Annotated in this window: 40 protein-coding genes and 1 pseudogene (1 of these 41 running past the window's edge); 31 read left to right on the top strand and 10 right to left on the bottom strand. The window is 74.2% G+C overall.

Features of this window, described 5'->3' with window-relative positions:
- From ACFQ8C_RS05650 to ACFQ8C_RS05630, 5 genes are all read left to right on the top strand, one after another.
- Window positions 1-1,700, top strand: partial view of a type I polyketide synthase gene (locus ACFQ8C_RS05650; protein ID WP_383452572.1) — the 3' portion only. It extends 1,540 nt beyond the left edge of the window; 1,700 of the gene's 3,240 nt are visible here — the last part of the coding sequence; the start codon falls outside the window, past its left edge; the stop codon is at window positions 1,698-1,700.
- A 10-nt stretch (window positions 1,701-1,710) separates the two neighbouring features.
- On the top strand, window positions 1,711-9,822 hold the full coding sequence (locus ACFQ8C_RS05645) for an amino acid adenylation domain-containing protein (protein WP_383452570.1): 8,112 nt from the start codon (window positions 1,711-1,713) through the stop codon (window positions 9,820-9,822).
- A 50-nt stretch (window positions 9,823-9,872) separates the two neighbouring features.
- The gene (locus ACFQ8C_RS05640) at window positions 9,873-11,000 is read left to right on the top strand and encodes an LLM class flavin-dependent oxidoreductase (RefSeq protein ID WP_383452568.1); all 1,128 of its coding nucleotides are present in this window, start codon (window positions 9,873-9,875) and stop codon (window positions 10,998-11,000) included.
- A 183-nt stretch (window positions 11,001-11,183) separates the two neighbouring features.
- Window positions 11,184-13,757 carry a methyltransferase domain-containing protein gene (locus tag ACFQ8C_RS05635; protein WP_383452566.1) on the top strand — a complete coding sequence of 858 codons (2,574 nt, stop codon included), beginning with the start codon at window positions 11,184-11,186 and terminating at the stop codon, window positions 13,755-13,757.
- A 71-nt stretch (window positions 13,758-13,828) separates the two neighbouring features.
- A complete protein-coding gene (locus ACFQ8C_RS05630; protein WP_383452565.1) occupies window positions 13,829-19,522 on the top strand; it encodes a carboxyl transferase domain-containing protein in 5,694 nt (1,897 codons plus the stop codon).
- A gap of 85 nt (window positions 19,523-19,607) precedes the next feature.
- Here the strand turns inward: ACFQ8C_RS05630 and ACFQ8C_RS05625 are convergent, their stop codons facing one another.
- A complete protein-coding gene (locus ACFQ8C_RS05625) occupies window positions 19,608-20,030 on the bottom strand; it encodes a MarR family winged helix-turn-helix transcriptional regulator (RefSeq protein ID WP_383452564.1) in 423 nt (140 codons plus the stop codon).
- Window positions 20,031-20,154: 124 nt separating this feature from the next.
- Between ACFQ8C_RS05625 and ACFQ8C_RS05620 the strand changes: the two genes are divergently transcribed.
- From ACFQ8C_RS05620 to ACFQ8C_RS05585, 8 genes are all read left to right on the top strand, one after another.
- The gene (locus ACFQ8C_RS05620; RefSeq protein ID WP_383452562.1) at window positions 20,155-20,529 is read left to right on the top strand and encodes a cupin domain-containing protein; all 375 of its coding nucleotides are present in this window, start codon (window positions 20,155-20,157) and stop codon (window positions 20,527-20,529) included.
- A gap of 150 nt (window positions 20,530-20,679) precedes the next feature.
- Window positions 20,680-22,113, top strand: coding sequence for an MFS transporter (locus ACFQ8C_RS05615; RefSeq protein WP_383452627.1), 1,434 nt, complete (start codon window positions 20,680-20,682; stop codon window positions 22,111-22,113).
- Window positions 22,114-22,384: 271 nt separating this feature from the next.
- Window positions 22,385-22,930, top strand: coding sequence for a flavin reductase family protein (locus ACFQ8C_RS05610; RefSeq protein WP_383452561.1), 546 nt, complete (start codon window positions 22,385-22,387; stop codon window positions 22,928-22,930).
- A gap of 174 nt (window positions 22,931-23,104) precedes the next feature.
- A complete protein-coding gene (argC, locus tag ACFQ8C_RS05605; RefSeq protein WP_383452560.1) occupies window positions 23,105-24,133 on the top strand; it encodes an N-acetyl-gamma-glutamyl-phosphate reductase in 1,029 nt (342 codons plus the stop codon).
- Entirely contained in the window at window positions 24,130-25,296 is a 1,167-nt protein-coding gene (gene argJ, locus ACFQ8C_RS05600) for a bifunctional glutamate N-acetyltransferase/amino-acid acetyltransferase ArgJ (protein ID WP_383452558.1), read from the top strand. Before argC ends, argJ begins: the two co-directional genes overlap by 4 nt.
- Window positions 25,293-26,198 (top strand): acetylglutamate kinase, encoded by a 906-nt coding sequence (gene argB, locus ACFQ8C_RS05595; protein ID WP_383452556.1) that lies wholly within the window; start codon window positions 25,293-25,295, stop codon window positions 26,196-26,198. Before argJ ends, argB begins: the two co-directional genes overlap by 4 nt.
- Window positions 26,195-27,400 (top strand): acetylornithine transaminase, encoded by a 1,206-nt coding sequence (locus ACFQ8C_RS05590; RefSeq protein WP_383452554.1) that lies wholly within the window; start codon window positions 26,195-26,197, stop codon window positions 27,398-27,400. Before argB ends, ACFQ8C_RS05590 begins: the two co-directional genes overlap by 4 nt.
- A 7-nt stretch (window positions 27,401-27,407) precedes the next feature.
- A complete protein-coding gene (locus ACFQ8C_RS05585) occupies window positions 27,408-27,944 on the top strand; it encodes an arginine repressor (RefSeq protein WP_351101052.1) in 537 nt (178 codons plus the stop codon).
- Between the two features lie 34 nt (window positions 27,945-27,978).
- On the opposite strand, the gene ACFQ8C_RS05580 is transcribed toward ACFQ8C_RS05585, so the two are convergent.
- The 4 genes from ACFQ8C_RS05580 to ACFQ8C_RS05565 form a co-directional block, all read right to left on the bottom strand.
- Window positions 27,979-28,683, bottom strand: coding sequence for a L,D-transpeptidase (locus ACFQ8C_RS05580; protein WP_383452550.1), 705 nt, complete (start codon window positions 28,681-28,683; stop codon window positions 27,979-27,981).
- Window positions 28,684-28,721: 38 nt separating this feature from the next.
- Complete coding sequence (locus tag ACFQ8C_RS05575; protein WP_383452548.1) at window positions 28,722-29,327, bottom strand: pyridoxamine 5'-phosphate oxidase family protein; 606 nt, start codon at window positions 29,325-29,327, stop codon at window positions 28,722-28,724.
- 51 nt (window positions 29,328-29,378) lie between these two features.
- Window positions 29,379-30,527, bottom strand: a complete 1,149-nt coding sequence (locus tag ACFQ8C_RS05570) for a hypothetical protein (protein WP_383452546.1) — start codon at window positions 30,525-30,527, stop codon at window positions 29,379-29,381.
- A gap of 61 nt (window positions 30,528-30,588) precedes the next feature.
- Entirely contained in the window at window positions 30,589-32,580 is a 1,992-nt protein-coding gene (locus ACFQ8C_RS05565; RefSeq protein WP_383452544.1) for a hypothetical protein, read from the bottom strand.
- Between the two features lie 138 nt (window positions 32,581-32,718).
- Here ACFQ8C_RS05565 and argH point away from each other — a divergent pair, with 138 nt between their 5' ends.
- Window positions 32,719-34,149 (top strand): argininosuccinate lyase, encoded by a 1,431-nt coding sequence (argH, locus tag ACFQ8C_RS05560; RefSeq protein WP_383452542.1) that lies wholly within the window; start codon window positions 32,719-32,721, stop codon window positions 34,147-34,149.
- A gap of 32 nt (window positions 34,150-34,181) precedes the next feature.
- Here the strand turns inward: argH and ACFQ8C_RS05555 are convergent, their stop codons facing one another.
- Entirely contained in the window at window positions 34,182-34,691 is a 510-nt protein-coding gene (locus tag ACFQ8C_RS05555) for an HAD domain-containing protein (protein WP_383452540.1), read from the bottom strand.
- 85 nt (window positions 34,692-34,776) lie between these two features.
- Between ACFQ8C_RS05555 and ACFQ8C_RS05550 the strand changes: the two genes are divergently transcribed.
- Together ACFQ8C_RS05550 and ACFQ8C_RS05545 are read left to right on the top strand one after the other, a co-directional pair.
- Window positions 34,777-35,328, top strand: coding sequence for a TetR/AcrR family transcriptional regulator (locus ACFQ8C_RS05550; protein WP_030756176.1), 552 nt, complete (start codon window positions 34,777-34,779; stop codon window positions 35,326-35,328).
- The gene (locus tag ACFQ8C_RS05545) at window positions 35,328-36,869 is read left to right on the top strand and encodes an MFS transporter (RefSeq protein WP_383452625.1); all 1,542 of its coding nucleotides are present in this window, start codon (window positions 35,328-35,330) and stop codon (window positions 36,867-36,869) included. Before ACFQ8C_RS05550 ends, ACFQ8C_RS05545 begins: the two co-directional genes overlap by 1 nt.
- A gap of 66 nt (window positions 36,870-36,935) precedes the next feature.
- Here ACFQ8C_RS05545 and ACFQ8C_RS05540 read toward each other — a convergent pair whose 3' ends face one another.
- Window positions 36,936-37,559, bottom strand: coding sequence for a lysophospholipid acyltransferase family protein (locus ACFQ8C_RS05540; protein WP_383452623.1), 624 nt, complete (start codon window positions 37,557-37,559; stop codon window positions 36,936-36,938).
- 274 nt (window positions 37,560-37,833) lie between these two features.
- Between ACFQ8C_RS05540 and ACFQ8C_RS05535 the strand changes: the two genes are divergently transcribed.
- The 3 genes from ACFQ8C_RS05535 to ACFQ8C_RS05525 all read left to right on the top strand — a co-directional run bounded on the left by ACFQ8C_RS05535 (window position 37,834) and on the right by ACFQ8C_RS05525 (window position 40,150).
- On the top strand, window positions 37,834-39,009 hold the full coding sequence (locus tag ACFQ8C_RS05535; protein ID WP_383452538.1) for a glycerophosphodiester phosphodiesterase: 1,176 nt from the start codon (window positions 37,834-37,836) through the stop codon (window positions 39,007-39,009).
- A gap of 93 nt (window positions 39,010-39,102) precedes the next feature.
- Window positions 39,103-39,645, top strand: coding sequence for an RNA polymerase sigma factor (locus tag ACFQ8C_RS05530; RefSeq protein ID WP_383452536.1), 543 nt, complete (start codon window positions 39,103-39,105; stop codon window positions 39,643-39,645).
- Between the two features lie 25 nt (window positions 39,646-39,670).
- Window positions 39,671-40,150 carry a GNAT family N-acetyltransferase gene (locus ACFQ8C_RS05525; protein WP_383452535.1) on the top strand — a complete coding sequence of 160 codons (480 nt, stop codon included), beginning with the start codon at window positions 39,671-39,673 and terminating at the stop codon, window positions 40,148-40,150.
- A gap of 13 nt (window positions 40,151-40,163) precedes the next feature.
- Here ACFQ8C_RS05525 and ACFQ8C_RS05520 read toward each other — a convergent pair whose 3' ends face one another.
- Both ACFQ8C_RS05520 and ACFQ8C_RS05515 read right to left on the bottom strand, forming a co-directional pair.
- Entirely contained in the window at window positions 40,164-40,595 is a 432-nt protein-coding gene (locus ACFQ8C_RS05520) for a hypothetical protein (protein ID WP_383452534.1), read from the bottom strand.
- A 2-nt stretch (window positions 40,596-40,597) separates the two neighbouring features.
- Window positions 40,598-40,960 carry a hypothetical protein gene (locus tag ACFQ8C_RS05515; protein WP_383452531.1) on the bottom strand — a complete coding sequence of 121 codons (363 nt, stop codon included), beginning with the start codon at window positions 40,958-40,960 and terminating at the stop codon, window positions 40,598-40,600.
- 533 nt (window positions 40,961-41,493) lie between these two features.
- Here ACFQ8C_RS05515 and ACFQ8C_RS05510 point away from each other — a divergent pair.
- The 9 genes and pseudogenes from ACFQ8C_RS05510 to ACFQ8C_RS05470 form a co-directional block, all read left to right on the top strand.
- Window positions 41,494-42,543, top strand: a pseudogene (locus tag ACFQ8C_RS05510) (methionine ABC transporter ATP-binding protein); the annotation flags it as partial.
- Window positions 42,544-42,582: 39 nt separating this feature from the next.
- The gene (locus ACFQ8C_RS05505) at window positions 42,583-43,236 is read left to right on the top strand and encodes a methionine ABC transporter permease (RefSeq protein WP_383452621.1); all 654 of its coding nucleotides are present in this window, start codon (window positions 42,583-42,585) and stop codon (window positions 43,234-43,236) included.
- A 78-nt stretch (window positions 43,237-43,314) separates the two neighbouring features.
- The gene (locus ACFQ8C_RS05500; RefSeq protein WP_383452529.1) at window positions 43,315-44,169 is read left to right on the top strand and encodes a MetQ/NlpA family ABC transporter substrate-binding protein; all 855 of its coding nucleotides are present in this window, start codon (window positions 43,315-43,317) and stop codon (window positions 44,167-44,169) included.
- Window positions 44,170-44,295: 126 nt separating this feature from the next.
- Window positions 44,296-44,943, top strand: coding sequence for a GNAT family N-acetyltransferase (locus ACFQ8C_RS05495; protein WP_383452527.1), 648 nt, complete (start codon window positions 44,296-44,298; stop codon window positions 44,941-44,943).
- Between the two features lie 73 nt (window positions 44,944-45,016).
- Window positions 45,017-46,240, top strand: a complete 1,224-nt coding sequence (gene cbiE / locus ACFQ8C_RS05490) for a precorrin-6y C5,15-methyltransferase (decarboxylating) subunit CbiE (protein ID WP_383452525.1) — start codon at window positions 45,017-45,019, stop codon at window positions 46,238-46,240.
- Window positions 46,241-46,553: 313 nt separating this feature from the next.
- Entirely contained in the window at window positions 46,554-50,123 is a 3,570-nt protein-coding gene (gene cobT / locus ACFQ8C_RS05485; protein WP_383452523.1) for a nicotinate-nucleotide--dimethylbenzimidazole phosphoribosyltransferase, read from the top strand.
- 219 nt (window positions 50,124-50,342) lie between these two features.
- A complete protein-coding gene (gene cobA, locus ACFQ8C_RS05480; RefSeq protein WP_383452521.1) occupies window positions 50,343-51,584 on the top strand; it encodes a uroporphyrinogen-III C-methyltransferase in 1,242 nt (413 codons plus the stop codon).
- 89 nt (window positions 51,585-51,673) lie between these two features.
- A complete protein-coding gene (locus ACFQ8C_RS05475) occupies window positions 51,674-52,492 on the top strand; it encodes a TrmH family RNA methyltransferase (protein WP_383452519.1) in 819 nt (272 codons plus the stop codon).
- Window positions 52,493-52,577: 85 nt separating this feature from the next.
- Window positions 52,578-54,188 carry a serine/threonine-protein kinase gene (locus ACFQ8C_RS05470; RefSeq protein WP_383452517.1) on the top strand — a complete coding sequence of 537 codons (1,611 nt, stop codon included), beginning with the start codon at window positions 52,578-52,580 and terminating at the stop codon, window positions 54,186-54,188.
- 26 nt (window positions 54,189-54,214) lie between these two features.
- On the opposite strand, the gene ACFQ8C_RS05465 is transcribed toward ACFQ8C_RS05470, so the two are convergent.
- Window positions 54,215-55,384, bottom strand: coding sequence for a serine/threonine-protein kinase (locus ACFQ8C_RS05465; protein WP_383452515.1), 1,170 nt, complete (start codon window positions 55,382-55,384; stop codon window positions 54,215-54,217).
- Between the two features lie 505 nt (window positions 55,385-55,889).
- Between ACFQ8C_RS05465 and ACFQ8C_RS05460 the strand changes: the two genes are divergently transcribed.
- The 3 genes from ACFQ8C_RS05460 to ACFQ8C_RS05450 all read left to right on the top strand — a co-directional run bounded on the left by ACFQ8C_RS05460 (window position 55,890) and on the right by ACFQ8C_RS05450 (window position 57,564).
- A complete protein-coding gene (locus ACFQ8C_RS05460) occupies window positions 55,890-56,057 on the top strand; it encodes a hypothetical protein (protein WP_043228024.1) in 168 nt (55 codons plus the stop codon).
- 212 nt (window positions 56,058-56,269) lie between these two features.
- Window positions 56,270-57,232: a phosphotransferase family protein gene (locus tag ACFQ8C_RS05455; RefSeq protein WP_383452512.1), complete on the top strand. Its 963-nt coding sequence runs from the start codon at window positions 56,270-56,272 to the stop codon at window positions 57,230-57,232.
- Between the two features lie 47 nt (window positions 57,233-57,279).
- Window positions 57,280-57,564, top strand: coding sequence for a zf-TFIIB domain-containing protein (locus tag ACFQ8C_RS05450; protein WP_079022306.1), 285 nt, complete (start codon window positions 57,280-57,282; stop codon window positions 57,562-57,564).
- The last annotated feature ends 107 nt before the right edge of the window (window positions 57,565-57,671 follow it).

Genomic DNA, 57,671 nt, shown 5'->3' with positions numbered 1-57,671 from the left:
ACACGGCGACCGTCCGGCGCACCCACCAGGAGCACCGCCTCGCCGTGGTGGCCCGCACCGCGCGGGAGGCGGCCGAACGGCTCGGGGACTGGGCGGAGTCCGGTTTCGCCCCCGGGGTGACCGGCGGGCGGGCCGCCGACGCGCCGAACGGCGCGGTGTTCGCCTTCTCGGCGCACGCGCAGGGCGGCTGGGAGCAGACCGCGCGACTGCTGTCGCAGGAGAGCGCCGCCTTCCGCGAGACGCTCGACGACTGCGACGACGCCCTGCGCCCGTGGCTCGGCCGGAGCGTCCACGACCTGATCGAGGGCATCGACGACGAGCGGCGGATCGACCTCGTACAGCCGGTGCGGTACGCGATCACCCTCGGCCTCGCCGCCTGGTGGACGGAGCTGGGGCTGCGCCCGCAGGCCGTCGTCGGGCACGGCTTCGGCGAGGTGGCCGCGGCCCGGTTCGCCGGGGTGCTCGACCGCGTCGACGGCGCCCGGGTGATCTGCGCGCAGAGCGCCGCGGTCGAGGCCCGCAGGGGCCACGGCGGGATGCTCGCGGTCGCCGCGTCGGCCGAGCGGCTCGCCGATCTGGTGCGGCGGTACGACGGGCTCGTGGTGGCCTCGTCCGAGGGACCGCTGTCCGCCGCGCTCGCCGGCCCGCAGGACGCCCTGGAGAAGGCGGCGGCCGAGCTGAAGGCGGAGAACGTCCCGTCACGGCTGGTCAGCCAGGCGGTCGCGACCCACAGCTCGGCCATGGACGCGATGCGCGAGGGACTCCTCGACGCGCTGTCCGGGCTGACCCCGCGGCCGGCCGGCACGCGGATCATCTCGACGGTGACCGGGCAGCTCCGCGAAGGCGCCGACTTCGGGCCCGAGCACTGGTTCGAGAACATGCGGCGCACGGTCCGCTTCTGGGACGCGGCGCAGTCCGCGCTCGGTCTCGGCGCGAACCTCTTCGTCGACCTGAGCCCGGGCCAGCCGCTCGCCAGCAGCCTCCAACGGGCCCTGGGCGACGCCGGGGTCGAGGGGCTGGCCGTGCCCGCGCCCAACTCGGGACCCGCGGCCGGGGAACCCCTGCTGCTGGGCGCCGCGGCGCTGCACTGCGCGGGTCTGCCGATACGTTTCGACACGCTGCTCGGTCCGGTCGCGCGGGCGGTGCCGCCGGTGCCCCAGCAGTGGCAGCACGAGCGGCTCTGGTACCGCGAGCGCGACACCCAGGCCGTGGCGCCGGCGCCGAAGCCGGCCGTGCCGACGCAGCGCCGCCGCGCCGCCGCCGACGCCGAGCTCGGCGGGCGACTGCGTACGCTGCCGCCGGCCGAACGGGTCCCCGCCGCAGCCGAGTTCGTCCTCGGCCTGGTGGCCACGGCGCTGGAGTTCGACCCCGGGGAGCTCGACCCGGACGCGGGCTTCTTCCAGCTCGGCATGGACTCGCTCATGGCGACGAACGTGCACAAGCGGATCGTCGCCGCCCTCGGCATCCCGATCCCGGCCACCGTCATGTTCGAGCACGGGTCCGTCAACGCGCTCGCCCGGCACCTGGCCGAGGTGGCCGCCCCCGAGGCCGACGCCGAGCCCGAGCCCGCGGCCGCCGCGGCGCCCGCCCCCGAGCGCGCGCCCCGGGACGTGGAACCGCTGGATCTCGCCGAGGCCGAAGGCCTGTCGGAAGAAGAACTCATCTCTCTGCTCAACGCGGAAATCGACAGTGAGGGTTAGGCGAAGGGCTATGACCATCGACACCGATCAGTCCAGCCAGGCCCGCGAGGTGCTGGCCCGGAGCCTGGTACAGATACGCAAGCTGCGGGAACGCCTCGACGAGGCGGAGCAGGCGAAGACCGAGCCCATCGCGGTGATCGGCATGGGCTGCCGGCTGCCCGGCGGCGTACGGAGCCCGGAGCAGTACTGGGACTTCCTGCTCCGCGGCGAGAGCGGCACCGGACCGGTCCCCTCGGACCGCTGGGACCCGCAGCGGTGGGGCGGCGTGAAGGGCGGCGGCTTCCTCGACGAGGTCGACCGCTTCGACGCCGGGTTCTTCGGGATCTCCCCGCGCGAGGCCGCCGCGCTCGACCCGCAGCAGCGGATGTTCCTCGAAGTGGCCTGGGAGGCCCTGGAGCACGCGGGCCAGGCACCCGACCGCCTGGCCGGCAGCCCCACCGGCGTCTACCTGGGCGTCACCACGTACGACTACACCCAGAACCAGATGCAGCACGTCGTCCCGGACGAGCTGGAGATGTACTGCACCACCAGCAACGCCTCCACGTTCGCGGCCGGCCGGCTCTCCTACTGGCTCGGCCTCAGCGGCCCGAGCCTCTCCGTGGACACCGCCTGCTCCTCCGCGCTGGTCTCGGTGCACCTGGCCTGCCAGAGCCTGCGCTCCGGCGAGACCTCGCTGGCCCTGGCCGGCGGCGTCAACGTCCTGCTGAGCCCCGAGTGGTTCCTGCTGATGACCCAGGCGGGCATGCTCGCCGAGGACGGCCGCTGCAAGACCTTCGACGCCTCCGCCGACGGCTACGCCCGCGGCGAGGGCTGCGGCGTGGTCGTGCTCAAGCGGCTCTCCGACGCGCTCGCCGCGGGCGACCGCATCGAGGGCCTGATCCTCGGCTCCGCGGTCAACCAGGACGGCCGCAGCAGCGGCATCACCGTGCCCAACCCGGCGGCCCAGACCGACGTGGTGCGCGCCGCCCTGCGCGCGGCCCGCGTCGACGGCAGCCGCGTCGGCTACATCGAGGCCCACGGCACGGGCACCCCGCTCGGCGACCCGATCGAGCTCCGGGCGCTGCGCGCCGCGCTCGGCACGCCGGCCGGGGCCGAGCCGCCGCTGGTCGGCTCGGCCAAGACCAACTTCGGCCACCTGGAGGCGGCGGCCGGCGTCGTGGGCCTGATCAAGGCCCTGATGACCGTGAAGCACGGCACCGTACCGCCGCACCTGAACCTCGACTCCGTCAACCCGGCGATCGACCTGGACCAGCTGCACCTGCGCATCCCGGTCGAGCCGACCCCCTTCCCCGCCGGGACCGGGACCCGCGTCGCCGGCGTCAGCGCCTTCGGCGTCAGCGGCACCAACGCGCACGTGGTGGTCGGCGAGCCGCCGGCGCCCGCGGCGGCCGAGGAGCTGCCCGAGCCGCGCAAGGACCACGTCCTGACCCTCTCCGCGAAGAGCCCCGCCGCCCTGGGCGAGCTGGCGCGCGCCTACCAGGACCGGCTGGCGTCCGCGGACGAGGGCGAGCTGCCCGACCTGTGCCACACCTCGACCGTGGGCCGCGCCGTGCTGCCCCACCGCGCCGCCGTGGTCGGCTCCTCCGCCGAGGTGCTGAGCGAGCGCCTCGCCGAGGTGATCGAGCCGGACGAGGACCCCTCGCCGTACGTCCACACGGGCCGGGTGAGCGCCTCGGGACGGCCCCGCGTCGCCTTCCTCTTCACCGGCCAGGGCTCGCAGTACGCGTCGATGGCCGCCACGCTCTACCGCACCGAGCCCCTGGTGCGCGAGCTGTTCGACCAGGCCGACGAGCTCCTGGAGCCCGTCCTCGGCCGCCGGCTGCTGCCGCTGATGCTCGATGGCTCGCTCGACGAGGGGCTCATCGACGAGACCCGCTACACCCAGCCGGCCCTGTTCGTCCTCGAGTACGCCGTCGCCCAGCTGTGGCGCTCCTGGGGCGTCGAGCCGGCCGCCATGCTCGGCCACAGCATCGGCGAGCTCGCCGCGGCCTGTGTGGCCGGCTCGATGGAGTGGACCGAGGGCGCGCTGCTCGCCGCCCACCGCGGCCGGCTCATGCAGGAGCTCACCCCCGCCGGCGCGATGCTCAACGTCTTCGCCGACGCCCAGCGGGTGCGCGAACTGCTGGAGGAGTCCGGGCCCGGGCTCTCGCTCAGCGCCGTCAACGGCCCGCAGAGCATCGTGGTGGCCGGCGCGCCGGAGGCCATGGAGAGCTTCCTGCCCGTCCTCACCGAGGCGGGCATCAGCTCGCGGCCGATCAACACCGCCAAGGCCTTCCACTCGCCGCTCATGGAGCCGATGCTCGACGCCTTCGAGGCCGAGGCCGAGAAGATCGTGTACCGGGCTCCGCAGATCCCGCTGTTCTCGAACGTCACCGGCAACTCCCTCAACGGCGACGGCTGTATCGGCGCCGGGTACTGGCGCCGCCACGCGCTGGCCCCGGTGGACTTCCTCCGCGGCATGCAGGCCGTCTTCGACTCCGGCTGCACCGTCTTCATCGAGGTCGGGCCGAGCCCCGTGCTCTGCGGCATGGCGTCCCGGTTCGCCCCCCGGTCCGACTCCGGCCCCGAGCCCCTCTTCCTGCCCTCGCTGCGCCAGCGGCAGGACGACAACCGGGTGATGCTCAACAGCGCGGCCGCGCTGCACACCCGCGGCGTGCCCGTGGACTGGGAGAAGGTCGACGCGGGACGCGGCCGGCAGAAGGTCGCCCTCCCGACGTACCCCTTCCGGACCGACCGCCACTGGTACACCCCGAGCACCCGCACCGAGACCGCGGCGGCACCGGCCGCCCCGGCCCCCGCGGCCGTCCCCACGGGCGGCGTGGGAGGCCCGCTGCTCGGCGCGTCCATCCCGTGCGCCCTGGACAGCCGTCTCTACGACGCGCGGATCGACCCCGCCTCGCACGCGGTCCTGCGCGACTGCGTCATGGAGGGGATGCCGGTGGTCAACGCCGGTGTCTACCTCGACATGGCCATGTCGGCCGCGCGCCGCGAAGGCGTCACCGGACCGATCGCCATCGAGGACTACTCGGTTCCCCAGAGCCTCATCGCGAGCGAGGTGTGCGCCGGACAGCTCGCGCTCGAACCGCTCGACGAGACGCGCCACTCCTACCGCTTCTTCGCCCGCCCGGAGAGCGCCGGCGACGCCGCCCCCTGGGTGCTGCACGCCCAGGGACGCTTCGGTCCCGGCGCGCCCGGCACCGTCGGCGAGGCCGTCGACGAGGCCCGGCTGGCCGCCGAGTTCGACGGCCAGACCACCGGCGAGGAGCACTACACCCAGCTCTGGCGCCGCCAGATCTACCTCGGTGGCGCGGCCCGCTGGATCGACCACCTCTGGCACCGGCCCGGCGAGGCCGTGGCCCGGCTCCGGCCGGCCGCCGAGGGCGAGGCGGACCCGTACCTGCTGCACCCGGGCGTCACCGACTCGCTGCTCCAGATGCTGATCAGCTGCATGCCCGAGGGCGGCGCGCCGGACGAGGCGTACATGCTGCTCGGCATCGACCGCCTCACCTTCCACGGCCACGACGGCGGCACGATCTACTGCCGCGCCACCGTGACCCGGTCCGGCTACGCGGGCGACGTCCTCACCGCCACGCTCGACGTGCGGGACGCCGAGGGCAACCCGGTGGTGTCCGCCGAGGGCGTGTACATGAAGCGCGCCGACAAGGACGCGGTCACGCGCCAGCAGACCGGCGCGAACGCGACCGCGGCGCGCCCCGGCGCGGCGCGGCCCGCCAAGCCGACCGGAGCGAGCGGCGCGGGACGCGACCGCATCCTCGCCCTGCCCGCGAACCAGCGCGCGTCCGCCACCCTGAAGCTGGTCAGGGGCACCATCGCGGGCGTCCGCGGCGCCGACGCCGAGGACCTCGAACTCGACGAGCCGCTGCCGGCCCTGGGCCTCGACTCGCTGATGGCGCTCCAGGCCAACGACCAGCTGACCCGCCAGCTGTCCGTCTCGCTGCCGCTGGTCGCCTTCATCGAGGGCTGCGACATCCACGGCCTGACCGAGCTGGTCCTCGACGCGCTCGGCGAGCCGACCGGCGGGGACGCCGTGCGGGACGCCGTGGCGGACGCCGCTCCGGACGAGGAGACGAGCTTCGAACCGGTCGCGGACGAGCCGCCGCGGATCGTGCCCGACCCGGCCTCGCGGTTCGAGCCGTTCCCGCTGACCGACCTCCAGCAGGCCTACATGATGGGCCGCACGGACGCCTTCGAGCTCGGCAACGTCTCGACCTACTTCTTCACCGAGGTCGACCTCGAAGGCGCCGACCTCGCCCTCCTGGGCGACAAGCTCAACGAGCTGATCGACCGTCACGACATGCTCAGGGCGGTGATGAACGGCGACAGCACCCAGCAGGTGCTGCCCGAGGTGCCGCGGTACGAGATCCGTACCTACGACGTGTCGGAGCTCGACGCCGAGGCGCGCGAGCGGGAACTGACCGCCGTCCACGACGAGATGCGCGACCAGGTCTTCGACCCGGCCGAATGGCCGCTGTTCGACGTCCGCGCCACCGTCCTCGGCGAGGGCCGCGTCCGGCTGCACGTCGCGCATGAGGCGCTGATCAGCGACGCCTGGGGCGCGTCGACGGTCTTCCGCGAGTGGGCGGAGTCCGTCAACGGCGAGGACCTGGGCGAGCCCGCGGAGATCACCTTCCGCGACTACGTCACCGCGATGAAGGAACTGGAGCGGAGCCCCGAGTACGAGGCCTCCCTCGAGTACTGGCGCGGCCGGGTCGCCCACATGCCGCCGGCGCCCGAACTGCCTCTGGCCCGCGACCCCGCCACCGTGCGTCGGCCGCACTTCGTGCACCGCTCGCACCGGCTCGACCGCGAGGCCTGGACGGCGTTCCGGGACCACGCCAAGGCGGCCGGGGTCACCGCCTCCGCGGCCATCTGCGCCGCGTACACCGAGGTGATCGCGCAGTGGAGCACCAACCCCGACTTCACCCTGAACGTGCTCTTCTTCAACCGGATGCCGCTCCACCCGCAGGTGGACTCGATCGTGGGCAACTTCAGCTCGACGATCCTGCTGGAGGTGCACGCGGGCGGCGGCACGCCGTTCGCCGACCGCGCCGGCAAGGTGCAGCAGCAGCTGTGGGAGGACCTCGGGCACAGCCGCGTCAGCGGTGTCCGGGTGCTGCGGGAGATGAACCAGCAGCGCGGCGAGTCGGTGCGCGCGTCCGTGCCGGTCGTCTTCGCCAGCACGGTGAACTTCGCCGCCCGTGACACCCGCGCCGCGGGGACCGGCCTGGTCCAGCACCTGCTCTCCCTCGGCGAGAGCGGCCACGAGGTCTCCAGCGCCATCCGCACCCCGCAGGTGTGGCTCGACCACCAGGTGATCGAGGACGACGGCGAGCTGATCGTCAACTGGGACGTGGTGGAGGAGCTCTTCCCCGACGGCCTGATCGACGCGATGCACGCCGCCTACGTCAGCCTCCTCAACGAGCTGGCCGCCTCGCCCGCCGCCTGGCACGGCCCCATCGCCCCGCTCCTGGGACAGCGCGACCTCGCCGTGCGCCAGCGCGTCAACGCCACCACCGGCCACCGGCCCGAGGAGCTGCTGCACGCCGGGTTCCTGGCCAACGCGGCCGAACGGCCCGAGCGGGTCGCCGTGATCACGTCCGACCGGGCGCTCACCTACGGCGAGCTCGACACCCTGTCGAACCGGATCGGCACCTGGCTGCTCGACCGCGGCGCCACCCCCGAGCAGCTGGTCGGCGTGGTGATGCACAAGGGCTGGGAGCAGGTCGCCGGAGCGCTCGGCATCCTCAAGGCGGGCGCCGCCTACGTGCCGATCGACGCCTCGGTCCCGGCCGAACGGCTCCGCACGCTCTGCGAGACCTCCGGCATCACCCTGGCGCTCACCCAGCCGGGCGGCCCGGCCGGGGAGTCCTGGCCCGAGGGCGTGGAACGGCTCGTCGTCGACGAGGAGACGCTCGCCGCGCTCTCCGACGCGCCGACCCCGCCGTCCCCCGCGGACCCGGGCGACCTCGCGTACGTCATCTTCACCTCCGGCAGCACCGGAACCCCCAAGGGGGTGATGATCGAGCACCGGGCGGCCGGCAACACCATCGCGGACGTCAACGACCGCTTCGCCGTCACCGAGCGGGACCGGGTCCTGGCCCTGTCCGCGTTCAACTTCGACCTGTCCGTCTACGACGTGTTCGGCATGCTCTCCGCCGGCGGCGCGATCGTGCTGCCCGAGCCGGACGCGGCCCACGAGCCGGCCCGCTGGGCCGAACTCGTCCGCGAGCACGGCGTGACGATCTGGAACAGCGTCCCGGCCCTGATGGAGCTGTTCGCCCAGCACCTCGCCTCGCCGGCCGGCCGGCCGGTCGAGCAGGTCCGCACCGTGATGATGAGCGGCGACTGGATCCCGGTCACGCTGCCGGAGCTGATCGGACGCGTGCTGCCCGGCGCGGCGACCTGGAGCCTGGGCGGTGCGACCGAGGCCGCGATCTGGTCGATCTGGCACCCGATCGAGGGCGTCGACCCGCAGTGGACGAGCGTCCCGTACGGCACGCCCATGCGGAACCAGCAGTTCCATGTGCTCGACGAGCAGCTGCGCCCGCGCCCGGCCTGGGTGCCCGGCCAGCTCTACATCGGCGGCGAGGGCCTGGCCCGCGGCTACCACGCCGACGGGGAGAAGACGCGCGCCTCGTTCGTCCGCCACCCGGCCACCGGCGAACGGCTCTACCGCACCGGCGACCTCGGCCGCTACCGGCCCGACGGCGTGATCGAGTTCCTCGGCCGCGAGGACAACCAGGTCAAGGTGCAGGGCTACCGCATCGAACTCGGCGAGATCGAGGCGGCCCTCTCGCACTGCGAGGGCGTGCGCGCCGCCGTGGTGCAGGCACTCGGCTCCCGCCAGGGCCCCAAGCGCCTCGTCGCCTACGTCGTCCACCAGCCCGACGCGGACCCGGACACCGGCAAGCTGGAGTCCGCGCTGCGCGCGGTCCTGCCGGAGTACATGGTCCCGAGGCAGTTCGTGCTCCTCGACGAGCTGCCCCTCACCGCCAACGGCAAGGTGAACCGCGGCGCGCTGCCCGACCCGTCCCTGGCCCTCGGCGAGGCCGGCCGGGCACCCGAAGGCGAGACCGAGACCCGACTGGCCGCGATCTGGGCCGAGTTCTTCGACCCGGCGCTGGTCACCGCCGACGCCGGCTTCTTCGCCCTGGGCGGCGACTCGCTCACCGCGGTGCGACTGATGGCCCGCATCGAGGCCGAGTGGGAGCGGGTACTGCCCGTCTCCCTGCTCTTCGCCCGGCCGAGCATCGCCCAGCTGGCCGAGGCACTGGCCGACACCGGCGGCGCCGCCCTCCGCGAGGCCCTGGTCCCGGTGCGTACGGAAGGCGCGCTGGCGCCGCTGTTCTTCGTGCACCCGGTCGGCGGCGACGTGCTCTGCTACGCCGAACTGGCCGCCCGGATCGACGGCGACCGCCCGTTCTACGCCCTCCAGACCCCCGACGACCTGGACGCGCCGACGCTCACCGAGCTCGCCGCCCACTACGTCGGGGAAGTCCTGGCGGTCCGGCCGGACGGCCCCTGGCTGCTCGGCGGCTGGTCGATGGGCGGCGTGGTCGCGATCGAGATGTCCCGGCTGATGGCCGAGTCGGGCCGCACGGCCGACCTGGTCGTCGCGGTCGACCTGCTCGAACAGCCGGGCCCGGCCGCCGGCGGACCGCTCGGCGACGCCGAACTGCTCGACTGGTTCGCCCGCGACCTGTCCGGACTCTCCGGCGTCGCCTGGACGCCGCGCCCCGCGGCGGACGACGACGAGACGGCGTCCGACGCGGGTGCCATCCAGTCCCTGCGCGAGTCCCTGGTGAGCGCCGGCGTCCTGCCGGCGGACATCGGAGCCGAGGCCTTCCAGCGGATCGTCGAGCGCTTCATGGCCAACTCGCGCCTCCTGGAGGCCCACCGCCCGACCCCGTCCGGGGTCCGCACCCTGCTGCTGCGCGCCGCGGACGGCGGGGCCGACGAGAAGACGACCGCGGCCTGGGCCGAGCTGCTCGGCGAGGACGTCACCACCGCCGAGGCCGTCCCCGGCGACCACTACACCGTCGTCGCGCCGCCCGCCGTGGACGAGGTCGCGGACGCGATCCGGCGAGCCCTGCACTCCTGACCGATCCGGCGAGCGAAATCCCAGAAGAAATCCGAGAGGACACCCAAAGCATGCGATTCGGAGCGTTTCTCCCTCCCTTCCACAAGCTCGGTCAGGACCCGACCGCGAACTTCCAGCACGACCTCGAACTGATCACCCGCGCCGACGAGCTGGGCTTCGACGAGGCCTGGGTCGGCGAGCACCACTCCGGCGGCTGGTCCACCATCGCCTCGCCGGAGCTGTTCCTGGCCGCCGCCGCCGAGCGCACCCAGCGCATCATGCTCGGCACCGGCGTCGTCAGCCTCCCCTACCACCACCCGCTCACCGCCGCCGACCGGATGGTCCAGCTCGACCACCAGACCCGCGGCCGGATCATGTTCGGCATGGGCGCCGGGGTGCACCCCTCGGACGCGTACATGATGGGCATCTCCGCGGGCGACCAGCGGCGGATGATGGCCGAGTCGCTGGACGCCATCCACCAGCTGCTCACCAGCACCGAGCCCGTCACCCGCAAGACCGACTGGTTCGAGCTGCGCGAGGCCCGGCTCCAGCTGCGCCCGTACACCCAGCCCTGCTTCGAGATGATGGCCGCGGGCGTCGGCACCGAGCGCAGCATGCGGCTGGCCGGCAAGTACGGCATCAACCCGCTGACCTTCGCCGGCCTGGCGGGCCGCGAGGCCCCGCCGCTCGGCAAGCTGTGGGAGGCCGCCGAGGACGAGGCCGCGAAGAACGGCACCACGGTGGACCGGAGCAAGTGGCGCGTGGCCATCTGCACCCACATCGCGGAGACCCGCGAGGAGGCGTACCGGCAGGTGCGCGCCGGTGCCGCGGACTGGTTCCGCAACTACGTCAAGGGCACCCTCGGCGCCGTCGGCGACCTGCCGGAGGGCCGCGAGGTCGAGCACATGGTGGAGACCCGCACCGCCATCATCGGCTCCCCGGAGGACGCCATCGAGGCGATCGGGCAGCTGGTCGAGCAGAGCGGCGGCTTCGGCAGCCTGCTGCTGACCGTGCAGAACTGGGCCAACCGCCGCCAGACCATGGAGAGCTTCGAGCTGTTCGCCTCCGAGGTCGCGCCGCACTTCACCGGCTCGACCCAGAGCCTGCGCGACTCGCAGGCCTGGGAGGCGTCGCACCGCGACGACTTCTCCGCCCAGGTCCGCGAGGCGGCCCAGGCCGCGGCGAGCTCCAAGGTCTGACCGGACCGCGCCGGCCGCGGCCGACGGGTCCGGGAGCGGGAAGGGCCCGGCGGGCCCTTCCCGCCCACGCACCAAGCAGAAGACTCAACGCGGCCACGAGCTCGCGCCCACAGCTGACCACGGGGGTACTCAGTGCTTTCTGGGACGACGAAATCCACCACGCGCCCATCGACCGACAGCGAGGTGCCGGCAGACCACCAGGCCGCCGTGCGCCGCCGTCACTTCCTCTACCAGGACGGCGTGGTCGTCGCCTCGGTCATCCGCGCGCTCGACTCGCTCGGCCTGCGGGAGACCGGCCCCGGCCCGGAGTGCGGTCTTCCCGAGACCGGCTACCTGGGCGTCGTGCGCCGCTGCCTCGCGAGCGTCGGCTGGTACGACGCCGACGCCGAGGCCGGGCCGGCCGCGTGGACGCCGTCCGGGCGGGCGGCGCTGAGCCACGGCGACCGGCTGGCGGAGGCGGGCCGGCTCCTCGCCCGGTGCGCCGACCGCGCCTCCGGGACGTGGCGGACCCCGTGGGACGAGGCGACCTCGGCCGCCTTCTCGGCGGCGGCCGGACGCTTCGGGGAGTGGCGGGCGGACACCGAGCGGGACGAGCTCGTGGGCGCCTTCCTGGAAGGCGCGCTGCTGGTCCCGGTGATGCTGTCCCTGCGGGCCGACGAGGCCGGCGGGGCAGGCGGGCCGGGCGACCGGCTCCCGGCGGACGCCGAGCGCTTCCTGGCCCTGCTCGGCTGGGTCGACGGCGAGGGCCGGTGGACCCCGGAGGGCCTGGCCTTCCGGGAGTTCGAGGACCACTTCGCCCTGGCGGCCTCCTACCTCCCCCTGCTGGCGCGCCTGGAGGAACTGCTCCGCGGCGAGCTCGTGGTGGGCTCCGGCGACGACGCGTGGCACCGCGACCGCGCCCTCCGGACGGAGGCCGGATCGGCCGCCCTGCGCCCGTACTTCGCCGACGCGGACCCGATCTTCCGGGAGATGTTCGCCTACGGCCGGCCGCCGGCGTTCATCGCCGACACGGGATGCGGCGACGGCAGCTGGCTCGCCCACCTGCACGGCCTGCTCGGGGACGGCGTCCGGTACGTCGGCGTCGACGCCAGCCCCGCCGCCCTCGACGCGGCGCGGCGCAGGCTCCTGGCCGCCGGGGTGCGCGACCCGCTGCTGCTCCTGGGGGACGTGACGGAGCCCGGGGAACTGCGGGACCGGCTCGCCGAGCACGGGCTGTCGATCGAGGACGGCCTGCACATCCGCTCCTTCGCCGACCACGGCCGGGTCCACCGCGGCGGCCCGCCGTCCGGGTTCCCCGCCACGGCCTCCGGCGCGTACGTGGCGCCCGACGGCACGCCGCTGTCGGCCGCCGAGGTCGAGGCGGACCTCGTCGCCCACCTGGAGCGCTGGAAGCCGTACGTCGGCAAGCACGGCATGGTGCTCGTCGAGGCGCACAGCGTGCCCCCGCACGTCGCGGCCCAGCACCTCGGCGCGGTGCACGCGGCCGCCTTCGACACGTACCGCGGCCTGACCCACCAGTACCCGGTCGAGTACTCGACGTTCATGACCTGTTGTCGGCACGCCGGGCTGACCGCGAGCAGCCACCTCGAACGCCGCCACCCGGCCACGCGGCCCTTCGTCGCGGTCTCGGTCAACCGCGTCGTCTGCGCGCAGCCCAACCCCCTGGAGGTGATCCAGGCACCCGCGCGCACGGACCGGGAGCCGGTGACCACCCGGCGGGCGAGCGACTGGGTCCCGGAGCCGGGATCCGACCTGGACGACGGCCGCGGGCTGCACGAACTCCTCTACTTCGACGGCGACCTGTCCCAGCCCCGCCGGTGGTCGGCCGGCGCGACCGGGGTCGTGGTCCGCGAGGTCATGGCCGCGGTCAACGAGCGGGCCGGGCGGGCCCGCAGGGGCGACGTCATCCGCGTGCTCGACTACGGAGCGGGCACCGGCCTGGCCTCGATCGAACTCGCCAAGGTCTGCGTCGCGCAGGACCTTCCCGAGCGCCTCGCCGGGCAGGGCATCGGCTTCGAGCTCCACCTGGTCGACCTGCCGACCGGATGGTTCGCCCAGGGCTACGAGCTCCTGAAGGACGTCCCGTGGACCAGGTTCCACTCCCTGCGCGGGGAGGACGGCGAGTTCCGCGGCCTCCTCGACGTGATGGGCGGCGACCACGTCGACGTGGTGATGGCCAACATGGTGTTCCACCTGCTCCGCGAAGGCCCCATGCGGCACGCGGCCGCCTCGATCGCGGACGTGCTGGCACCCGGCGGGAAACTGGTCTTCAACGCGCCGGACCTCGGCCCCGCCACCAGGAACTCCGTCCTGTTCCACGACCCCAACCGGCTGCTCAGGAAGCACTGGCTGAAAGCGCTGGACGCGACCGACCCGGCCGACTGCCCGGAGCCGCTGCGCGAGGCCGTCGCCCGCGCGCGTTCCGCCGGCCGGGAGGCCGCCCAGAAGCGCGCGGACCGCCGGATCCTGCCCACCCCGCAGTCCATCGAGGGCGTGGTCGAGGCGCTCGACCCCTTCATGACCGGTACGTCCTTCGGCCAGACCTTCGAGCTGCTGGCCGAGGAGAACCTGGCGACCGCCCTCGTCCCGTCGAACCAGGCGGAGTACCTCTCCGAGATCACCGACCGGGCGACCCGCGAGGAAGTCATCCGCTTCGTCATGCGCGAGCGCGTCTTCCCGGAGATCTCCAAGGGACCGGCCGGAACCGGTCTCGGCTACAACATCGAGTGGAAGTTCGGCGTCTTCGAACGCCGTTAGGAATTCCCCCCGTTCCGCTGCCGAAGAGCGCTTTCCCGGCGCGCACGCATACCCGTTAGGAGGCCTGGCCGGTGTTCAGGCGTATTGCCATTGTCAATCGCGGGGAGGCCGCGATGCGGCTGATCCACGCCGTCCGCGACCTGTCCGCGCAGTCCGGGACGGTCACCGAGACGGTGGCGCTGTACACCGACGCCGACCGCGGTGCCACCTTCGTCCGGGAGGCCGACCACCGGGTCTACCTCGGCGCGGCCGCGGACCGTCCCTACCTCGACCAGGCCGTGCTGGAGCGCGCCCTGACGGAGTCGGGCGCGGACGCGGCGTGGCCCGGCTGGGGCTTCGTCGCGGAGGACCCGGCCTTCGCGGAGCTCTGCGAGAAGACCGGGGTCACCTTCGTCGGCCCGTCGGCCGAGGCCATGCGCAAGCTCGGCGACAAGATCGGCGCGAAGCTGATCGCCGAACGCGTCGGCGTGCCGGTCGCCCCCTGGAGCCGCGGCCCGGTCGCCACCCTGGAGGAGGCGCACCGGGCGGCGGAGCGGATCGGCTACCCGCTGATGCTCAAGGCCACCGCCGGCGGCGGCGGACGCGGCATCCGGGTCATCGCCTCGGCGGCCGACCTCACCGAGGCGTACGAGCGGACCAGCTCCGAGGCGGCGCGGGCCTTCGGCAACGGCACGGTCTTCCTCGAACGGCTCGTGACCGGCGCCCGGCACGTCGAGGTCCAGGTCATCGCGGACGGGGAGGGCACGGCCTGGGCACTCGGCGTGCGGGACTGCTCGGTGCAGCGCCGCAACCAGAAGGTCATCGAGGAGTCGGCCTCCCCGCTGCTCTCCTCGGAACAGGTCACGGAGCTGAAGGCGGCCGCCGAGCGGCTCGCCCTCTCGGTCGGCTACCGGGGCGCGGCGACCGTCGAGTTCCTCTACCACCCGGACGACAAGCAGTTCGCGTTCCTGGAGGTGAACACCCGCCTCCAGGTCGAGCACCCCGTCACCGAACTCACCACCGGCGTCGACCTCGTGCGCATGCAGCTGCACGTGGCCGCCGGCGGCCGCCTCATCGGGGACCGGCCGGCCGAGTCCGGGCACGCCGTCGAGGCCCGGCTGAACGCCGAGGACCCCGACCGCGACTTCGCGCCCGCGCCCGGCCGGATCGCCCGCCTGGTCCTGCCCGCGGGGCCGGGGATACGCGTCGACACCGGCGTCGGCGAGGGCGACACGATCCCCGCGGACTTCGACTCGATGATCGCCAAGGTCATCGCCTACGGCCGCGACCGCGAGGAGGCCCTGGCCCGGCTCCGGCGCGCCATGGCCGCGACCTGCGTCGTCATCGAGGGCGGCGCCACCAACAAGAGCTTCGTCCTCGACCTGCTGGACCAGCCCGAGGTCACCGACGGCAGCACCGCGGCCGGCTGGGCCGACACCGGCTGGATCGACCGGGTCCGCGCGCAGGGCCGCCTGGCCGCCCACGACCACTCCGGCGTCGCCCTCGTCGCCGCCGCGGTCCGCGCGTACGAGGACGAGGAGGAGGCCGCCCGGCAGGCGCTCCTCGCCGCCGCCCACGGCGGCCGGCCCCACGTCCGCCACGACCCGGGCCAGGCCCTCGACTACAAGCTCAGGGACGTCTCCTACCAGGTCCGCGTCGCCCGCCTCGGCCCGGACCGCTTCCGCGTCGGGATCGCCACCGGCGGCGGCGACGCCGCCGTGGCCGACGCCGTCGTCGAGCGGTTCGACGGCCACAGCGCCACCCTCACGGTCAACGGCCGCCGCTTCCGGATCACGGCCTCCGTGCACGGACCCGTGCACCTGGTCGAGGTCGACGGCGTCGCCCACCGGGTCAGCCGCGACGAGGGCGGCGTGGTCCGCTCTCCCGCCCCGGCCCTGGTGGTCGCCACCCCGGTCGCCGCCGGGGACGAGGTCGCCGAGGGCGCCCCCGTCCTGGTCCTCGAATCGATGAAGATGGAGACGGTGCTGCGGGCGCCGTTCCGCGCCCTGGTCCGCGAGTGCGCGGTCCCGGTCGGCACCCAGGTCGAGACCGGCGCGCCGCTGCTGCGCCTGGAGCCGCTGCCCGACGAGGACGGCGACCGCGGCCCCGTCGCCGCCGCGGCGACCCCGGCGGAGCGGACGGTCGACCTGCCCGCCGCGGCGGACGAGGGCTCGGCCGAGGACCGGGCCGGCGCCCGCCTGCGGGACCTGCGCGGCCTGCTGCTCGGCTTCGACGGCGATGCCGACGACCGTACGGCCGCGCTCGCCCGGTACCTGGACGCCCGCACCGGTCTCGGCGACGCGCTCCTCCCCGCCGAACTGGACCTGCTCACCGTCTTCGCCGACCTGGCGGAGCTCGGCCGGGACAGGCCGGTCCGCCACACCGGGGGAGCGGACCCGGACCCGGCCGCGACGGGGCCCGCGAGCGCCGTGCACAGCCCGCGCGAACACTTCCACGTCTACCTGCGCGGCCTCGACGCCGACCGCGCCGGGCTCCCCGAGGCGGTCCGGGCCGTGCTGTGCCGGGTCCTGGCCCACTACGGCGTCACCGGCCCGGACCGCACGCCGGAGCTGGAGACGGCGGTCTTCCGGATCTTCCTGGCGCAGCAGCGGCTGGCCGACGGCGCGGTGACCGTCCGCGAGCTGCTGCGGCGGTGGCAGGCCGACGCGCCGCCCGCCGAACCCGTCCGCGCGCGGCTGCGCGAGGTCCTGGACCACCTCGTCGAGGCGACCCGGGAGCGGTTCCCCGCCGTCTGCGACCTCGCCCGGGGCGTCGTGTTCCGCCGCTTCACCCGGCCGCCGCTCCTCCGCGACCGGGCCCGTGTGTACGCCGCCGTCCGCGCCGACCTGCGCCACCTCGACGCGCACCCGGACGCCGCCGACCGCGCCGACCGCGTCGAGGCGATCGCCGCCGCCCCCGAACCGCTCGTCCGGCTGCTCGGGCAGCGGCTCGTCCGCTCCGCGCGACCGGCGTCCGCCGGCCGGCCCGGCCTGGACCACGCGCCGCTCCTGGAGGCCCTGACCCGCCGTCACCACGGCGCCGCCCGCCCGGCGGACGTCACGGTCGCCGACGTCGCCGGTCACCGCTTCGTCACCGCCGGGCACACCGGCACCCCCGCCGGCGCCGAGACCCGTGTCGCGGCCGCCACCACGGACCTCGCCGGTCTGCCCGCGGCGATCGCCGCCGCCGGCGCCCTGGCCGGCCGGACGCCCGGCGACGGCCTGGCCGCCGAGCTCTACCTCGCCTGGCCCGGCGGCCTCGGCGCCGACGAGCTCGCCGAGGCGGTCACCGGTGCCGTCACGTCACGCCCGGCGCCCCCCGGGGTCGTCCGGATCACCGTCACGGTGGCCGCCACCGCGTCCGGCGTCCTGTCCCGGCACTTCACCTTCCGGCCCGGTGACGATCGGGGCGACGGCGACGGCGCCCGTCCGGTCGAGGACCGGCAGGTCCGCGGCCTCCACCCGCGGCTCGCCGAGCGCCTGCGGCTCGACCGCTTCCGCGCCTTCGACCTCACCCGGCTTCCGTCGGCGGACGAGGACCTGTGCCTGCTCCGCGCCGTCGCGAGGACCGACGCCGAGGACGAGCGGCTGATCGCGACGGCCCAGGTCCGGAAGCTGACCCCGGTGCGCGACGCCGAGGGCCGGCTCCTCGCCCTGCCCGAGGTGGAGGACGCCCTCGCCGGCTGCCTCGACGCGCTCCGCACCGCCCGGTCGTCACGACGGCCCGGCGGCGCGGCCACGGGGACCGACCGGATCCTGATGTGCGTGCGGCCCCCCGCCGACGTCAGCGCGCCGGAACTGGCCCGTCTCGTCCGCCGGCTCCGCCCGTCCGTGTCGGGCGCCGGCCTGGAGGAGGTCGAGCTCGTCGTCCGGCAGCGCCAGGAGACCGGGGAACCGGCGGAGATGTCCCTCCGGGTCACCGGCGACACCCAGGGCGCCCCGGTGCTGCACGCCGGCCCGCCGCCCGCCGACGCCGTCCCGCCGCTGGACGACTACCGGCGCAAGGTGCTGTCGGCCGCCCGCCGCGGCGCCGTCTACCCGTACGAGCTCACCGGCCTGCTCGCCGGGGACAAGGGCACGTTCACCGAGTACGACCTCGAAGCCGGCGGGCCCGTGAGCGCCGTCGGCCCCGACGCCGGGAGCAGACGCCTGGTCCCGGTGGACCGGCCGGGCGGCGGGAACACCGCGGGCATCGTCGTCGGCGTCGTCACCACGCCCACCGCCGTCCACCCCGAGGGCATGACCCGGGTGGCGCTGCTCGGCGACCCGACCAAGTCGCTCGGCGCCCTCTCCGAGCCCGAGTGCGCCCGGGTCATCGCCGCCCTGGACCTCGCCGAGGAGCTGAGGGTCCCGATCGAGTGGATCGCGATCTCCGCGGGCGCGCAGATCTCGATGACCTCCGGCTCGGAGAACATGGACTGGGTCGCCGCCGCGCTCAAGCGGGTCGTCGAGTTCACCCAGGACGGCGGCGAGATCAACATCGTCATCGCCGGGATCACCGTCGGCGGCCAGCCGTACTGGAACGCCGAGGCGACGATGCTCATGCACACCAAGGGCATCCTGGTCATGACCCCGGACTCGTCGATGGTGCTCACCGGCAAGCAGTCCCTCGACTTCTCCGGCGGGGTGTCCGCCGAGGACAACTTCGGCATCGGCGGCCACGACCGGATCATGGGCCCCAACGGCCAGGCCCAGTACTGGGCACCGGACCTCACCGCCGCGCTCGCGCTCCTCACGGCCCACTACGACCACGCCTACGTCGCGCCCGGCGAGGAGACGCCGCGCCGGGCCCCGACGGCCGATCCGGCCGACCGGGACGTCAGCGGCTTCCCGCACCCGGCCGACGGCAGCGGCTTCGCCACCGTCGGGGAGATCTTCTCCGCCGCGACCAACCCGGACCGCAAGAAGCCCTTCGACATCCGCACCGTGATGCGGGCCCTGTCCGACCAGGACCACCCCGTCCTGGAGCGGTGGGCGGGGATGGCCGACGCCGAGACCTCCGTGGTCCAGGACGCGCACATCGGCGGACACCCCGTCTGCATGCTCGGCGTCGAGTCCCACGCCGTGCCCCGCCAGGGCTTCCCGCCCGCCGACGGCCCGGACACCTACACCGCCGGCACGCTCTTCCCCATGTCGTCGAAGAAGACGGCGCGGGCGATCAACGCCGCCTCCGGCAACCGGCCGTTGGTGGTCGTGGCGAACATGTCCGGATTCGACGGCTCCCCGGAGTCGATGCGCAAGCTCCAGCTGGAGTACGGCGCCGAGATCGGCCGGGCGGTCGTCAACTTCGAGGGCCCGATCGTGTTCTGCATCGTCTCCCGATGTCACGGCGGCACCTTCGCGGTGTTCTCCAAGGCGCTCAACCCGAACATGACGATGCTCGCCGTCGAGGGCTCGTACGCCTCCGTCCTCGGGGGCGCCCCCGCCGCCGCGGTCGTCTTCTCCGGCGAGGTCCGCAGGCGCACCGTCGCCGATCCCCGCGTCGCCGGCCTGGACGCGGGGGATCCCGGACGCGCCGAGGTCGCCGAGGCCGTCCGGGCGGAGAAACTCAGCGAGGTCGCCGCCGAGTTCGACGCGATCCACACGATCCAGCGGGCCGTGGAGATGGGCTCCGTCGACAGGATCATCGGCGCGGCGCAGTTGCGCCCCGCGGTCATCGAGACGATCGAGGCCTGGAAGTCGGACCGCTCGCGCGCGAAGGCCGCGAAGGGGTCCGGGAACGGGGCCGGGTCCGGGAACGCGGAATTCGTCCCGGGCGCGAGGACGGCCCCGGCCTATTCACGCTGAGCGATTGCCCGCATTCGCCCGTTTATCGCGGTTTCCGGGATTCCCGGGATTCCTGGGATTTACCCTCGGTTTTCCCGGGATCGCGTCACCAGGTGGGCCTGAGCGGGGGAATATTTCCCCTGCTCAGCGCCACGATCATCTCGGCCAGCGTCATCCGGAGGGTGTACATCGGAATCTTCCCGGTCTTCCCGATGATCTCGTTCTCCAGGTCGCTCAGGACGGCTCCGGCGACGTCGAGGTGCTCGTAAGCCCTCTCGGTGAGCTGGATCAACTGGCGGCGGCCACCGGACGGATGGTGCACGCGTACCACGTATCCGTGCTCCTCGAGGTGCGTGACCATTCCGCTGACGGCCTGCTTGGTAATTCCGAGCGCGGCGGCCAGTTCGGTGCCGGTGGCGCCTTCGCCCTTCAGTACCTGGAGGGCCATGCCGTCAATGGGTCTGACGTCTTCGTAACCGCGTTCGTTCAGCCGGCCCACGAACTCCCCGAGCAACAGCTGGAACGTCATCCCGACAAGGTAGATGAGCTCGTAGTCAGTCAGGTCATCCGCGTTTTCCATAGATCCATGTTGACACACGCTCGCCCGTCCCCATTAGACTGTGTCAAGCAACTTGACACAGGAGGTTACCACCATGAACGTCATCAACCCCTCCGAAGACCGGACAATCAAGACCGCGTCCGCCGTGATGTACGGCCTCGCCGCGCCGAGCCAGGGCAGCGAGCAGGTGGCGACCTGGAAGGTCTCGGTGATCGACGGCGGCCAGTCCCCCGTCCACGTCATCGACAAGGACCAGATCTGGATGCCGATCGCCGGCTCCTTCGAGTTCACCGTCGACGGCGAGACCGAGCAGATCTCGGCCGGTCAGGCCCTGGTGGTCCCCGCCGGGTCCGTGCGCCAGTTCCGCAGCACCGGTGAGCCGCTGGAGGCGCTGGTCGCCATGCAGGCCGGGGCGCTGGTGAGCATTCCCGGCACCGAGGGTGCCAACCCGATCCCGTGGGCCGTCTGACGTCGGCGCCACCGCTCCCGACTCGGTGACCGGCCCCGCCAGGTGGGCCGTCACCCAGCCTCCGTTCCCCCCGTCTTAAGGAACGCAATGTCGAACACCTCGGCTACACCGCCCCAGGTAGCCGCCGGGTCAACCGACCGCCGGTTGACGATGGCCCTGGTCGTGATCGTGACCTGCCAGCTCATGATCATGCTGGACCTGACGATCGTGAACACCGCCCTGCCCACCATCCAGCGTGAGCTGGGCTTCTCCTCGGCCAACCTCACCTGGGTGATCAACGCCTACGCGGTGGCCTTCGGCGGCCTGCTGCTCTTCGGCGGCAGGCTCGGCGACGTCTACGGTCGCCGTACGGTCCTGATCGTCGGCGTGGCGGTGTTCACCCTCGCGTCCCTGGTGGGAGGCCTCGCCCAGAACCCCACCTGGCTGCTCACCACCCGGGTGATCCAGGGGATCGGGGCGGCGGTCGCCGCGCCCAGCGCGCTGTCGCTGATCGCCACCACCTTCACCGCGCCGCCCGCCCGTGCCCGGGCCCTGAGCTACTACACCGCCGCGTCCTCCGCGGGCGGCTCCCTCGGCCTGCTGGCCGGCGGCATGCTCACGTCCTGGGTCAACTGGCGCTGGGTGATGCTGGTGAACGTGCCGATCGGCATCCTGATCATCGCGCTCGCCACCCGCTTCATCCCGCAGCCGCCGCACGTCAAGGGCAAGCTCGACGTGTTCGGCGCGATCACCGGCACGGCCGGCCTGATCGGCATCGTCTACGGCTTCACCCACGCCGCCGACGGCGGCTGGAGCAGCGGTCAGACGGTCGTCGCCTTCGTCGCGGGCGCCGTCCTCCTCGTCGTCTTCCTGATCGGCGAGCGGCGGGTCGAGCAGCCGATCATCCCGCTGGCCCTCTTCGCCAGCCGGAACCGGGCGGTCGCCTACGCCGGCATGCTGATGCTGCCCGCCGCGATGTTCGCCAGCCTCTACTTCCTGATGGTGTACGCGCAGGACTCGCTGGGCTACAGCCCGGTCGAGGCCGGGTTCGCGGTCGTGCCGCTGACCCTGGGCGTCCTCTCCTCGCGGTGGACCTTCCCGCCGCTGGTGAAGAAGTTCGGTCCGAAGAACCTCGTGGTCGCCGCGGCGGCGCTGATCATCATCGGCCTGCTCTGGCTCAGCCAGATGACCCCGTCCACCGGCTACGGCTTCATCGTGGTCCCCACGATCTTCTGTGGCGTCGGCGTCGGCATCGCCTTCACCGGCCTCAACTTCACCGTCCTCGCGGGCCTTCCGCCGCAGAACGCCGGTGCCGCGGCGGGCATGCTCCAGACGATGCAGCAGGTCGGCGGCGCGCTCGGCATCGCGGTCCTCGGCACGATCTACATCTCCGGCCTGGAGGACGCCAAGACCGGCGGCACCGCGCAGGGCGCGGTGGCGGACGCCGTGGGCCAGGCCCTGGGCGGTGGCGCGGTGTTCATCGGCGTCCTCCTGCTCCTCGGGCTGTTCGGCCTGGTCAAGATGGCTCCTCCCGCCCCGGCTCCCGCCCCCGCTCCTGCGCCTGCCCCCGGAACACAGCCCCCCGGGCAGGCGACCTCTGCGTGAACCGCAGTACCCCGTAGGGACGGGGACAGGGTGAACGCCCGACCTGCTTGGCGTGGCTGAAGACCTCGGTCCGCCAGGCAGGTCGCGTGTGTGGAGCCCGACCCCGCGCATGGACGTGCCGACCGGGCGGCGACCCGGACTTCGTGATCGACGATTTGGAGACTGTCGTGAGCACCTGCGTAGTCGTGGGGAAGCCCGAGGCGGGTCCGCGGACCCCCGGCCCGGTCCGGGCCCGCGCGCACGCCGTCGCCGGACCCAGGGTCGGCGCGATATGACGCTCGCAGGCCTCGACCGGCGGTTCGGCACCGATGTCGCGGTCCTCGCGCCCGCGATCTCCCACTCCGACCAGGTGCGCGCCGTCTTCGGCGGATTCCCCGCGGCCGTCGTGGCCCTCTGCGGGACGGTCGGCGGGGCGCCCTACGGGATGATCGCCACCTCGCTGGCGGTCGGAGTCTCCTTCGACCCGCCCATGGCGCTGTTCTCGGTGCGGAACGACTCCTCGACCTGGCCCGTCCTGAAGAGGGCCGGGCGGATCGGCGTCTCGGTGCTCTCCGAGGGCCAGGCCGTCGCGTGCCGTCAGCTCGCGGCGAAGGACGCGGACAGGTTCGCCGGGCTCGACACCCATGCCACCCTGCACGGTTCGCTCTTCCTGCGGGACGCGAGTTCCTGGATGGACTGCGAGATCGCCGGGGAGCTCCCCGCGGGCGACCACACGGTCGTCACCTTCCGGATCCACCAGGTCGGGCACGGCCCCGGGACCCCGCTGCTCTACCACGACGGCCGGTTCCCCCGGATGCGCCACGAGCACCTCTCCTGAGCCCGGCCCCCGAGGCGCCGCGAAAACCTTCCCTATCGTGACAAACTGGCCGGGAGGCCGTGACGCGACCGGTGTGAGCCCCGGCCGCCCGACGCCCGCCCCGCGACGCGCACGGCCTCGTTGCATAAAACTACGACGCCACGTATAGTCATGCCATCCATGAGGAGGGTATTGATGACGGTACGAGCAGCAGTCGCGGGCGCGAGCGGATACGCGGGCGGGGAACTCCTGCGTCTTCTCCTCGCCCACCCCCAGGTCGAGATCGGCACGCTCACCGGCCACTCCAACGCCGGACAGAGGCTCGGCGGCCTCCAGCCGCACCTGCTGCCGCTCGCCGACCGCGTCCTCGCGCCCACCACCGCCGAGGAACTCGCCGGACACGACGTCGTCTTCCTCGCCCTCCCGCACGGCCAGTCCGCCGCCGTCGCCGAGCAGCTCGGCGACGACGTCCTCGTCGTGGACATGGGCGCCGACTTCCGTCTGAAGGACCCGGCCGACTGGGAGACGTACTACGGCTCCCCGCACGCCGGCACCTGGCCCTACGGCCTCCCCGAACTGCCGGGCGCCCGCGCCGCGCTGGAGGGGTCCAAGCGCATCGCGGTGCCCGGTTGCTACCCCACCGCCGTCTCGCTCGCCCTCTTCCCGGCGTACGCGGACGGGCTGGCCGAGCCCGAGGCCGTGATCGTCGCCGCCTCCGGCACCTCCGGCGCCGGCAAGGCCCTCAAGCCGCACCTCCTCGGCAGCGAGGTGATGGGCAACATGACCCCGTACGGCGTCGGCGGCGGCCACCGGCACACCCCCGAGATGATCCAGAACCTCTCCGGCCCGGCCGGCGAGCGGGTCACCGTCTCCTTCACCCCCACCCTGGCCCCGATGCCCCGCGGCATCCTCGCCACCTGCACCGCCGCCGCGAAGCCCGGCACGACCGCCGAGGCCGTGCGCGCCGCGTACGAGAAGGCGTACGCGGACGAGCCCTTCGTCCACCTCCTCCCCGAGGGCCAGTGGCCCGCCACGGCGTCCGTCCACGGTTCCAACGCCGTTCACATCCAGGTCGCGTACGACGCGAACGCGCACCGGATCATCGCGATCAGCGCCATCGACAACCTGACCAAGGGCACCGCCGGCGGCGCGGTGCAGAGCATGAACATCGCCCTCGGCCTTCCCGAGGACACCGGACTCTCCACGATTGGAGTCGCTCCATGAGCGTCACCGCAGCGCAGGGATTCACGGCGGCGGGCATCGCCGCCGGGATCAAGCAGAACGGCAACCCGGACCTGGCCCTCGTGGTCAACACCGGGCCGCGCCGCGCCGCCGCGGGAGTCTTCACGTCCAACCGCGTCAAGGCCGCCCCCGTCACCTGGTCCCAGCAGGTCCTCGCCGACGGCGAGCTGACGGCCGTCGTCCTCAACTCCGGCGGCGCCAACGCCTGCACCGGCCCGCAGGGCTTCCAGGACACCCACGCCACCGCCGAGAAGGTCGCCGAGGTCCTCGGCGCACAGGGCACGGAGATCGGCGCCGGCGAGGTGGCCGTCGCCTCCACCGGCCTCATCGGCGTCCTCCTCCCCATGGACAAGCTCCTCCCCGGCGTCGAGAAGGCCGCCGCCGAACTCTCCCCGCACGGCGGGGAGAAGGCCGCCATCGCCATCAAGACCACCGACACCGTCCACAAGACGGCCGTCGCGGGCAAGGACGGCTGGACGGTCGGCGGCATGGCGAAGGGCGCGGGCATGCTCGCCCCCGGCCTCGCCACCATGCTCGTCGTCCTCACCACCGACGCCGACGTCGACGCCGAGGGACTCGACGCCGCCCTCCGGACCGCCACCCGCCTCACCTTCGACCGGGTCGACTCCGACGGCTGCATGTCCACCAACGACACCGTCCTCCTCCTGGCCTCCGGCGCCTCCGGCGCCACCCCTGCCCAGGACGACTTCGCCGAGGCCGTCCGCGAGGTCTGCGCCGACCTCGCCCGCCAGCTCATCGGCGACGCCGAGGGGGCCAGCAAGGACATCCGCATCGAGGTGGTCAACGCGGCCACCGAGGACGACGCCGTCGAGGTGGGCCGCTCCATCGCCCGCAACAACCTCCTCAAGTGCGCCATCCACGGCGAGGACCCCAACTGGGGCCGGGTGCTCTCCGCCATCGGCACCACCTCCGCCGCCTTCGAGCCCGACGAGCTGAACGTCGCCATCAACGGCGTCTGGGTCTGCAAGAACGGCTCCGTCGGCGAGGACCGCGAGCTCGTCGACATGCGCTACCGCGAGGTCGTCATCACCGCCGACCTCGCCGCCGGCTCCGAGTCCGCCGTGATCTGGGCCAACGACCTGACCGCCGACTACGTCCACGAGAACAGCGCCTACTCCTCATGAGCAACGCCACGCGGAAGCACACCGCCCTCCCGAAGGCCCAGACGTTGATCGAGGCCCTGCCCTGGCTCACCCGGCACCACGGCAAGACCGTCGTCATCAAGTTCGGCGGCAACGCCATGATCGACGAGGAGCTGAAGGCCGCCTTCGCCCAGGACGTCGTCTTCCTGCGCCACGCCGGCCTCAAGCCGGTCGTCGTGCACGGCGGCGGCCCCCAGATCAGCGCCGCGCTCGACCGCCACGGCATCGTCAGCGAGTTCAAGGCCGGCCTCCGGGTCACCACCGAGGACGCCATGGACGTCGTACGGATGGTGCTCGCCGGCCAGGTCCAGCGCGAGCTCGTCGGGCTGCTCAACCAGCACGGCCCGCTCGCCGTCGGACTCACCGGCGAGGACGCCCACACCATCACCGCCACCAAGCACCGGCCGGAGATCGACGGCGAGCGCGTCGACATCGGCCGGGTCGGCGAGATCACCGCCATCGACACCGGCGCCATCCAGGCGCTCCTGGAGGACGGCCGCATCCCGGTCGTCTCCTCCATCGCCCGTTCCCAGGACGACGGGCACGTCTACAACGTCAACGCCGACACGGCGGCCGCGGCGCTCGCCGCGGCGCTGGGCGCCGAGACCCTGATGGTCCTCACCGACGTCGAGGGCCTCTACGAGGACTGGCCGAACAGCGACGAGGTCATCAGCCGGCTCACCGCGAGCCAGCTGGAGAAGCTGCTGCCCGAGCTGTCCAGCGGCATGGTGCCCAAGATGGAGGGCTGCCTGCACGCCGTGCGGAACGGCGTCACCACCGCCCGCGTGATCGACGGGCGCGTCCAGCACTCCATCCTCCTGGAGATCTTCACCGACGAGGGCATCGGCACGATGGTCGTGCCGGACGGGCAGGGGAAAGCATGAGCAACGACCGGCTGAGCGAGCGGTGGCAGGGCTCGCTCATGAACAACTACGGCACCCCGCGCCTCTCCCTCGTCCGCGGCGAGGGCGCCAGGGTCTGGGACGCCGACGGCCGGGAGTACCTGGACTTCGTCGGCGGCATCGCGGTCAACGCCCTCGGCCACGCGCACCCGGCCGTCGTCGAGGCCGTCAGCCGCCAGATCCGGAGCCTCGGCCACGTCTCCAACCTCTTCGTCGCCGAACCGCCCGTCGCCCTCGCCGAGCGGCTCCTCGACCTCTTCGGCCGCCCGGGCAAGGTCTTCTTCTGCAACTCGGGCGCCGAGGCCAACGAGGCCGCGTTCAAGATCGGCCGGCTCACCGGCCGCACCCACATGGTGGCCACCGACGGCGGCTTCCACGGCCGCACCATGGGCTCCCTCGCCCTCACCGGCCAGCCCGGCAAGCAGGGCCCGTTCCTGCCGCTGCCCGGCGACGTCACCCACGTCCCGTACGGCGACGTGGAGGCGCTGCGCGCCGCCGTCACCGAGGAGACGGCCTTCGTCATCATCGAGCCCGTCCAGGGCGAGAACGGCGTCGTCGTCCCGCCGGCCGGCTACCTCAAGGCCGCCCGGGAGATCACCCGCGCCACCGGCACCCTGCTCGTCCTCGACGAGGTCCAGACCGGCATCGGCCGGTGCGGCCACTGGTTCGAGCACCAGGCCCACGAGGGCGTCGACCCCGACGTCGTCACCCTCGCCAAGGGCCTCGGCGGCGGCCTGCCGCTCGGCGCCACCGTCGCCTTCGGCGCGGCCGCCGAGCTCTTCGCCCCCGGCCACCACGGCACCACCTTCGGCGGCAACCCGGTCGCGTGCGCCGCCGGTCTCGCCGTCCTGGACACCCTCGGCGCCGACGCGGCCCTCGACCACGTCAAGGCCGTCGGCGAGCGGCTGCGCTCCGGAATCGAGGGCCTCGGCCACCCGCTGGTCTCCCATGTCCGTGGTGCGGGCCTCCTGCTGGGTATCGTGCTCACCGAGCCCCTCGCGCCCCAAGTGCAGCAGGCGGCTCAGGACGCCGGCCTCCTGGTGAACGCGCCCGCCCCCGACGTCGTACGGATCATGCCTCCGCTGGTCCTCACCGACGCCGAGGCGGACACTTTCCTCCAGGCCCTGCCGGCCGTCCTGCGGAAGGCGTACGAGGCGAACGGGCAAGGACGAACCGGAGAATGAGGCGACGATGACCGACGCGCAGGGGAACGAGCACGGAGGGCCGTCGGTCCCGCAGACCCGCACCGCACGCCACCGCAGGATCGTCGACATCCTCAACCGGCAGCCGGTGCGGTCGCAGAGCCAGCTCGCCAAGCTCCTCGCGGACGACGGGCTGAGCGTCACCCAGGCGACGCTCTCCCGCGACCTCGACGAGCTCGGCGCGGTGAAGATCCGCAACACCGGCGGCGAGCTGATCTACGCGGTCCCCAGCGAGGGCGGCTTCCGCACCCCGCAGGCCCCGCTCGGGGAGTCCGCCAAGGAGGAGCGGATGCGCCGCCTCTCCGGCGAACTCCTCATCTCCGCCGAGGCGTCCGCCAACCTGGTGGTGCTGCGGACCCCGCCGGGCGCCGCCCAGTTCCTCGCGTCGGCCATCGACCAGGCCGAGCTCCACGCCATCCTCGGCACCATCGCGGGCGACGACACCCTGCTGCTCATCTCCCGTGACCCCACCGGCGGTCAGGCCCTCGCCGACCACCTGCTGCGCCTCGCGCAGAAGGGCGGCTGAACCCGCCCCGCCGTCTCCCGGACCCGGGGGAGGCTCAGTACCGCAGGATCGCCGTCGGCCCCCGCCGGGTGCCGACGGCGATGTGCGGCCGCCGCTCAGGATCCGCCCAGGCCAGGATCGCCCGCATCGCGTCCGCCGGCACGGAGACGCAACCCGCCGTGGCGCCCCGGCCGTCGACGTGCAGGAAGATCCCGGCGCCGCGCATCCGCACCGGGCGGGCGTAGTTGAAGCCGATGACGAGCGCGTGGGCGTACTGCGTCCCGTACGCGACGATGTGCTCGGCCTCCCCGGCGCGGCAGTCCGCCGGCAGCTTCTCGACCCAGCGGTTGTACGCGCGCGAGTCGTTGTCCTGGCACCACCACGAGTCCTCGGTGGCCCGCACGTACCGGTAGCGCGTGCCGGCCGGGGCGGGCCGGATCCCGAACGCGTACGGCAGGTCGTAGAGCCCGGTCGGCGTGGTGTTCGTCCCCTGCCGCCGGGTGGCCCCCTCGGTCAGCCCTCCGGCGCCGAACCGCCCCCGCGCCGACCCCGCCCGCACCCACCGCCCGCCCCGCCGGTCCCACCAGGTGACGGTCCCGGTGGTGGCGGAGGTGTCGGCGGCGACGGCGGTGATCAGCTGGGACCCGCCGCCGGTGTCCGCCATCCGCGCGGGCAGCGGAGCCGGCGGGGGAGCCGGCGGGAGGGTCGGCGCGGAGGCCAGCGAGGCCAGCGCGGCGCCGAACGCGAGGAGGATGCGCATGGCGGTGACGCTAGGCGGCCGGTCGCGCGTCGGCCAGGCTACTGACCCGACCGGGGGAGCGGCGGCAGCGGCAGCGGCAGGGCGGGCAGTCCGTCGATGCTGGTGGCGATGTGCTCCTTGCCCTCGCAGTAGGTGTTGAACTCCTCGTCCGTCTTCCGGTTGAAGAACTCGGCGTGCAGCGACCGCTCCTCCCGGTACTCCATCACCGGCACCGCGAAGCCGCAGGAGTCGCTGATCCGCCGGGCGTGCACCAGGACGATCGCCCGCGCGCTGATCTGGTCCTTCACCGCCTCCTCGGGGAAGCGGCCGAGGAGTTCGGGCCAGCGCGGGTCGTCCCGCAGCACGGCCTCCCCGTCGCCGTGGACCCGCACCACGGTCGGCGGCCCGGAGAAGGCGGTCCACATGAGGGTGATCCGCCCGTTGCCGGGCTCCCGGAGATGGGCGAGGGTCTCGGCGCTGCTGCCGCCGAAGTCCACGTAGGCGAGGGTCAGTTCGTCGAGGACGACGAGCGTCCCCTTCCGCCCCTTGGGCGAGAGGTTGACGTGCCCGTCGCCGGACAGCGGCGCGGTGGCGGTGAAGTAGAGGGGCTGGTCCTCGATGAAGGCACGCAGCCGTCCGTCGATGCGCTCATACGTTTTTCCCATGGCGTCATCATCCGTGGCGGGCGCCGTCCCGTGCCGGGTCGTCTCACGGGATCAGCCGGACCAGGGCCACAGGGCACGCCGTGCCTCCCGTACGACGGCGGGCTCGGGATCGTCGAGCAGCGCCGTCATCCGCGCCGGCTCCACCGCGTCGAGCAGCCGCAGCCCGGCGACCGCCGAGGCCCGCACCCGCCCGCTCCGATGCTCCGTCAACTCCCGCAGCAGGGGCGCGTCCTCGGCCCGCGTCCCGCACTCCCCGAGCCCGAGCGGCGCCCGGTCCGGCACGTCCGGCCCCGTACAGGCGGCCCGGTACACGGCGACCGGGTCGCCCCCGCCCTGCCGCACCACCCACCGGGCGCAGGCCCGGGTCCGCCCCGACCGGTCGTGGAGGTACGGCTCCGCCTCCGCGTGCCGGCCGGCCCCGCGCAGCGCGGTCACCCCGGCCGCCCGGACCCGGCCGAACCGCGCCCCGAGCAGCACGGGCACGGTCGCGTCGGGCTCACCGGCCGCGACCGCCGCCGAGGCGGCCCGCTCCTGCACCACCGGGTCGTGGTCCCCGGCGGCCACCAGGGCCAGGCCGAGGCCGTCGTACAGCCCGCGGTCGAGGACGACGGAGAGCGCGGCCCGCCGGGTGGGCGCGTCGCGGCAGCCGAGGAGCAGCCGGGTGACGGCCGCGCCGGGCCAGGCCCGCAGCAGCCCGTCCAGCAGCTCGACGGCCTCCCCGCCCCGCAGCCGGGCGGCGAGCCGCAGGATCACCGGCGCCGTGACGGCGAGGGTCCCGTACGGGGCGGTGGGCAGCTCCGCCCGCAGCAGGGCCAGGGCACGCGCGCGTACCGGCCCCGCCCAGTCCGCGGCCCGGATCGCGACCAGCGGCAGCAGTTCCGGCCGTCCCGCCGCGTACGGCAGCGCGGCCTCCCGGATCCGCCCGTCGGGGTCGCACAGCGCGAGCGCGAGCCGCGCCTCCGCCGGTGCCCGCGGGGCGGGGGCGGGGGCCGTCCGCCACAGCCGCCGCCACCCGGGGCCCGACGCTCCGGTGAGCCACTCGTGCGACGGCTTCAGGTCGCCGTGGACGACCGCCCGCCGCACGTCCTCGTCCAGATCGGCCCACGCCTTCGGCCGCGTCACGTCCAGCACCCGCTCCAGGGGGAGACCCCGCCCCAGCCGCCGTACCGCCGCCCGCCGCGACTCCACCTCGTTCCTCATGCGCGGAGGCTAGACGGCGTCGGCCCGCACCCGCCCGGGGTTTTCCCGGCCGCCGCGGGGCTCACGCGCCGCGAGCCGCCCGGCGGCGCTCCTTCCGCTCGGCCCACCAGGTGGCGATCCGCTCGGCGTTCGCCTCGGCGAGGGCCCGGATCCCGTCCGCGTGCGGGCCCTCGGCGGCCTTGCTGTCCCACACCACTTGCAGGGCCCGGTCGCGCGCGACCGCGCGCACCTCAGGCTGGGGGTCGTCCAGCAGGCGCAGGGCGTTGAGCAGGCCCTCGGGGGCGTAGCGGTTTCCGAGGAGCTTCATGGCGAGCCCGCGTAGCGCGGGTGCCTCGCCGGGGGCCGTGCAGGCGATCAGCCGCTCTGTGGAGGCACCGCGGGAGGCGCCCCTGAGCGCCCCGCGCGCGGCCCGGGCCATCTCCGGCGCCGGGTCGGCGAGGTGCGCCACGGCCTCGTCCCAGCCGAGGCCGTGGCGGTGCGAGAGCAGGACCAGGGCCCGCGCCCGCACGCGCGCGTGCCGGTGCGCCAGCAGCCTCCGCAGGGCTTCGGGATCGTCCCGCAGGGCGCGCAGCACGACCGCGCCGACGCGGGGATCGGGATCGTCCGCGTACGGCGGCAGCTCCCCGTCCTCCAGGGCGCCCAGCAGCCGCAGCCCGCCCAGCGCCCGGGCCCGTACGGCGCCGTCCGCGTGCCGGGTGAGGGCGCGGAGCAGGGGGACGTCCTCCGGGTGGCGCTCCTCCGCGAGCGCGCTGACGGCCGGGGCCGTGAGGGCGGCGGGGTCGGCGCAGAGCGCGCGGAGGCGGGCGCGCGGATCGCCCCCCGCCTCCCGCAGGCCGTCGCGGGCGAGCCCGCGCACCCAGGGGGAGGGGTCGGCGAGATGCGCCACGAGCCCGTCGCCGCTCCCTCCCGCCCGCAGCCACGCCACGGCCGTGCCCCGGACGGCAGGGTCGGAGGCGTCCGACAGCCGCGCCACGGCGGCCTCGACGGCCGTGCCCGACGGCGGGGCGGGCGGCGCGCCCCCGGAGGGGCACGACGGCGCTTCAACCGCGCCCGCGCCCGATGCCGACGCCGACGGCGGGGCCGGCCGGGCGCCCTGCCCGGCCCGTCGCACCAGCCCGCGCGCGGCGTGGCGTCGGACGTGGCGGTCGCGGTGGCCGAGGGCGATCCCGGCCAGGTCGTCGACGGTGAGCAGGCCGGCGTCCGCGGCGTACCGGAGCGCGAGGACGCGCACCTCGGAGCCCTCGGCCACCTCCAGGAACCCGAGGAACCGCCTCCGCGCGGCGAGGTCCCGGCGGTTGCCGAGCGCACCTCGGAGCCCTTCGAGCCGCTCGCCCGGGTCGCGGGCCGTCAGGGCGATCTCGTACAGCGCGTCCTCGTCCAGCGCTCCGGACTCCGCTCCGGCCCGTATCCCGGCCTTCCGGGCGTCCCACCGGTCCCAGCCCCCGCTCGCCCGCAGCTCCCGCACCGCGTCCTCCGGGACGCCGCCGATCCGGTCGATCACCGCGTCGCGCCCCCAGCGGCCGTGCTGCCGCGCGCCCACGCGCAGCGCGAGCGCGGCGAGGGACCGCGCGGTGTCGTCGCCGGCGGTGTCGAGGGCCCGGGCGAAGGCGGCGCGGGCGCGCTCCCGTACCAGCCCGTCGCCGTCCGCGCAGCGGAGGAGCAGCAGGGGCGGCGGCGCCGCCGGGCCGGCCGCGTCCAGGGCCGCGGCCCGGACCCGGGCGTCCGCGTGGCACAGGCACAGCGCGAGTTCGGACGGGGTGGGCGGGTGTCGCCAGGACGGTGCGCCGCCCTCTCCGGCGTTCTCGTCCCAGTAAGGGGCGGTGTCCCAGTCCGCGACCTCGCGGTCGTCGAACCAGTGGGCGCCGAGGCGGAAGGACGACCGCGTCCGCCATCCGGCGACGCGGTTCAGGGTCCCGGTGAAGACGTCGGAGTCGAGCCGTACCCAGTCCTCCGCGCGCCCGGCACCCGCCGCCGAGGCCGTGTCCTTGCCGTGCAGAAGACGTTCTCCCCCGCGAAGGTAGTGCGTGGGACCCAGGAGTCGTTCGCTCGTCATGCGGCGGACTGTATCCCCGCGATCACCGTGCCGACCTGGGGTTTTCCTCCCGGGCCGGCCCTCGATTGACGAATCATGCGGAGTTCTGCATACTCATGCATTAGTGGTCCCGGTAGTCGAGGCGAGGAGCAACCAGAAGTGAGCAGCAACAACGGTGACGTCCGGCTCTGGGGCGGTCGCTTCGCCGACGGCCCGGCCGAGGCCCTCGCGAAGCTCTCCGCCTCGGTCCACTTCGACTGGCGCCTCGCGCCCTACGACATCGCCGGCTCCCGGGCCCACGCGCGCGTGCTGCACAAGGCCGGGCTGCTCACCGAGGACGAGCTGACCCGCATGCTGGACGGCCTGGACCGGCTGGAGGCGGACGTCGCCGACGGGTCCTTCGTCGGCACCATCGCCGACGAGGACGTCCACACCGCCCTGGAGCGCGGCCTCCTGGAGCGCCTCGGCGCCGAGCTCGGCGGCAAGCTGCGGGCCGGCCGGTCCCGGAACGACCAGGTCGCCACCCTCTTCCGGATGTACCTGCGGGACCACGCCCGGATCATCGGCGGGCTCGTCGCCGAGCTCCAGGACGCGCTCGTCGGCCTCGCCGAGGCGCACCCGGACGTCGCCATGCCGGGCCGGACCCACCTCCAGCACGCCCAGCCGGTGCTCTTCGCCCACCACGTCCTCGCCCACGCCCAGGCGTTCTCCCGGGACGCCGAGCGGCTGCGTCAGTGGGACACCCGGACGGCGGTCTCCCCGTACGGCTCGGGTGCCCTGGCCGGCTCCTCCCTCGGGCTCGACCCGGAGGCGGTCGCCAAGGACCTCGGCTTCGAGCGCGGCTCGGCCGGCAACTCGATCGACGGCACGGCCTCCCGTGACTTCGTCGCCGAGTTCGCCTTCATCACCGCGATGATCGGGGTCAACCTCTCCCGGATCGCCGAGGAGATCATCATCTGGAACACGAAGGAGTTCTCCTTCGTGACCCTCCACGACGCCTTCTCCACCGGCTCGTCGATCATGCCGCAGAAGAAGAACCCGGACATCGCGGAGCTCGCCCGGGGCAAGTCCGGCCGCCTCATCGGCAACCTCTCCGGCCTGATGGCCACCCTCAAGGCCCTGCCGCTCGCCTACAACCGCGACCTCCAGGAGGACAAGGAGCCGGTCTTCGACTCCTGCGACCAGCTGGAGGTCCTGCTCCCCGCCTTCACCGGCATGATGGCCACGCTCACCGTCAACCGGGAGCGCATGGAGGAGCTGGCCCCGGCCGGCTTCTCGCTCGCCACCGACATCGCCGAGTGGCTGGTCAAGCAGGGCGTGCCGTTCCGGGTCGCGCACGAGGTGGCCGGCGAGTGCGTGAAGGTCGCCGAGTCCGAGGGCAAGGAGCTGGACGGGCTGACCGACGAGCAGTTCGCCAAGATCTCCGAGCACCTCACCCCCGAGGTCCGCACCGTCCTCAACGTCCCGGGCGCCCTCGCCTCCCGCGACGGCCGGGGCGGCACCGCCCCCTCCGCCGTCGCCGCCCAGCTCGTCGAGGTCAAGGCCGACCTGGTGATCCAGCACGCCTGGGCCACCGCCAAGCGGAAGTAGCCCCGAAGGGGTCACCCCACAGCGTCACGGCGTCACAGCGCCGCCGCCCAGTCCGCGAGCCTGTCGAAGTCCGGCCGGAGCAGTCCCAGCCGGGGGTCGACGTGCAGCAGCAGGGCGGCGGTGAGGTGTCTCTGCTCCACGTACTCGTGGTCGTACGGCGTGATGTCGTCGTCCACCCACGCGAACGGCCGCCCCTGCGCGTACTCCAGGATGTACTGGGTCTTCCAGAACGTCCCGCGCGGGGCGGCCCCGTGCATTTCCGGCCAGTCGACGAACGGCAGCTCGGGCAGCCCCAGGTGGGGCCCGATCCACTCGTTGGCCTCGCCCTTCCACGTCGTCGCCCACGTCAGCTCGTACGCCTCCGCCAGCGCGAGCAGCTCCGCCCCGTGCTCAGGGTTCAGCCACACCCGCAGCGGCTTGGTCTCGAACCAGCCGGTCGGCCGCATCCGATGGGTCGTGTATCCCTCCGGCCGGCGCTCGGCCTGCGCCGCGTAGGGGTTGAGCGGTCCGTCCACGTCGATCAGCAGCAGCGGCTTCGTCATGTCCACAGCATTCCGTTCCGCCCCTCGGTGAGGCATCAGAATTTCAAGTGAGACATTCATGTCTCATTCGGTGTATGGTCGTCTCATGTCAGTCGACCGCACCCAGGTGCTCCGCACCGCCGCCGCCCTGCTCTCCCGCAAGGCGACCGCCACCATGGACGAGGTCGCCCGGGCCGCCGGCATCGGCCGGGCCACCCTGCACCGGCACTTCGCCGGCCGGGACGCCCTCGTGCGGGCGCTGGAGCAGATGTGCATCGAGGAGGCGGAGGCCGCGCTCGACACGGCCCGCATCGAGGAGGGGCCCGCGGACGAGGCCGTCCGCAGGCTCGTCGCCGCCTCCGAGCCCGCCGCCCCGCTGCTCGCCTTCCTCGTCACCGAGAACCAGCTGTTCGAGGGCGACGGGCAGAACGAGGGCTGGGCCCGGCTCGACGCCCGGCTCGTCGCCCTCTTCCGGCGCGGCCAGGAGGAGGGCACCTTCCGGATCGACCTGAGCCCCGCCTGGCTGTGCGAGGCGTTCTACGGGCTGATCGGCTCGGGAGCCTGGGCCGTCGCCGACGGGCGGGTCGCCGCCAACGACTTTTCTTACATGATCGCCGAGCTGCTGCTCGGCGGAGCGCGCAGGAGCGTGGAGAAGTGATCACCGAAACCGTCCGGCACGAGAGCCATATCGAGGGCGTGCGCCGTCCCGGCCGGTGGCTCGCCCTCGCCGTGCTCGTCCTGGCCGTGCTGCTCGTGGCCGTGGACGCCACCGTGCTCGGCCTGGCGACCCCGTTCCTCTCCGAGGACCTGAAGCCCACCGGCACCCAGCTGCTCTGGATCGGCGACGTCTACTCGTTCGTCATCGCCGGCCTGCTGGTCTCCATGGGCAGCCTCGGCGACCGCATCGGCCGCAAGAAGCTGCTCCTCGTCGGCGCCACCGCGTTCGGCGCCGTCTCGGTCCTGAACGCCTACGCGACCAGCCCCGAGATGATGATCGCCGCCCGCGCGCTGCTCGGCGTCGCCGGCGCGACCCTGATGCCATCCACCCTGGCCCTCATCCGGAACCTCTTCCACGACCCGCGCGAGCGCAGCCTCGCCATCGGCATCTGGGGCGCCATGGCCTCGGCCGGCGCCGCCGTCGGCCCGGTCGTCGGAGGCTTCCTCCTGGAGCACTTCTGGTGGGGCTCGGTCTTCCTCATCAACCTGCCCGTCATGGCCGTCCTGGTCGTCGTCGGCGTCAAGCTGATCCCCGAGTCGAAGAACCCGAACCCGGGCCCGTGGGACCTGCCCAGCGTCGGCCTCTCCCTCGTCGGCATGATCGGCGTCGTCTACGCCGTCAAGGAGCTGGCCTCGCACGGCCCCACCCTCGACGTGGCCGTCGCCGCGCTCGTCGGCGCCGGCGGCCTCACCTGGTTCGTCCGCCGTCAGCTCACCCTGCCGGCCCCGCTCCTGGACATGCGCCTCTTCCGCAACCGCGGCTTCTCCGGCGCCGTCCTCGCCGATCTGCTGACCATCCTCGGCCTCGCCGGCCTGGTGTTCTTCCTGTCCCAGTACTTCCAGCTGGTCCAGGGCCGCACCCCGCTGGAGGCCGGCCTCGCCGAGCTGCCCGCCGCCATCGGATCGGTGACGGCCGGCCTGCTCGCCGGCCGGTTCGCCCGCCGCTTCTCGGTCCGCGCGGCCGTCACCGGCGGCCTCGCCGCCATCGGTCTCGCCCTCGCGGTCCTGACCGTCATCGGCCGCACCACCGGCTACCCGGTCCTCGGCGCGAGCCTCCTCGTCGTCGGCGTCGGCGCGGGCCTCGCCTTCACCGTCACCGCCGACGTGATCCTCTCCAGCGTGCCCAAGGACCAGGCCGGTTCCGCGTCCGCCGTCTCCGAGACGGCGTACGAGCTCGGCGCCGCCCTCGGCATCGCCGTCCTGGGCTCCATCGTGACCGGCGTCTACCAGGGCTTCGCCACCCCGCCCGGCGTCCCCTCGGACGTCGCCGCGGCCGCCCACGACTCGCTCGGCGGAGCCGTCGAGGCCTCCTCGGCCCTCGCCCCGGCCCAGGCCGGCGCCCTCGTCACGGCCGCCCAGGACGCCTTCGTCGACGGCCTGCGGATCGCCGCCGGCGTCGGCGCGGCCGTCCTCCTCGCCACCGCCGTCGCCGCCTGGTTCCTCCTCAGGGGCCAGAAGCTCGCGGACGGCGTCGAGCACTGACGCACCCACGCGGAAGGGCGCCCCCGGAACGACTCCGAGGGCGCCCTCACGCGTACGGGCCGACCGCTACGCGGCCTCCTTCGCCTTCGTGGCGTACATGTCCACGTACTCCTGCCCCGACAGCCGCATGACCTCCGCCATCACCGAGTCCGTCACCGCCCGCAGCACGTACCGGTCGCGGTCCATGCCCTCGTAGCGGGAGAACTCCAGCGGCTCGCCGAAGCGGACGGTCACCTGCACCGGGCGCGGGAAGCCCGCGCCGCCCGGCTGCGCCTTGTCCGTGCCGATCATCGCGAAGGGGATGACCGGCGCGCCGGTCATCAGCGTCAGCCGCGCCACGCCCGTACGGCCCCGGTAGAGCCGGCCGTCGGGGGAGCGGGTGCCCTCCGGGTAGATCGAGAAGATCCTGCCCTCCTCCAGCACCCGGCGGCCCGTCATCAGCGCCGCCGCACCGCCCCGGCCGCCGTCCCGGTCCACCGGGATCATGCCGACGCTGGTGAAGAACCAGGCCATCAGCCGGCCCTTGATCCCCTTGCCCGTGACGTACTCGTCCTTGCCGATGAAGAAGACCTGCCGGTCCAGGCAGATCGGCATGATCATCGAGTCGATGAAGGTGAGGTGGTTGCCCGCGAGGATCACCGGCCCGGTCCCGGGGACGTTCTCGGCGCCCTCGACACGGGGGCGGAACATCAGGCGCAGGATCGGACCGAGGGTGGCCTTGACGATCGCGTGACGGGACAACGGTTCCTCCGGTGTCGGGCGGGCGGCTCCCGGGAGCCGACGGTGCAGCACCGGACGATACTCGCGGGTCACCGCCGTGCGCACATCGGGTTCACCGAACGGATACACGGTGTTGACGCGTGTTTACGCCATGTTCGGCCCAGGTCCGCCGCCCGTAGGCGAGTGCTGCCTACCGTCGGGTCCACCCCATGACAGGTGCGGGACATCACACAGGAGGACCTCCATGACCCAGGGCGCACCCCGGACCCCGGCCCGCCGCACGGTACTCGGAGCGGCCGGCGCCGCCGCGTTCGGCGCCCCCGCCGTGCTCGCCGCCGGCGCGGGCCCGGCGCGGGCCGCCGACTCCGGCCGCCCCCACGGCCAGGGCCACGGACGCGGCTACCGCTCGCTCCCCGTCCCGACCGTCATCGCCCACCGGGGCGCCAGCGGCTACCGCCCCGAGCACACCCTCGGCTCCTACCGGCACGCCCTGGACCTCGGCGCGCACGTCATCGAGCAGGACCTCGTCCCCACCAGGGACGGGCACCTGGTCTGCCGCCACGAGAACGACATCACCGGCACCACCGACGTCGCCGACCACCCCGAGTTCGCCTCCCGGAAGACCACGAAGTCGGTCGACGGCGTCTCGTACACCGGCTGGTTCACCGAGGACTTCACCCTCGCCGAGCTGAAGACCCTCCGCGCCAAGGAGCGCATCCCCGGCACCCGCCAGGAGAACACCCTCTACGACGGCCGCTGGACGATCCCCACCTTCGAGGAGGTGCTCCGCTGGGCCGACGAGGAGGGCCGGCGCCGGGGCCGCGAGATCTGGCTCCACGTCGAGACCAAGCACCCCACGTACTTCCGCTCGATCGGCCTCGCCCTGGAGGAGCGCCTGGCGAAGCTGCTCCGCCGCCACGGCCGTCACCGCGCGGACTCCGCCGTCTTCCTCCAGTCCTTCGAGCCCGGCAGCGTCCGGCGCCTGTCGAAGCTGGTCGACTCCCCGCTGGTGGTGCTGCTCTCCGGGGCGAACACCCGCCCCTGGGACTTCGTCGAGTCCGGCGACCCGCGCACCGTCGCCGACCTCGTCACCCCGGCCGGACTGCGCTGGATCGCCTCGTACGCCCAGGGCATCGGCCCCACCCTCGACCTGGTGATCCCCAAGGACGCCACGGGCCGGCTCACCACCCCCACCACCCTGGTGCGGGACGCCCACGCGGAGGGCCTGATCCTCCACCCGTACACCCAGCGCAACGAGAACGCCTTCCTGCCCGCCGACTACCGCGTGGGCACCGACCCGGCCGCCTACGGCGACGCCTTCGGCGCCCTGAAGCGGTACTTCGGGACCGGCATCGACGGCATCTTCTCGGACCACGCGGACACCGCCCTGCTCGCCGCCGAGGACTTCCGCGCCCGCTGACCCGGCCCGCCGCCCGGTCGGTGCCGTACGCCGACCGGGTGGTTCACCGCCCGGGCCGCAACCGCGCCACCGCGCCGCCGCATCGTGGCGGGCATGACCTCCCCGGAAACCCTCCTCGCCACCCTCACCCCGCTGCTCGCCGCCGAGTCGCGGGCCGAGGCCGCGGCCGCCGGGATCGACCCCGCCGACCTCGAACAGGCCGTCTGGCTCCGCCTCCTGGAACGGCTCAGCGCCGACGGCGCCCCCGAACGCCCCGCCGACTGGCTCCGCAGGGCCGTCCGCGCGGAGGCCCGCCGGGCCCGCCGCACCAGCGGCCGGGAACGCCCGTACCACGGGGACGCCCCACCGGACGCGCGCCAGGAACCCGCCGGGCCCGAGGGCTCCGCCCTCACCGCCGAACGCCGCCGCACCCTGCGCGCCGCCGTCACCCGGACACCCGGCCGCTGCCCCCGCCTCCTCGACGCGATGCTCGACCCCGCGGACCCCACCTACCGCGAAATCGCAGGAACGTTGGGTATCTCACAAGGCAGTCTGGGGCCGATGCGTTCCCGTTGCCTGGGATGCCTGCGCAGAATGCTCGCGGCGGAGGTTCCCGCATCCGGCCGACGGGGAAGGGTGCGGGGTACCGATCGGTGACCAGATGAGCGGGAGGCATGCGCACATGGGCCTGAGTGTGACCATCTCGGCGGCGGCCGCGGACGACGCGGAGCAGATCCTGAAGCTCCAGTACCTCTCCTACCAGAGCGAGGCCGAGCTGTACGGCGACTGGTCCATCGAGCCGCTGACCCAGTCGCTCGACGCCGTCCGCGCCGAGCTGGCGGAGGGGTACGCCCTGGTGGCCCGGCTCGGCGACGAGGTCGTCGCCTCCGTCCGCGCCCGCACCGACGAGGACGGCACCGTGCACATCGCCAAGCTCATCGTCCACCCGCGGATGCGCCGCCACGGCATCGGCGGCCGGCTCCTCGACGCCATAGAGTGCCACTTCGCCGGGGCGGACGCCGCCGCCAAGCGGTTCCAGCTCTTCACCGGCCACCGCAGCGAGGGCAACCTCCGCCTCTACCGCGCCCGGGGCTACGCCCAGATCGCCGTCCGCGAGGTCGGCCCCCGACTCACCCTCGTCACCCTGGAGAAGGCCGCCTGAGGCCCTCCGCCCCTCAGGCGGTGCGCGACCGGCGCAGCCACCAGATGCCGCTCAGCGGCAGCAGCACCGGGATGAGGACGTAGCCGTAGCCGAACTCCGACCACACCGTGGAGTCGGGGAAGGCGGACGGCTCGACCAGCGTCCAGGTGCCGACGACCAGCACGCCCGCGAGCTCGGCGGCGCAGCACACCAGCGCCGCCCTGCGGGCCGTCTCCCCGCCCCGTACCAGCGTGTACGTGATGAAGACGTAGACGACCGCCGCCACCGCGGAGAGCGTGTACGCCAGCGGCGCCTCGTCGAACTTGGCGCTGATCTCGTACACGGAGCGCGAGGCCGCGCCCACCGACATCACGCCGTACAGCCAGACGAGCAGCATGCCGGGACCCTTGACGAGCCGGGTCCGGGTCTCCGTCGCCGTCTCCGCCGGCTCCGTCGTCTCCGCCATGGTCAGCCCACCGTCCAGATGTCGAAGAGACGCACTTCCAGCACGGCGAGCACGACCGCGCCCGCCGCCACCGTCGCCGAGCCCCAGCGGCTCCGCTCCGCCAGCGACATGAAGCCGGCGATGGGCACCGCGCACAGGGCGCCGAGCAGATAGGCGACGAAGATCGTCGTCCCCTCCTCGGCATGCTCGCCGCGGACCAGCTGCACGATGCCGACGATCAGCTGGACCAGGACCAGGAAGGTCACCACGGCCATGCCGATGAAGTGCCAGTCCTTGGTGGGCTGGTCCCGGTAGGCGGCGAAGCCGCACCAGGCGGCGAGGGCGAGCGCGGCCACCGAGACCGCGACCGTGAGGGCGTCAAGCATGCGCCCGAGGGTATTACGGGCCGAATGGCCCGATGCTCGCGGCCCCCGCGAGGCCCGCCGGGGGACCGTGGCCTTGGCCACATCCGGCCCCGGCGGGCCGCCCGCCCGGACCGGCTCCCGCGCAGGCGGCACAGGGTGGGGCGGGTCGCCGGGACCGTCCGCCCCACGTCTCAACGGTGTCCGGAATGCGGACAGCGGACTTCCGTTCGCGACTGCGCATGCTTTACTTGCAGCCATGACCACGACGAGCAGCCGCATCCTTGCGACCGAGGCGAACACGACGCCCGGTGCTCGTTGTATGTGTCGAATGTGCGCCTTCTGAGGGCCCCCGCCTGAGCCTCGCGCCCCGAAGCGAGACCCGACGGCCGAGCCGATCCGCCCGCCTCACCGGCGCCGGACCGTGCCTGCCCCGCGCACCCCGCCACCCCGGCCGTCCGCCGGAGCGGCTTCCCGTGCGCCTGACTGTCCGAATGACGAATGCCCCGTGCACGGCGGACCCACGCGTCGCGCACTCGACAGTGACGGAAACCCCTGTGATCACCACTTCGGGCCTGACCAAGGTCTACGAGTCACGTGGCCGCCAGGTCACCGCCCTGGACGGCGTCGACCTCCACGTCCGCGAGGGCGAGGTCTTCGGCGTGATCGGCCAGAGCGGCGCCGGCAAGTCCTCCCTGATCCGCTGCGTCAACCTGCTGGAGCGCCCCACCTCCGGCACCGTGACCGTCGACGGCGTCGACCTCACCGCCCTCGCCGGCAAGGGCCGCCGGGCCGGCAAGGACCTGCGCCGGGCGCGCAGCAGCATCGGCATGGTCTTCCAGCACTTCAACCTGCTGTCCTCCCGCACCGTCAAGGACAACATCGAGCTCCCCCTGGAGATCCTCGGCGTCCCCGGCGCCGAGCGCTCCCGCCGCGCCCTCGAACTCCTCGACCTCGTCGGCCTCGCCGACAAGGCGAAGAACTACCCGGGCCAGCTCTCCGGCGGCCAGAAGCAGCGCGTCGGCATCGCCCGCGCCCTCGCCGGCGAGCCCAAGGTCCTCCTCTCCGACGAGGCCACCAGCGCCCTCGACCCGGAGACCACCCGCTCGATCCTCCAGCTCCTGCGCGACCTCAACCGGCAGCTCGGCCTCACCGTCCTGCTCATCACGCACGAGATGGACGTCGTCAAGACCATCTGCGACTCCGCCGCCCTCATGCAGAAGGGCCGGATCGTCGAGTCCGGCACCGTCGCCGAACTCCTCGCCACCCCCGGCTCCCAGCTGGCCGCCGAGCTGTTCCCGGTGAGCGGGCACGCCACCGGCGCCGACCGCACGGTCGTCGACGTCACCTTCCACGGCGAGGCCGCCACCCAGCCGGTGATCTCGCAGCTCTCCCGCACGTACAACATCGACATCTCCATCCTCGGAGCCGCGATGGACACCGTCGGCGGGAAGCAGATCGGCCGGATGCGGATCGAACTGCCCGGACGGTACGAGGAGAACGTCGTCCCGATCGGCTTCCTGCGCGAGCGGGGCCTCCAGGTCGAGGCGGTGGACGACCCGCGGGACGGAGCCGCCCCCGCCCCCCACCGTCCCCGTACAGCAGCACGTGCTCGCGAAGGAGAGTGCCAAGTGACCTGGGAAGAGATGCGCCCCCTGCTCGAACAGGGCACGGTCGACACCCTCTACATGGTCCTGTGGGCCACCGTCGTCACCATCGTCGGCGGCCTCCCGCTCGGCATCCTCCTCGTCCTCACCGACAAGGGCGGACTGCTCCAGAACCGGCCCCTGAACAAGGTCGTCGGTGCGATCGTGAACATCGGCCGTTCGCTGCCGTTCATCATCCTGCTGATCGCCCTGATCCCCTTCACGACCTTCGTCGTCGGCACCTTCATCGGCCCGACCGCGATGATCGTGCCGCTCGCCATCGGCGCCATCCCCTTCTTCGCGCGCCTCGTCGAGACCGCGATCCGGGAGGTCGACCACGGCCTCGTCGAAGCCGTCCAGTCCATGGGCGGCGGCATCCCGACCATCGTCCGCAAGGTGCTGCTCCCGCAGGCCCTGCCCTCGCTGGTCGCCGCCGTCACCACCACCGTCATCGTGCTCATCGGCTACTCGGCGATGGCCGGCGCGGTCGGCGGCGAGGGACTCGGCTCCAAGGCCGTCACCTACGGCTACCAGCGCTTCGACACCACCTTCATGCTCGTCACCGTCGTCGTCCTGGTCGCCGTCGTCACGGTCGTCCAGCTCCTCGGCGACGGGGTCGTACGGCTCCTCGCCCGCCGCGGCCGCACCGCCTGACGGCACCTCAGACCATCCCCCCAGAGCCCGGACTTGTTGTCCAGGCGTCCACCGCTCCACATGAAAGAGGCACTCTTCGTGCGTAAGAACACCAAGCTCGCCGCCGGCTTCGCTTCCGTCACCGCCCTCGCCCTCGGCCTCACCGCCTGCGGCACCTCCTCGGACCCGTCCTCCGCCAAGGACGGGGCCGGCTCCGCCGACAAGGCCCTCGTCGTCGCCGCGTCCCCGACGCCCCACGCCGACATCCTCAAGTTCGTCCAGGACAACCTGGCCGCCAAGGAGGGCCTGAAGCTGGAGGTGAAGGAGTTCACGGACTACGTCCTGCCCAACACCGCCACCCAGAGCGGCCAGGTCGACGCCAACTTCTTCCAGCACAAGCCCTACCTGGACGACTTCAACGCGAAGAACAAGACCACCATCGTCCCGGTGGTCAACGTCCACCTGGAGCCGCTCGGCGTCTACTCCAAGTCCCTCAAGTCCCTGAAGGACATCAAGGCCGGCCAGACGATCGCCGTCCCCAACGACACCACCAACGAGGGCCGCGCGCTCCACCTCCTCGCCGACAACGGCCTCATCGTCCTCAAGGACGGCGTCGGCACCGACGCCAAGCTCTCCGACATCACCGACAAGAAGGGCCTGGAGTTCAAGGAGTTGGAGGCCGCCACCGTGCCCCGCGCCCTGAACGACGTCGACGCCGCCGTCATCAACGGCAACTACGCCATCGAGGCCGACCTCTCCCCGTCGAAGGACGCCCTGGTCCTGGAGAAGGGCGAGGGCAACCCCTACGCCAACCTCCTCGCCGTCAAGAAGGGCAACGAGAACGACCCCCGGGTGGAGAAGCTCGCCAAGCTCCTCAACTCGCCCGAGGTGAAGAAGTACATCGAGGACACCTACAAGGGCTCCGTCATCCCCGCCTTCGGCGCCGCCAAGTAGCTCCGCCGGTACAGTCCTTGACCACAAGGCCCCGCCCGCCCCGTCCGGCGCGCGGGGCCTTGTGCTCACCCGCGCATGCGCGCCGGCGGCGCCATGCTGCATGCTGTGCCTTCACGGTCTTCACGTATGGAGCTGCGCATGACTACCACCTTCCCGGACGTCTCCATCAACACGGAGCGACTGGTGCTGCGCCCGTACGAGGAAGCCGACATCCCCGCCTTCGTCGAGATGATGAACGACGAACTCGTCACCGCCTGGACCACGGTGCCGCGGCCGTACACCCGCGCCCACGCCGAGGAATGGGTCCGCGCGATCGCCCCCGCCGAGCGGACCGAGGGCCGCGGCATCGTCCTCGCCGTCACCGAGTTCCTGACCCAGCGTCTGGTCGGCACCGTCCACCTCTACGACACCGACTGGCGCGTCCGCACGACCGAGGTCGCGTACGTCACCGCCCCCTGGGCCCGCGGCGAGGGCTACGCCACCGAGTCCGTCCTCGCCACCGCCCAGTGGCTCTTCCGCGACCGCGGCTTCGAACGCCTCCAGCTGCGCACCGCCGCCGACAACACCGCCTCCCAGCAGGTCGCCCAGAAGATCGGGTGCATCAGCGAGGGCGTCCTGCGCAACGCCTGGATAGCGCGCGGCCTCACCGAGAGCGGCGAGTGGACCGACCTCCGCACCGACCTCATCGTCTGGGGCCTCCTCCCCGAGGACCTCGAAGGCGTCGCCGACCAGATGGCCGAGGCCGGATACTCCTCGTACACCGACTGGAGCTGAGCGTTCCGGGGTCCGGCCCGGGGTACGCTCGGCACGCCCCCGACCTGCGACGACACCACAGGAGACAGACGCGATGGCCGACCGGGTCACGGTGATCGGCTGGGACGGATCGCCCCTCACCGCGGCGGCCGGGTCCGCGCTCTCGGCCGCCACCCTGGTGGCCGGCGCCGCCCACCACCTGGCGCTCCCCGAAGTACCCGCCGGCGCCGAACGCGTCCGGCTCGGCAGCGTCGGCCTCGCCGCCCGCCGGATCGCCGGCCACCGCGGCACCGCCGTCGTCCTCGCCGACGGCGACCCCGGCTTCTTCGGCGTGGTCCGCGCCCTGCGCGCCCCCGAGCACGGCCTGGAGGTCGAGGTCGTCCCCGCCGTCTCCTCCGTCGCCGCCGCCTTCGCCCGGGCCGGCATGCCCTGGGACGACGCCCGCGTCGTCGTCGCCCACGAGAAGACCCTGCGCCGCGCCGTCAACGTCTGCCGCGCCCACCCCAAGGTCGCCGTCCTCACCTCCCCGGGCGCCGGCCCCGCCGAACTCGCCCTCCTCCTCGAAGGCGTGCACCGCACCTTCGTCGTCTGCGAGCAGCTCGGCACCACCCGCGAACAGGTCTCCGTCCTCACCTCCGACAAGGCCGCCGACCACACCTGGCGCGACCCCAACGTCGTCCTCGTCATCGGTGGCGCCGGCGCCACCGGAGCCTCCGCCGCCCCCTGGCTGATGGGGCACGACCCGGCCGCCGGAGCCGTACGGGGCTGGGCCGGCCGGCCGGAGGAGCACGGCGCCGAGGACCGGCCCGGCATCGGCCAGGACCCCACCCTGCGCGCCGTCCAGCTCGCCCGCCTCGGCCCCCGCGCCGGCGACCTCGTCTGGGACATCGGCAGCGCCGGGGGGACCTTCGCCGTCGAGGCCGCCCGCTTCGGCGCCGCCGTCATCGCCGTCGACGCCGACCCCGCCGCGCGGGCCCGCACCGAGGCCGCCGCCCGCCGCCACGGCGTCCTCCTCCAGACCGTGACCGGCCGTGCCCCGCACGTCCTGGAGAGCCTTCCCGAACCCGACGTCGTACGGGTCGGGGCCGGCGGCGTCCCCGTCGTCACCGCCTGCACCGACCGGCGTCCCGAACGGATCGCCGCCCACGCCACCACCCGCGACGAGGCCGAGGCGATCGGCACCGCCCTCGCCTCCGGCGGCTACGCCGTCGAGACCCTCCTCCTCCAGACCGTGGGCCTCGATCCCGCCGACTGGACCGAGCGCGAACGCTCCGTCGTCTTCCTGCTCACCGGCCGCAGGACCACCGGCGCCCCGTGACCCGGCCGGACGCGGGGGCAGGTAGGCTGGCCGATTGTTGTACCGCACGGGGATGTTCGGCAGGTTGTTCGTCAATGTCCCGAATCGATGACCGTCTTGACCCGTTCTCGGCGGTCACCGGCGTGCGGGACACCGGGGGGACCGCGCGACGTGGCGCAGTCCACAGCGCACCGTGGCGGATCCGCCTGCCACGATGGCCGCGGGCCGCGACAATGCTTGTGTGTCGGCGTGCGTCCGTGCCGCGCGGCGCAGGCGCTCGTTCTCGTTGACGGGCGCGGCTCTGAACGAACACAACGATGGGCGAGGGGTACGCATGACGGACACCGGCCAGGTCCCGGGTGAGGGACTGCCGGAGAACGCAGGCATGGTCGAGCAGCCGGGCATCCCCGCTCCGGGCGCGTACACCTTCCTGGACCCCTCCGGCCCCGTCCCCGGTCAGCTTCCCGAGGACGACGACATGCTGCTGATGCCGGGTGCCCAGGGCGCCTGGAGCGAGCATGCCCCCGGCGTGGCGCCCGCCCCGCCGGTCGCCGTCCCCGCCCCGCAGGCGGCCCCGATGGGCGATCCGCTCACCGACCCGCTGCCGGATCCGCTCACCGATCCGCTCACCGGACCGCTGCCGGACCCCCTTACCGGCCCGCTCCCGGACGGCCTCGTCCTCGCCGACCAGCTCACCGCCCCGGTCACCCCGGCGCACGGCGTCCCCGTGCCCGGTGCCACCCCGCCGCAGGGCGTGCCGCTCGGCACCCCGGCGCACGGCGTTCCGGTCGCCCCGCAGGAGCCCGTCGCCACCGCCCACGGCTACGAGCCCGGCATCCTCGACACCGGCGCCCACGAGGCCGCCGGCCGCGACTCCGGCTCCGTCGACCTCGGCGGCGTCCGCGTGCCGCCGGCCGCGCCGCAGCCCGCCCCCGCGCGCCGTCCGCTCCACATGGGTCCGCCGGTCCCGGACACCGCCACCGGCGGCGTCGTGCGCTCGCTCGCCGACCGGGGTCCGGCCGCGCCGGTGCCGGTCGCCCCGCAGGTCCCGGCGCCCGCCCCGGAGGCGCTCGTGGCCACCGGCCCGGTGCCCGTACGCACCCCCGGGCCGCCCACCACCGGGCCCGAGTACTTCGACATCGCGCAGGACCAGCAGACGGCCCCGCAGGGCGCCGAGCCGTGGGCCGCGCAGCCGCAGGAGACCCCGGCACCCGCCGAGGCCCCCGCAGAAACGGTCGTTCCGCAGGGCGGCCTGTTCGTGCAGGTCGAGGGCACCGTCCCGACGGCCGAGCAGCCCGCCCCGACGCCGCCGGCCGGGACCCCGATCCCCGCGCCGGAGGCCGTCGTGCCCGAGGCCGTCGTGCCCGCGCCGCGCGAGCCCGAGCCCGAGCCCGCCGCCGAGGCGCTCCCGGCCCCGGAGGCCGAGCAGCCGCCCGCCGAGCCGGTGGCCCCCGTGGCCGAGGCCGCGCCGGAGGTCGTCGAGGTGGCGGCCGTCGAGGTGGAGGCCGTCGCGCCCGCCGAGGCGCCCGTGGCCGAGGTCCTGGAGACCGCCGCGCCCGCCGACGTACCGGCGGAGACCGCGCCGGAGGCCCCGGAGGCCCCGGCCGTCGAGCCCGTCGCGGTGGACGCCGTCGTGGCCGAGCCCGCCGTGGCCGAGCCCGTGGCGGCCGAGGAGCCCGTGGCCGTCGAGCAGGCCGTCGAGCCCGTGGCCGTCGCCGTCGAGCAGGCCGTCGAGCCCGTGGCCGTCGCCGTCGAGCAGGCCGTCGAGCCCGTCCCCGCCGAGCAGGCCGTCGAGCCCGTCGCCGTCCCCGCCGAGCAGCCCGTCGTCGTGGCGGCTCCCGTCGAGGTCGCCGCCGAGCCCGCAGCCGCCGCCGAGCCGGAGCCCGTCGTCGAGGCCGAGCCCGCTGCCGAGGCCGCCACCGAGGCCGAGGCCGTCGTCGAGGCCGAGCCCGTCGTCGAGCCGGAGCCCGAGGCCGAGCCCCAGCCCGTCGCCGCCGAGCAGGCCCCCGCCGAGACGTTCGCCGACGCCGCCGCCGCGGTGCCCGCCGAGGCCCCCGTCGTGGCCGTGGCCGAGGAGATCCCGGTCGTCGCCGAGGACGCTCCCCGGGCCGAGGCCCCGGCCGCCGCCGAAGAGGCGGAGGAGCAGGAGGAGCCGGAGGAGGACGAGCCCCGCCCCGCCGCCCCCGGCTACGCCGAGGCCGAGCGCGAGGCGGTCCTGCGCGTGATGCGCGAGCGCCGCGACATCCGCAACGGCTTCCGCTCCGACCCGATTCCGCACGAGGTGCTGCTCCGCGTCCTGGAGGCCGCGCACACGGCCCCCAGCGTCGGCCACTCGCAGCCCTGGGACTTCGTCGTCATCCGCTCCGCCGAAACCCGGCAGACCATGCACGAGCTGGCCCAGCACCAGCGCGAGGCGTACGCCAAGTCGCTGCCGAAGGCCCGGGCGAAGCAGTTCAAGGAACTGAAGATCGAGGCCATCCTCGACACCCCGGTGAACATCGTCGTGACCGCCGACCCCACCCGGGGCGGCCGGCACACCCTCGGCCGTTACACGCAGCCGCAGATGGCCCCGTACTCCTCGGCCCTCGCCGTCGAGAACCTCTGGCTCGCCGCCCGCGCCGAGGGCCTCGGCGTCGGCTGGGTCAGCTTCTTCGACGAGCGCGAGATGGTCCGCGCCCTCGGCCTCCCCGACCACCTGGAGGTCGTCGCGTACCTCTGCGTCGGGTACGTCGACGAGTTCCCGGACGAGCCCGAGCTCATGCAGGCCGGCTGGTCCAAGCGCCGCCCGCTCGCCTGGGTCGTCCACGAGGAGACCTACGGCCGCCGCGCCCTGCCCGGCGAGGAGCCGCACGACCTGCTCCAGGAGACCGTCGCCTCCATCCGCCCGCTGGACGCCAAGGCGCTCGGCGAGGCCTGGGAGCGGCAGAAGCGGATGACCAAGCCGGCCGGCGCGCTCGGCATGCTGGAGATCATCTCCGCGCAGCTCTGCGGCCTCTCCCGGGCCTGCCCGCCGCCGATCCCGGAGCCCGCCGCCGTCGCGATCTTCGCCGGCGACCACGGGGTGCACGCCCAGGGCGTCACCCCCTGGCCGCAGGAGGTCACCGGCCAGATGGTGGCCAACTTCCTCGGCGGGGGAGCGGTCTGCAACGCCTTCGCCAACCAGGTCGGCGCCGAGGTCTGCGTCATCGACGTGGGCGTCGCGAGCGAGCTGCCCGCCACCCCCGGCCTGCTGCCCCGCAAGGTCCGGGCCGGCTCGGGCGACTTCACCACCGGCCTCGCGATGACCCGCGAGGAGACGATCGCCGCGATGGAGGTCGGCATCGAGACCGCCCGCGACCTGGTCGCGGCCGGGAACAAGGCGCTCCTCACCGGCGAGATGGGCATCGCGAACACCACCGCGTCCGCCGCGCTCATCTCCGTCTTCACCGGCGTCGACCCGGCCGAGGTCACCGGCCGCGGCACGGGCATCAACGACGAGACCCACGCCCGCAAGGTGGACGTGGTCCGCCGCGCCCTCGACCTGCACAAGCCGGACCCGCAGGACCCGATCGGCGTCCTGTCGCAGATCGGCGGCCTGGAGCACGCGGCCCTCGTCGGCTTCATCCTGGGCGCCGCCTCGCTGCGCACCCCGGTGATCCTCGACGGCGTCTCCACCGGCGCGGCCGCCCTGGTCGCCCGGGCGATCGCCCCCGAGTCGCTGGCGGCCTGCATCGCGGGCCACCGCAGCGCCGAGCCCGGCCACGTGGCCGCGCTCAACAAGCTGGGCCTGCGTCCGCTGGTCGACCTGGACCTCCGCCTCGGCGAGGGCACCGGCGCCCTGCTCGCCCTCCCGCTGGTGCAGAGCGCGGCCCGCGCGATGCACGAGGTCGCGACCTTCGACTCCGCGGGCGTCACCGAGAAGTAGTCCGTACGGCCCCGGCGCCCCCGCCCCCTCGACGGGGCGGCGGCACCGGGGCCGCGCCGTACCCCGGCGCCCCCGCCCCTCCCCAGGGGCGAGGGACGAGGGTCACAAGGTGCCCACGTCGTGTCACCGATATCGTGGTCACCGGGCCTCCCGCCCGCCCCACCAGCCGCTTCACCGCCGCAGCGGCCCCGCAAGCCCCGTCCGAGGAGCCGCCCGCACATGGCCCAGCACGTCGAGCCCGCCGAGCACCCCGCCTACCCCGTCGGCCTCCGCCTCGCCGGCCGGCGCGTCGTCGTCCTCGGCGGCGGCACGGTCGCCCAGCGCCGCCTGCCCGCCCTCATCGCCGCCGGCGCGGACATCACCCTGATCTCCCCCTCCGCCACCCCCTCCGTGGAGGCCATGGCCGAGACCGGCGAGCTCACCTGGGTCCGCCGCCGCTACGAGGACGGCGACCTGGCCGACGCCTGGTACGCGCTCGTCGCCACCACCGACGCGGCCGCCAACGCCGCCGCCTCCGCCGAGGCCGAGCGCGCCCGCGTCTGGTGCGTCCGCTCCGACGACGCCGAGGCCGCCACCGCCTGGACCCCGGCCACCGGCCGCGGCGCCGGCGTCACCGTCGCCGTCCTCACCGGCCACGACCCGCGCCGCTCCGCCGCCGTCCGCGACGCCATCCTGGAGGGCCTGCGCGACGGCTCGCTCGCCGCTCCCGCCCAGCGCGCCCGCACCCCCTTCGTCGCCCTCGTCGGCGGCGGCCCCGGCGACCCCGACCTCATCACCGTCCGCGGCCGCCGGCTGCTGGCCGAGGCCGACGTCGTCATCGCCGACCGGCTCGGCCCCCGCGACCTCCTGGACGAGCTGCCCCCGCACGTCGAGGTGATCGACGCGGCGAAGATCCCGTACGGCCGTTTCATGGCGCAGGAGGCCATCAACAACGCGCTGATCGAGCACGCCAAGGCCGGGAAGTCCGTGGTCCGCCTCAAGGGCGGCGACCCCTTCGTCTTCGGCCGGGGCATGGAGGAGGCGCAGGCGCTCGCCGCCGAGGGCATCGCCTGCACCGTCGTGCCCGGCATCTCCAGCTCCATCTCGGTCCCCGGCGCGGCCGGCATCCCGGTCACCCACCGCGGCGTCGCCCACGAGTTCACCGTGGTCAGCGGCCACGTCGCCCCCGACGACCCGCGCTCGCTGGTCGACTGGGCCTCGCTCGCCAAGCTCACCGGCACCCTGGTGATCCTCATGGGCGTCGACAAGATAGGGAAGATCGCCGAGGCGCTCGTCGCCCACGGCAAGGCCCCCGACACCCCGCTCGCCCTCGTCCAGGAGGGCACCACCGCCACCCAGCGCCGGGTGGACGCCACCCTCGCCACCGTCGCCGAGGTGGTGCGGGCGGAGGAGGTCCGTCCGCCGGCCGTCATCGTCATCGGCCCGGTCGTCGCGGAGGGACCCGACAAGCTCACCCGCTGACACCCCGCACCCACCCGCGGTGGGACGGGCGGCGACCGCCGCCCGTCCCACGCATTGGCACCACACCCCGGACAAGGCAGTATCACCCCGTGGCCGAACTCATCACGATCACCGACGCCGACGACCCCCGTCTCCACGACTACACCGGCCTGACCGACGTCGAGCTGCGCCGCCGGCGCGAGCCCGCCGAGGGCCTGTTCATCGCCGAGGGCGAGAAGGTCATCCGCCGCGCCAGGCAGGCCGGTTACGAGATGCGGTCGATGCTGCTCTCCGCCAAGTGGGTCGACGTCATGCGCGACGTCATCGACGAGGTCCCCGCCCCGGTGTACGCGATCCAGCCCGACCTCGCCGAACGCGTCACCGGCTACCACGTGCACCGCGGCGCCCTCGCCTCGATGCAGCGCAAGCCGCTCCCCGAGGCGGGCGAACTCCTCGCCGGAGCCCGCCGGGTGGCGGTCATGGAGTCGGTCAACGACCACACCAACATCGGCGCCATCTTCCGCAGCGCCGCCGCCCTCGGCATGGACGCCGTCCTGCTCTCCCCGGACTGCGCCGACCCGCTCTACCGCCGCTCGGTGAAGGTCTCCATGGGCGCGGTCTTCTCCGTCCCGTACGCCCGCCTCGACACCTGGCCGCGCGGTCTGGAGGCGGTACGGGAGGCGGGCTTCAAGCTCCTCGCCCTCACCCCGGCCGAGAAGGCCACGTCCATGGACGTGGCCGCCCCGCACCGCCTGGAGCGGGTCGCCCTGATGCTCGGCGCGGAGGGCGACGGCCTCTCCACCCAGGCGCTGCGCGCCGCCGACGAGTGGGTCCGCATCCCGATGGCCCACGGCGTCGACTCGCTCAACGTGGGCGCGGCCGCGGCCGTCGCCTTCTACGCGGTCACGGCGGGTCGCCCCGAGGCGTAGCGCCTTCGCCCTCCCAACGGGCCCCGGCCGTCCTAGGATTGGCCGAACGCCCGGTTCGTCCGGGCGCGGGGGAGACGGGGGCGGGATGGGGAACGGCGTGCGTCCGCTGGGCTCGGGCGACCCGGTACGCGTGGGCCCGTACCGGCTGGAAGGGGTCCTGGGCCGGGGCGGCATGGGCGCGGTCTACCTCGCCCGGTCGCCGGGCGGCAAGCCCCTCGCGGTCAAGGTGATCAGGCCGGAACTCGCCCAGGACGCGGAGTTCCGGCGGCGGTTCGCCCGCGAGGTGCGCCTCGCACAGGCCGTGAACGGCGTCTTCACCGCCGGGGTCGTCGACGCGGATCCCGAGGGGGACCCGCCGTGGCTCGCCACGGTCCACGTCCCGGGCCCCTCGCTCGGCGCGGCCCTGCGGGTCACCGGACCGTGGCCCGAGCGTTCCGTGCTCGCCCTCGGGGCGGGCCTCGCCGAGGCCCTGGAGGCCATCCACCGCGCGGGGGTGGTCCACCGGGATCTCAAGCCCTCCAACATCCTGCTGGCGCCCGACGGACCCCGGGTCATCGACTTCGGCGTCTCGGCCTCCGCCGCCGGCACCTCCGCGCTGACCGGCAGCGGCGTGGTGCTGGGCACCGTGGGGTACATGGCGCCCGAGCAGCTCACCGGCGCCGAGGTCACGCCCGCCACCGACGTCTTCGCCCTCGGCGCGGTGCTCGCCCTCACCGCCTCCGGCCGCGGCCCCTTCGAGGAACCGTCGACCGGCGGCCGGGACGCGGGCCCGGCCCGGATCATGTACCGGGTCGCCCACGAGGAGCCGCACCTCGACGGCCTGCCGCCGCGCGTCCGGGAGCTCGTGCGCCGCTGCCTCGCCAAGGACCCGGCCGCCCGCCCACGGGTCGACGCGCTCCTCGCCGAACTGGCCCCGAGCGCGGCCGCCGCGGGGCCGTCGTGGCTGCCGCCCGCCCTGGCCGGACTCCTGCCGGGCCCGCACCCGGCGGCCCCCGCGCCGACCCTGGTGGACCCGGGCGCCGCGACCCTCTCGGCGGTCGGCGGTCCACCGGCGGGCCCCCGCACGGCCGGCGTCCCGGCCCCCGGTCCGTACGGCCTCGCGAAGACCGGGCGTCCCGGCCGCCGGCGCGGTGCCGTCGCGGCCGCCGCCGGCGCGCTCCTCCTCACGGCCGGGGCGCTGCTCTGGAACACCGTGGGCGGCGATCGCGAGGACCCCCGGCCCCCACGCGACACCCTCGTCTCGCCCACGGGATCCGTCACACCACCGCCCACCACGGACACCGGCCGTACCACCCCGCCCCCGACCTCCGCCCCGGCACCCTCGTCGAGCACCCCGGCCGGCGTCCCCGTCGCCGGCTCCTGGTGGGGGACGTACACCTGCGGCCAGGGCCTGACCCGGCTCTCCCTGCGGATCACCGGCACCGGGACCGGAGCCCTCTCCGCGCTGTTCACCTTCTCCGCGCACCCCGACAACCCGGGCGTGCCCACCGGTTCGTTCCGCATGATCGGCGCGTACGACCCGTACGAGCGCCGGATGGTGCTGCGCGGGGACAGCTGGGTCGAGCGCCCCGGCGACTACGTGATGGTCGACCTGGAGGCGCGGGTCCCGGCCGGCGGGACCCCCATGAGCCTGGAGGGGGAGATCCTGAGCGAGAACACCGCCTGTACGACCTTCGCCGTGGTCCGCCGCTCCTGAGCCCGGCCCGATCCGGAAGGGACGGCCTAGCCCTGGAGGGCCTGGGCGGCGGCGATGCCCAGGGCCACCAGGAGGGTCACCACCACGAAGACGACGAGCCGCTGGCGCAGCAGCCGGGGATTGGCGGGGCGGCGGCCGGTGGAGGTCGTCCGGCCGCTGGGCCGGGTGCCGGGCCGCGACTGCGGATTGCGGGAGCCGCCGGTGCGCGGGGACGCCGAGGGCCGCGAGGACGACGCGGGCCCGCGCCCCCTGGAGGCCGCGCGCTCCGGCTCCCGGCCCGGAGCGTCCCGCTCCGTGTACCGCTCGGTCGGCCGCAGCGTGCCGCGCTCCTCCATCCGCTCGCGCGGGGCCGGCGGCCGGGCGGACGGCAGGCCCTGCGCCTCGCGGGCCGCGATCTCCTTGAGTCGCATCGACAGCTGGAGGGTGCTGGGGCGCTCCTCCGGGTCCTTCGCCAGACAGGCCCGGATCAGCGGCGCGAGCGCGTCCGGCACCCCCTGGAGCTGGGCCTCCTCGTGCACCACGCGGTAGAGCATGACCTCGGAACTGCCGTGCCCGAAGGGGGAGTCGCCCATCGAGGCGTACGCGAGGGTGGCGCCGAGCGAGAAGACGTCCGTCGCCGGGGTGACGGCCGCGCCCCGCACCTGCTCGGGCGCGAGGAAGCCGGGGGAGCCGACCGCCGTGCCGACGTGCGTGAGGGTGCTGGCTCCGGTGGCCCAGGCGATCCCGAAGTCGATGATGCGGGGGCCCTTGGGGGAGAGCAGGATGTTCGACGGCTTCAGGTCCCGGTGCACGACCCCGGCCTCGTGGACGGCGACGAGCCCCTCCGACAGCGCGGCCCCGATCGAGGCCACGTCGGCGGCCCGCAGCGGGCCCTCCTCGGCGACCCGGTCGTGCAGCGAGGGACCGGGTACGTACTGGGTGGCGAACCAGGGCCGCTCGGCGTCCAGATCGGCGGCGACCAGCCGGGCGGTACAGCCGCCCCGGATCCGCCGGGCCGCCGACACCTCACGGGCGAAGCGCGAGCGGAACTCCTGGTCCTCGGCCAGGTCCGGACGGATCACCTTCAGCGCCACCCGCTGACCGCGCCGGTCGGAGCCGAGGTACACGACCCCCATCCCTCCGGCGCCCAGCCTGCGGTGGAGCCGGAACGCCCCGACGATCCGCGGGTCCTCGCGCCGGAGCCGCATCATCGCCATGTCCGTCCCCTCGTCCGTTCGACGTGGCACAGCTTACGTAGTGCCGCCCCCGCGCGCTCATAGGCCGCGCCCTCCCACCGGCATCGATTGTCAGTGCTGAGGGGGACGAAGGCCCCGTGCCGCACCGACTCTCCCCGCCAACACCCCTTGCCGTCCAGCCCACTTGACAGCGGCCCCGGACAACTCCCGCTGCCCCGCGCCCGCCACCGGAGCCACCCCGCGCACCCCGCCCCGCCCCGCTCCCCACCGGACGTGACCCATGTCACCCGGGGGCGCGTCCCCTCCGGGAAGACCCCCATCCGCGCGCCCCCGTCTCCACCCAGGGGAGTACTCCGGGAGGAGCGGCGTCATCCTCCCGTAGGCCCGAAAGCCGGTACGCGGGCATGACGCCCCGGGCCGTCCCGCTCCCTACTGTTGAGGTCATGCGGTGGGCGCGACTCTCGTCCCCCGAGGAACACGCGCCCACCGCACCGAGATCCGGCAAGAGAAGCGACAGGAGAGGACCATGGCCTACACGGCACACCGGCCGACCACCCGCCCCGCGGGACGCCGTCACCCCCTGGTGGCCACCGCCATGGTCCTCCCCCTCGCGGCCCTGCTCGTGGTCGTCTTCGGCGGCTGGGAGGCAGTGGTCACACAGGCGTCGTCCGTGGGCGTGATGCTGGGGCGCTGAGCGGCGCCCCGGACCCGGGAGAGCGGCCCGGGTCGGGGACATCGGCCGACAGCCCCGTGGGGACGGGGGTGCGGCGGACGACAGCGCAGGGGCCGGTCGGCCGGGGAGCCGACCGGCCCCTCCGCGTACCCCCGCCCGGTACCCGTCCCGCCCCTTCGCCGCCCACCCGCACCCGGTACCCGCACCGGGCACCCGCCGCGTACGCTCGCCGGATGGACCTCGTGGAGACCACCGGTGACGTGTTGGGGGCGCTCGCCCTGATAGCCCGCGGGGCCGTGCACGGCGAGGGGGACTGCGGCTGCGGCCCGGAGGAGGTCCGGGTCCTCGCGGACCGGGAGGACGGGGCCGTCGTACGGCACGGCGGGCTCGTCGCGAAGGCCCACGCCCCCGGCACCGCCGACGCGCCCCACGCGGCCCGGCTCGCGCTCGCCGGCCACCCGGACCTCGCCGGGATCCTCCTCCCGCCGGTCCCGGGGCCGCGGACCGAGCGCGTCGCGGGACGCCCGGTGACGGTGTGGCCGTACGGGCCTCCGGTCGACCCCGGCGACCCCGACGCGGCCCCCTGGGAGGAGGCGGCCCGACTGCTCGCCCTGCTCCACCGCACCCCGGCCCCGGCCGGCCCGCTCCCGGCGATGCGGGCCCCGGCGAAGGCGGCCCTCGCCGTCGAGCGGATGCTCCGCACCGCCCCGGACCACCCGGCCGCGCCCACCGTCCTCGCGGCCTGGCGCACGGTCGTCGAGGACCCGGGCGGCGCGGGGAGCGGGACCGGGGGCACGCGCGCGTACCTGTGCCACGGCGACTTCCATCTCGGCCAGCTCGTCCGGGACTTCCGCGGCGCGTGGCGCCTCATCGACGTCGACGACGCGGGGCTCGGCGATCCGGCCTGGGACCTGGCCCGCCCCGCCGCCTGGTTCGCCGCCGGGCTGCTGCCGGCGGAGGTGTGGGCGCGGTTCCTCGGCGCGTACGAGGCGGCGGGCGGTCCGGCCACCGGCCCGGACCCGTGGACCCGGCTGGATCTGCCCGCCCGGGCCCTGACCGTGCAGACCGCGGCGCTCGCGCTCGCCAAGTCCACGGCGGAGGGACGCGGACTCGACGAGGTCGAGGGCGTGATGATCGACACCTGTGCCAGGATCCCGGTCGCCCGAACCGTCCCCGGCTCCGCCGCGTCCTCATAAGCTGAAGCAGTCATACGAACGGCAACGGCAGGGGAGTTGAGCCGAGCATGCAGTGTCCCAAGTGTCACGCGGCGATGCACACGTACAACCGCAACGGCGTCCAGATCGAGCAGTGCAGCGGCTGCCGCGGGATCTTCCTGGACTACGGCGAGCTGGAGGCCCTGACCCGCCTGGAGTCCCAGTGGCAGGCCCCGCAGGCCCCGCCCGCCCCGCCGGCCGCCTACCCGGCCCAGGCCGCCCCGGCCGCCCCCGCCTGGGGCGCCCCGCACGGCGGCCACCACGGCGGTCACTACCGGCAGCGCGGCTTCGGCCGGATGCTCTTCTCCTCCTGAGCCGTCCCGGCCCCGGATCCGCGCGGCGGATCCGGGGCCGGTGGTCGTCCACCCGGGCCGCCACACGACCTGGCTCTTATACACAACTGAAGCAGCCGACGACTCTT

The organism is Streptomyces sp. NPDC056503, assembly GCF_042794995.1.
In the GTDB taxonomy this organism is placed as follows: Bacteria; Actinomycetota; Actinomycetes; order Streptomycetales; family Streptomycetaceae; genus Streptomyces.
This window is presented reverse-complemented; position numbering and strand designations above follow the sequence as displayed.

Bases quoted from the DNA above. Each gene is read 5' to 3' on its own strand.
- ACFQ8C_RS05620 (WP_383452562.1), top strand. From the start codon at position 20,155: ATGAACGTCATCAACCCCTCCGAAGACCGGACAATCAAGACCGCGTCC.
- ACFQ8C_RS05465 (WP_383452515.1), bottom strand. From the start codon at position 55,384: ATGGCGATGATGCGGCTCCGGCGCGAGGACCCGCGGATCGTCGGGGCG.
- ACFQ8C_RS05555 (WP_383452540.1), bottom strand. From the start codon at position 34,691: ATGACGAAGCCGCTGCTGCTGATCGACGTGGACGGACCGCTCAACCCC.
- ACFQ8C_RS05580 (WP_383452550.1), bottom strand. From the start codon at position 28,683: ATGCGCATCCTCCTCGCGTTCGGCGCCGCGCTGGCCTCGCTGGCCTCC.
- cobA (WP_383452521.1), top strand. From the start codon at position 50,343: ATGGCCCAGCACGTCGAGCCCGCCGAGCACCCCGCCTACCCCGTCGGC.
- ACFQ8C_RS05450 (WP_079022306.1), top strand. From the start codon at position 57,280: ATGCAGTGTCCCAAGTGTCACGCGGCGATGCACACGTACAACCGCAAC.
- ACFQ8C_RS05575 (WP_383452548.1), bottom strand. From the start codon at position 29,327: ATGGGAAAAACGTATGAGCGCATCGACGGACGGCTGCGTGCCTTCATC.
- cbiE (WP_383452525.1), top strand. From the start codon at position 45,017: ATGGCCGACCGGGTCACGGTGATCGGCTGGGACGGATCGCCCCTCACC.
- ACFQ8C_RS05565 (WP_383452544.1), bottom strand. From the start codon at position 32,580: ATGACGAGCGAACGACTCCTGGGTCCCACGCACTACCTTCGCGGGGGA.
- argJ (WP_383452558.1), top strand. From the start codon at position 24,130: ATGAGCGTCACCGCAGCGCAGGGATTCACGGCGGCGGGCATCGCCGCC.
- ACFQ8C_RS05570 (WP_383452546.1), bottom strand. From the start codon at position 30,527: ATGAGGAACGAGGTGGAGTCGCGGCGGGCGGCGGTACGGCGGCTGGGG.
- ACFQ8C_RS05470 (WP_383452517.1), top strand. From the start codon at position 52,578: ATGGGGAACGGCGTGCGTCCGCTGGGCTCGGGCGACCCGGTACGCGTG.
- ACFQ8C_RS05505 (WP_383452621.1), top strand. From the start codon at position 42,583: ATGCGCCCCCTGCTCGAACAGGGCACGGTCGACACCCTCTACATGGTC.
- ACFQ8C_RS05610 (WP_383452561.1), top strand. From the start codon at position 22,385: ATGACGCTCGCAGGCCTCGACCGGCGGTTCGGCACCGATGTCGCGGTC.
- ACFQ8C_RS05515 (WP_383452531.1), bottom strand. From the start codon at position 40,960: ATGCTTGACGCCCTCACGGTCGCGGTCTCGGTGGCCGCGCTCGCCCTC.
- ACFQ8C_RS05615 (WP_383452627.1), top strand. From the start codon at position 20,680: ATGGCCCTGGTCGTGATCGTGACCTGCCAGCTCATGATCATGCTGGAC.
- argC (WP_383452560.1), top strand. From the start codon at position 23,105: ATGACGGTACGAGCAGCAGTCGCGGGCGCGAGCGGATACGCGGGCGGG.
- ACFQ8C_RS05530 (WP_383452536.1), top strand. From the start codon at position 39,103: ATGACCTCCCCGGAAACCCTCCTCGCCACCCTCACCCCGCTGCTCGCC.
- ACFQ8C_RS05625 (WP_383452564.1), bottom strand. From the start codon at position 20,030: ATGACGTTCCAGCTGTTGCTCGGGGAGTTCGTGGGCCGGCTGAACGAA.
- ACFQ8C_RS05585 (WP_351101052.1), top strand. From the start codon at position 27,408: ATGACCGACGCGCAGGGGAACGAGCACGGAGGGCCGTCGGTCCCGCAG.
- ACFQ8C_RS05520 (WP_383452534.1), bottom strand. From the start codon at position 40,595: ATGGCGGAGACGACGGAGCCGGCGGAGACGGCGACGGAGACCCGGACC.
- ACFQ8C_RS05645 (WP_383452570.1), top strand. From the start codon at position 1,711: ATGACCATCGACACCGATCAGTCCAGCCAGGCCCGCGAGGTGCTGGCC.
- ACFQ8C_RS05590 (WP_383452554.1), top strand. From the start codon at position 26,195: ATGAGCAACGACCGGCTGAGCGAGCGGTGGCAGGGCTCGCTCATGAAC.
- ACFQ8C_RS05455 (WP_383452512.1), top strand. From the start codon at position 56,270: ATGGACCTCGTGGAGACCACCGGTGACGTGTTGGGGGCGCTCGCCCTG.
- ACFQ8C_RS05535 (WP_383452538.1), top strand. From the start codon at position 37,834: ATGACCCAGGGCGCACCCCGGACCCCGGCCCGCCGCACGGTACTCGGA.
- ACFQ8C_RS05540 (WP_383452623.1), bottom strand. From the start codon at position 37,559: ATGTTCCGCCCCCGTGTCGAGGGCGCCGAGAACGTCCCCGGGACCGGG.
- argB (WP_383452556.1), top strand. From the start codon at position 25,293: ATGAGCAACGCCACGCGGAAGCACACCGCCCTCCCGAAGGCCCAGACG.
- cobT (WP_383452523.1), top strand. From the start codon at position 46,554: ATGACGGACACCGGCCAGGTCCCGGGTGAGGGACTGCCGGAGAACGCA.
- ACFQ8C_RS05460 (WP_043228024.1), top strand. From the start codon at position 55,890: ATGGCCTACACGGCACACCGGCCGACCACCCGCCCCGCGGGACGCCGT.
- ACFQ8C_RS05550 (WP_030756176.1), top strand. From the start codon at position 34,777: ATGTCAGTCGACCGCACCCAGGTGCTCCGCACCGCCGCCGCCCTGCTC.
- ACFQ8C_RS05495 (WP_383452527.1), top strand. From the start codon at position 44,296: ATGGAGCTGCGCATGACTACCACCTTCCCGGACGTCTCCATCAACACG.
- ACFQ8C_RS05640 (WP_383452568.1), top strand. From the start codon at position 9,873: ATGCGATTCGGAGCGTTTCTCCCTCCCTTCCACAAGCTCGGTCAGGAC.
- ACFQ8C_RS05525 (WP_383452535.1), top strand. From the start codon at position 39,671: ATGGGCCTGAGTGTGACCATCTCGGCGGCGGCCGCGGACGACGCGGAG.